Origin of the sequence: Kribbella turkmenica, from assembly GCF_004348725.1 — a bacterium.
Taxonomy (GTDB): domain Bacteria; phylum Actinomycetota; class Actinomycetes; order Propionibacteriales; family Kribbellaceae; genus Kribbella; species Kribbella turkmenica.
Window position 1 is genome coordinate 1 of the sequence record NZ_SMKR01000022.1, and the last position, 56387, is coordinate 56387.

The 56387-nt window shown below is 66.3% G+C and carries 55 protein-coding genes, 1 tRNA gene and 4 pseudogenes; 34 read left to right on the forward strand and 26 right to left on the reverse strand.

All coding sequences use genetic code 11. The annotated features are described in order from the left end of the window. From E1218_RS07320 to proB, 8 genes and pseudogenes are all read left to right on the forward strand, one after another. A pseudogene (locus tag E1218_RS07320) lies at nucleotides 1-1178 on the forward strand (M64 family metallopeptidase); the annotation flags it as partial. A gap of 99 nt (nucleotides 1179-1277) precedes the next feature. After that, the gene (locus E1218_RS07325; protein WP_132317596.1) at nucleotides 1278-1778 is read left to right on the forward strand and encodes an anthrone oxygenase family protein; all 501 of its coding nucleotides are present in this window, start codon (nucleotides 1278-1280) and stop codon (nucleotides 1776-1778) included. A gap of 100 nt (nucleotides 1779-1878) precedes the next feature. Then, nucleotides 1879-2706: a TIGR03936 family radical SAM-associated protein gene (locus tag E1218_RS07330; RefSeq protein WP_132317598.1), complete on the forward strand. Its 828-nt coding sequence runs from the start codon at nucleotides 1879-1881 to the stop codon at nucleotides 2704-2706. 141 nt (nucleotides 2707-2847) lie between these two features. After that, complete coding sequence (locus tag E1218_RS07335; RefSeq protein WP_132317600.1) at nucleotides 2848-6153, forward strand: Rne/Rng family ribonuclease; 3306 nt, start codon at nucleotides 2848-2850, stop codon at nucleotides 6151-6153. Nucleotides 6154-6324: 171 nt separating this feature from the next. After that, nucleotides 6325-6642 carry a 50S ribosomal protein L21 gene (rplU, locus tag E1218_RS07340; RefSeq protein WP_132317692.1) on the forward strand — a complete coding sequence of 106 codons (318 nt, stop codon included), beginning with the start codon at nucleotides 6325-6327 and terminating at the stop codon, nucleotides 6640-6642. A gap of 12 nt (nucleotides 6643-6654) precedes the next feature. Then, nucleotides 6655-6915 carry a 50S ribosomal protein L27 gene (gene rpmA, locus E1218_RS07345; RefSeq protein WP_132152713.1) on the forward strand — a complete coding sequence of 87 codons (261 nt, stop codon included), beginning with the start codon at nucleotides 6655-6657 and terminating at the stop codon, nucleotides 6913-6915. Nucleotides 6916-7137: 222 nt separating this feature from the next. After that, nucleotides 7138-8721, forward strand: coding sequence for a GTPase ObgE (gene obgE, locus E1218_RS07350; protein WP_132317602.1), 1584 nt, complete (start codon nucleotides 7138-7140; stop codon nucleotides 8719-8721). Nucleotides 8722-8727: 6 nt separating this feature from the next. Further along, nucleotides 8728-9840 (forward strand): glutamate 5-kinase, encoded by a 1113-nt coding sequence (gene proB / locus E1218_RS07355; protein ID WP_132317604.1) that lies wholly within the window; start codon nucleotides 8728-8730, stop codon nucleotides 9838-9840. 17 nt (nucleotides 9841-9857) lie between these two features. On the opposite strand, the gene E1218_RS07360 is transcribed toward proB, so the two are convergent. From E1218_RS07360 to E1218_RS07375, 4 genes are read right to left on the reverse strand one after another with little or no spacing between them, the layout of a single operon-like run. Next, nucleotides 9858-10247, reverse strand: a complete 390-nt coding sequence (locus tag E1218_RS07360; RefSeq protein ID WP_132317606.1) for a universal stress protein — start codon at nucleotides 10245-10247, stop codon at nucleotides 9858-9860. Between the two features lie 2 nt (nucleotides 10248-10249). Further along, a complete protein-coding gene (locus tag E1218_RS07365) occupies nucleotides 10250-11770 on the reverse strand; it encodes a tripartite tricarboxylate transporter permease (protein ID WP_132317608.1) in 1521 nt (506 codons plus the stop codon). Beyond that, complete coding sequence (locus E1218_RS07370; protein ID WP_132317611.1) at nucleotides 11770-12288, reverse strand: tripartite tricarboxylate transporter TctB family protein; 519 nt, start codon at nucleotides 12286-12288, stop codon at nucleotides 11770-11772. Before E1218_RS07370 ends, E1218_RS07365 begins: the two co-directional genes overlap by 1 nt. Continuing rightward, entirely contained in the window at nucleotides 12288-13286 is a 999-nt protein-coding gene (locus tag E1218_RS07375) for a Bug family tripartite tricarboxylate transporter substrate binding protein (RefSeq protein WP_132317613.1), read from the reverse strand. Before E1218_RS07375 ends, E1218_RS07370 begins: the two co-directional genes overlap by 1 nt. Nucleotides 13287-13446: 160 nt before the next feature. Here E1218_RS07375 and E1218_RS07380 point away from each other — a divergent pair, with 160 nt between their 5' ends. Together E1218_RS07380 and E1218_RS07385 are read left to right on the forward strand one after the other, a co-directional pair. Beyond that, nucleotides 13447-15066: a sensor histidine kinase gene (locus E1218_RS07380; RefSeq protein ID WP_202865822.1), complete on the forward strand. Its 1620-nt coding sequence runs from the start codon at nucleotides 13447-13449 to the stop codon at nucleotides 15064-15066. Next, on the forward strand, nucleotides 15063-15746 hold the full coding sequence (locus E1218_RS07385) for a response regulator (RefSeq protein ID WP_202865823.1): 684 nt from the start codon (nucleotides 15063-15065) through the stop codon (nucleotides 15744-15746). Before E1218_RS07380 ends, E1218_RS07385 begins: the two co-directional genes overlap by 4 nt. 159 nt (nucleotides 15747-15905) lie before the next feature. Here the strand turns inward: E1218_RS07385 and E1218_RS07390 are convergent, their stop codons facing one another. Next, nucleotides 15906-16562, reverse strand: a complete 657-nt coding sequence (locus E1218_RS07390; protein ID WP_132317615.1) for a GntR family transcriptional regulator — start codon at nucleotides 16560-16562, stop codon at nucleotides 15906-15908. An 80-nt stretch (nucleotides 16563-16642) separates the two neighbouring features. Between E1218_RS07390 and E1218_RS07395 the strand changes: the two genes are divergently transcribed. Genes E1218_RS07395 through E1218_RS07415 form a run of 5 tightly spaced genes read left to right on the forward strand, consistent with a single transcriptional unit; the run spans nucleotide 16643 to nucleotide 21096 of the window. Next, complete coding sequence (locus tag E1218_RS07395) at nucleotides 16643-17710, forward strand: Ldh family oxidoreductase (RefSeq protein ID WP_132317617.1); 1068 nt, start codon at nucleotides 16643-16645, stop codon at nucleotides 17708-17710. Further along, nucleotides 17707-18024, forward strand: coding sequence for a putative quinol monooxygenase (locus tag E1218_RS07400; protein ID WP_132317619.1), 318 nt, complete (start codon nucleotides 17707-17709; stop codon nucleotides 18022-18024). Before E1218_RS07395 ends, E1218_RS07400 begins: the two co-directional genes overlap by 4 nt. After that, nucleotides 18021-18434 carry a cupin domain-containing protein gene (locus E1218_RS07405; protein ID WP_132317621.1) on the forward strand — a complete coding sequence of 138 codons (414 nt, stop codon included), beginning with the start codon at nucleotides 18021-18023 and terminating at the stop codon, nucleotides 18432-18434. Before E1218_RS07400 ends, E1218_RS07405 begins: the two co-directional genes overlap by 4 nt. Further along, entirely contained in the window at nucleotides 18431-19807 is a 1377-nt protein-coding gene (locus E1218_RS07410) for an aldehyde dehydrogenase family protein (protein ID WP_132317623.1), read from the forward strand. Before E1218_RS07405 ends, E1218_RS07410 begins: the two co-directional genes overlap by 4 nt. Before the next feature lie 44 nt (nucleotides 19808-19851). Further along, nucleotides 19852-21096: a glutamate-5-semialdehyde dehydrogenase gene (locus E1218_RS07415; protein WP_132317625.1), complete on the forward strand. Its 1245-nt coding sequence runs from the start codon at nucleotides 19852-19854 to the stop codon at nucleotides 21094-21096. Here E1218_RS07415 and E1218_RS07420 read toward each other — a convergent pair. From E1218_RS07420 to E1218_RS07430, 3 genes are all read right to left on the reverse strand, one after another. After that, nucleotides 21068-21712, reverse strand: a complete 645-nt coding sequence (locus E1218_RS07420; RefSeq protein WP_132317627.1) for a 4'-phosphopantetheinyl transferase family protein — start codon at nucleotides 21710-21712, stop codon at nucleotides 21068-21070. The genes E1218_RS07415 and E1218_RS07420 overlap by 29 nt on opposite strands. Further along, nucleotides 21709-22593 carry a winged helix-turn-helix transcriptional regulator gene (locus tag E1218_RS07425; protein ID WP_233712074.1) on the reverse strand — a complete coding sequence of 295 codons (885 nt, stop codon included), beginning with the start codon at nucleotides 22591-22593 and terminating at the stop codon, nucleotides 21709-21711. The genes E1218_RS07420 and E1218_RS07425 overlap by 4 nt, the downstream gene beginning before the upstream one ends. A 156-nt stretch (nucleotides 22594-22749) precedes the next feature. After that, nucleotides 22750-23205, reverse strand: coding sequence for an Lrp/AsnC family transcriptional regulator (locus E1218_RS07430; protein WP_132317629.1), 456 nt, complete (start codon nucleotides 23203-23205; stop codon nucleotides 22750-22752). Nucleotides 23206-23352: 147 nt separating this feature from the next. On the opposite strand from E1218_RS07430, the gene E1218_RS37730 reads away from it, so the two are divergent. From E1218_RS37730 to E1218_RS07465, 9 genes and pseudogenes are all read left to right on the forward strand, one after another. Continuing rightward, complete coding sequence (locus E1218_RS37730) at nucleotides 23353-23481, forward strand: hypothetical protein (protein WP_267900275.1); 129 nt, start codon at nucleotides 23353-23355, stop codon at nucleotides 23479-23481. 80 nt (nucleotides 23482-23561) lie between these two features. Next, nucleotides 23562-23720, forward strand: a complete 159-nt coding sequence (locus tag E1218_RS35925; RefSeq protein ID WP_165949158.1) for a hypothetical protein — start codon at nucleotides 23562-23564, stop codon at nucleotides 23718-23720. Between the two features lie 18 nt (nucleotides 23721-23738). Continuing rightward, nucleotides 23739-24350: a nicotinate-nucleotide adenylyltransferase gene (gene nadD / locus E1218_RS07435; RefSeq protein ID WP_132317631.1), complete on the forward strand. Its 612-nt coding sequence runs from the start codon at nucleotides 23739-23741 to the stop codon at nucleotides 24348-24350. Between the two features lie 10 nt (nucleotides 24351-24360). Then, nucleotides 24361-24738 carry a ribosome silencing factor gene (gene rsfS / locus E1218_RS07440; protein WP_132317633.1) on the forward strand — a complete coding sequence of 126 codons (378 nt, stop codon included), beginning with the start codon at nucleotides 24361-24363 and terminating at the stop codon, nucleotides 24736-24738. Beyond that, the gene (locus E1218_RS07445; protein ID WP_132317635.1) at nucleotides 24735-25382 is read left to right on the forward strand and encodes a histidine phosphatase family protein; all 648 of its coding nucleotides are present in this window, start codon (nucleotides 24735-24737) and stop codon (nucleotides 25380-25382) included. Before rsfS ends, E1218_RS07445 begins: the two co-directional genes overlap by 4 nt. Nucleotides 25383-25745: 363 nt before the next feature. Then, nucleotides 25746-25818, forward strand: a tRNA-Ala gene (locus E1218_RS07450). A gap of 181 nt (nucleotides 25819-25999) precedes the next feature. Beyond that, entirely contained in the window at nucleotides 26000-26221 is a 222-nt protein-coding gene (locus E1218_RS35930) for a hypothetical protein (RefSeq protein WP_165949159.1), read from the forward strand. 11 nt (nucleotides 26222-26232) lie between these two features. Next, nucleotides 26233-26808: an HD domain-containing protein gene (locus E1218_RS07460; RefSeq protein WP_132317639.1), complete on the forward strand. Its 576-nt coding sequence runs from the start codon at nucleotides 26233-26235 to the stop codon at nucleotides 26806-26808. A 584-nt stretch (nucleotides 26809-27392) separates the two neighbouring features. Continuing rightward, nucleotides 27393-27593: pseudogene (locus E1218_RS07465) on the forward strand (ISL3 family transposase); the annotation flags it as partial. A 51-nt stretch (nucleotides 27594-27644) separates the two neighbouring features. Here E1218_RS07465 and E1218_RS07470 read toward each other — a convergent pair. Continuing rightward, on the reverse strand, nucleotides 27645-28154 hold the full coding sequence (locus E1218_RS07470) for a DinB family protein (RefSeq protein ID WP_132317641.1): 510 nt from the start codon (nucleotides 28152-28154) through the stop codon (nucleotides 27645-27647). A gap of 161 nt (nucleotides 28155-28315) precedes the next feature. On the opposite strand from E1218_RS07470, the pseudogene E1218_RS07475 reads away from it, so the two are divergent. The 3 genes and pseudogenes from E1218_RS07475 (at nucleotide 28316) to E1218_RS07485 (ending at nucleotide 31571) form a co-directional block, all read left to right on the forward strand. Then, nucleotides 28316-29624, forward strand: a pseudogene (locus tag E1218_RS07475) (ISL3 family transposase). 237 nt (nucleotides 29625-29861) lie between these two features. Then, nucleotides 29862-30386 (forward strand): hypothetical protein, encoded by a 525-nt coding sequence (locus tag E1218_RS07480; protein ID WP_132317643.1) that lies wholly within the window; start codon nucleotides 29862-29864, stop codon nucleotides 30384-30386. Between the two features lie 267 nt (nucleotides 30387-30653). After that, nucleotides 30654-31571, forward strand: coding sequence for an aminoglycoside phosphotransferase family protein (locus tag E1218_RS07485; protein WP_165949160.1), 918 nt, complete (start codon nucleotides 30654-30656; stop codon nucleotides 31569-31571). 164 nt (nucleotides 31572-31735) lie between these two features. Here E1218_RS07485 and E1218_RS37080 read toward each other — a convergent pair whose 3' ends face one another. The 15 genes and pseudogenes from E1218_RS37080 to E1218_RS07555 all read right to left on the reverse strand — a co-directional run bounded on the left by E1218_RS37080 (nucleotide 31736) and on the right by E1218_RS07555 (nucleotide 44391). Then, nucleotides 31736-32371, reverse strand: coding sequence for a hypothetical protein (locus E1218_RS37080; protein WP_233712075.1), 636 nt, complete (start codon nucleotides 32369-32371; stop codon nucleotides 31736-31738). A gap of 262 nt (nucleotides 32372-32633) precedes the next feature. Then, nucleotides 32634-33539: pseudogene (locus tag E1218_RS38125) on the reverse strand (recombinase family protein); the annotation flags it as partial. Further along, complete coding sequence (locus tag E1218_RS07495) at nucleotides 33500-34135, reverse strand: ImmA/IrrE family metallo-endopeptidase (protein WP_132317649.1); 636 nt, start codon at nucleotides 34133-34135, stop codon at nucleotides 33500-33502. The gene E1218_RS07495 and the pseudogene E1218_RS38125, both read right to left, overlap by 40 nt. Nucleotides 34136-34169: 34 nt before the next feature. Next, the gene (locus tag E1218_RS07500) at nucleotides 34170-34553 is read right to left on the reverse strand and encodes a helix-turn-helix domain-containing protein (RefSeq protein ID WP_132317651.1); all 384 of its coding nucleotides are present in this window, start codon (nucleotides 34551-34553) and stop codon (nucleotides 34170-34172) included. A 233-nt stretch (nucleotides 34554-34786) separates the two neighbouring features. Beyond that, nucleotides 34787-35125 (reverse strand): hypothetical protein, encoded by a 339-nt coding sequence (locus tag E1218_RS07505; protein ID WP_132317653.1) that lies wholly within the window; start codon nucleotides 35123-35125, stop codon nucleotides 34787-34789. A gap of 118 nt (nucleotides 35126-35243) precedes the next feature. Beyond that, nucleotides 35244-36062: an antirestriction protein ArdA gene (locus E1218_RS07510; protein ID WP_165949162.1), complete on the reverse strand. Its 819-nt coding sequence runs from the start codon at nucleotides 36060-36062 to the stop codon at nucleotides 35244-35246. 47 nt (nucleotides 36063-36109) lie between these two features. Then, the gene (locus tag E1218_RS07515) at nucleotides 36110-37117 is read right to left on the reverse strand and encodes a DNA-methyltransferase (protein ID WP_132317657.1); all 1008 of its coding nucleotides are present in this window, start codon (nucleotides 37115-37117) and stop codon (nucleotides 36110-36112) included. Continuing rightward, entirely contained in the window at nucleotides 37114-38073 is a 960-nt protein-coding gene (locus E1218_RS07520) for a replication-relaxation family protein (protein WP_132317659.1), read from the reverse strand. The genes E1218_RS07515 and E1218_RS07520 overlap by 4 nt, the downstream gene beginning before the upstream one ends. Continuing rightward, nucleotides 38070-40064: a type IV secretory system conjugative DNA transfer family protein gene (locus tag E1218_RS07525; protein WP_132317661.1), complete on the reverse strand. Its 1995-nt coding sequence runs from the start codon at nucleotides 40062-40064 to the stop codon at nucleotides 38070-38072. The genes E1218_RS07520 and E1218_RS07525 overlap by 4 nt, the downstream gene beginning before the upstream one ends. Nucleotides 40065-40203: 139 nt before the next feature. Further along, nucleotides 40204-40422, reverse strand: a complete 219-nt coding sequence (locus E1218_RS07530; RefSeq protein WP_132317663.1) for a hypothetical protein — start codon at nucleotides 40420-40422, stop codon at nucleotides 40204-40206. 161 nt (nucleotides 40423-40583) lie between these two features. Continuing rightward, nucleotides 40584-40787 (reverse strand): hypothetical protein, encoded by a 204-nt coding sequence (locus tag E1218_RS07535; RefSeq protein WP_132317665.1) that lies wholly within the window; start codon nucleotides 40785-40787, stop codon nucleotides 40584-40586. After that, nucleotides 40784-41485: a VWA domain-containing protein gene (locus E1218_RS07540; protein WP_132317667.1), complete on the reverse strand. Its 702-nt coding sequence runs from the start codon at nucleotides 41483-41485 to the stop codon at nucleotides 40784-40786. The genes E1218_RS07535 and E1218_RS07540 overlap by 4 nt, the downstream gene beginning before the upstream one ends. Next, nucleotides 41482-42555 (reverse strand): hypothetical protein, encoded by a 1074-nt coding sequence (locus E1218_RS07545; protein ID WP_132317669.1) that lies wholly within the window; start codon nucleotides 42553-42555, stop codon nucleotides 41482-41484. Before E1218_RS07545 ends, E1218_RS07540 begins: the two co-directional genes overlap by 4 nt. Continuing rightward, entirely contained in the window at nucleotides 42552-43313 is a 762-nt protein-coding gene (locus E1218_RS07550; RefSeq protein WP_132317671.1) for a hypothetical protein, read from the reverse strand. The genes E1218_RS07545 and E1218_RS07550 overlap by 4 nt, the downstream gene beginning before the upstream one ends. Before the next feature lie 628 nt (nucleotides 43314-43941). Continuing rightward, nucleotides 43942-44391, reverse strand: a complete 450-nt coding sequence (locus tag E1218_RS07555) for a hypothetical protein (protein ID WP_132317673.1) — start codon at nucleotides 44389-44391, stop codon at nucleotides 43942-43944. Between the two features lie 150 nt (nucleotides 44392-44541). On the opposite strand from E1218_RS07555, the gene E1218_RS07560 reads away from it, so the two are divergent. The 7 genes from E1218_RS07560 (at nucleotide 44542) to E1218_RS07590 (ending at nucleotide 53672) form a co-directional block, all read left to right on the forward strand. Further along, the gene (locus tag E1218_RS07560) at nucleotides 44542-48426 is read left to right on the forward strand and encodes an NACHT domain-containing protein (protein ID WP_132317674.1); all 3885 of its coding nucleotides are present in this window, start codon (nucleotides 44542-44544) and stop codon (nucleotides 48424-48426) included. Between the two features lie 296 nt (nucleotides 48427-48722). Next, entirely contained in the window at nucleotides 48723-49457 is a 735-nt protein-coding gene (locus tag E1218_RS07565) for a hypothetical protein (RefSeq protein WP_132317676.1), read from the forward strand. Between the two features lie 227 nt (nucleotides 49458-49684). Then, nucleotides 49685-50110, forward strand: coding sequence for a GlcG/HbpS family heme-binding protein (locus E1218_RS07570; protein WP_132317678.1), 426 nt, complete (start codon nucleotides 49685-49687; stop codon nucleotides 50108-50110). A 139-nt stretch (nucleotides 50111-50249) separates the two neighbouring features. Continuing rightward, the gene (locus tag E1218_RS07575; RefSeq protein ID WP_132317680.1) at nucleotides 50250-51170 is read left to right on the forward strand and encodes a 2-phosphosulfolactate phosphatase; all 921 of its coding nucleotides are present in this window, start codon (nucleotides 50250-50252) and stop codon (nucleotides 51168-51170) included. A gap of 56 nt (nucleotides 51171-51226) precedes the next feature. Then, nucleotides 51227-52816 carry a flavin monoamine oxidase family protein gene (locus E1218_RS07580; RefSeq protein ID WP_267900276.1) on the forward strand — a complete coding sequence of 530 codons (1590 nt, stop codon included), beginning with the start codon at nucleotides 51227-51229 and terminating at the stop codon, nucleotides 52814-52816. Continuing rightward, nucleotides 52813-53283 carry a RidA family protein gene (locus E1218_RS07585; RefSeq protein ID WP_132317684.1) on the forward strand — a complete coding sequence of 157 codons (471 nt, stop codon included), beginning with the start codon at nucleotides 52813-52815 and terminating at the stop codon, nucleotides 53281-53283. The genes E1218_RS07580 and E1218_RS07585 overlap by 4 nt, the downstream gene beginning before the upstream one ends. Nucleotides 53284-53339: 56 nt before the next feature. After that, nucleotides 53340-53672 (forward strand): histone-like nucleoid-structuring protein Lsr2, encoded by a 333-nt coding sequence (locus E1218_RS07590; protein WP_165949164.1) that lies wholly within the window; start codon nucleotides 53340-53342, stop codon nucleotides 53670-53672. Between the two features lie 284 nt (nucleotides 53673-53956). Here the strand turns inward: E1218_RS07590 and E1218_RS07595 are convergent, their stop codons facing one another. Further along, the gene (locus tag E1218_RS07595; RefSeq protein WP_233712077.1) at nucleotides 53957-55171 is read right to left on the reverse strand and encodes a Shedu immune nuclease family protein; all 1215 of its coding nucleotides are present in this window, start codon (nucleotides 55169-55171) and stop codon (nucleotides 53957-53959) included. Nucleotides 55172-55331: 160 nt separating this feature from the next. After that, on the reverse strand, nucleotides 55332-56033 hold the full coding sequence (locus tag E1218_RS07600) for a PIN domain-containing protein (RefSeq protein ID WP_165949165.1): 702 nt from the start codon (nucleotides 56031-56033) through the stop codon (nucleotides 55332-55334). Between the last annotated feature and the right edge of the window lie 354 nt (nucleotides 56034-56387).

Here is a 56387-nt window from a genome sequence, read left to right on the forward strand (position 1 = left end):
CGCTGACGGCCACGATCGTCGACCCGACCCCGTTCGTCCGCGATCCCGCCGTACGGCCGACCGCGTCGCGCTCGTGGACCGTCGGCAGCACGCTGACGGCCGCGCCGTCGGACGAGCCGGTCTCCTTCACCGGCTCGACGTCGACCGAGCACCCGGTCAGCGCCGACGAGGTCGTGTACGCGGAGACGACCCAGTCCGCCACCGCGCAGCCGCCGATCGCGTGGGCGCTGGACGGCAAGCCGGTCGCGAACCCCGGCAACGACCGGGACTTCGACCTCGAGCCGCTGAAGCTGACCGGCCGGCACACGCTGACCGCGACCGCGGGCTCCCAGACGCTGACGTGGTCGGTCGACGGGGTCGAGCCGGTGGTCACGCCGACGCTGTCGAAGCCGCTGCTGGCGGCGACCAAGCCGACCGGGCCGGAGTACGTCTACAACGACGCGTTCACGATGGGCCTGGCCGCCACCGACGACAGCGCCGGGTACGTCGTACCCGAGTTCCGGGTGGACGGGGACGGTTGGTACAACTACTTCGGCTGGCCGACGGACGCGTCCGCGCCGTTCCGGTTCACCGCCGAGGGGACCGAGATCGACCAGCTCGTCTACGGCAAGCTCGGCGTCCCGCGGGTGGTGCCGTGGGACGACGTCCCCTCCGGGTACGGCCGCCACCTGGTCGAGTACCGCGCCATCGATGCCTCCGGCAACATCGGTACGCCGCGCCGGTTCGCGGTCACGTTGTTGCGTCCCGCCCCTGTCTGTACGACCACGGTCACCGGCGTCCGGAACGGCCCGCTGTCCGTCCGGTCCGGCGTGACCTGTCTGTCCGGCGCCACTGTCAACGGGCCACTACTCGTCGGCCCCGGTGCGTCGGTCGTGGCGACGGACAGCCGGGTGACCGGCCCGGTCCGCGCCGAGGGTGCGGCCGATCTGCACCTGCTGCGAAGCCGGGTCGACGGCCCGGTCAGTGCCGACGGGGTGACCCGGAGTCTGGTCGCGATCGGGACCACGGTCGACGGGCCGGTGTCCGTGACCAGGTCGCGGACGGTGGAGGCCGCCGTACTGGCCGGGAACACGATCGGCGGGCCGCTGAGGTGCTCGGGCAACGCGCCGGCGCCGGTCAACCTGGAGGCCCCGAACCGGGTCTCCGGGCCCCGGACCGGACAATGCTCGCGGCTGTGAGCTTCGCAGACATGCTTGTGAGTCTCGGTGACATGTCCGTCCACTCCCCAGTGCCCTAGTTTTTCGGTGCGGGATAATCCCGTCGTACTGGAGGGTGAGATGAACGGACTGCGGGTGGCGTCGTTGCTGGCGGCCACGATGACCACGGGACTGATGGCGGGGATCTACGCGATCTACTCGAACGCCTTCATGCCCGGGCTGGCGAAGGTCGACGACAAGACCTTCGTGGGCGCGTTCCAGGCGGTCGACCGGGCCATCCTGAACCCGTTGTTCCTCGGGCTCGGCTTCCTCGGAGCGCTGGTGTTCACGCTGCTGGCCGGTCTGCTCAGCCTGAAGGAGAAGGCGCTGCCCTGGATCGCGGTGGCCTTCGCGCTGTACCTGGTCACGATGATCGTCACGGTCGCGGTGAACGTCCCGATGAACGACGCGCTCAAGGCGGCCGGCGACCCGGAGACGATCGACGTCGCCGCGGCCCGGGCGGCCTTCGACGAGGCCCGGTGGCAGAGCTTCAACCTGGTCCGTGTGCTGCTCAGCACCGTCGCCTTCGGCCTCCTCGGCTGGGCGCTCTACCTGACCGGCACGTCGTCCGCCCAGCCCTGACACCGACGCCCTGGTACGGCGGCAATCGCTTCCCGGCCGCGGTCTCGGTGGTGTTCGCCGTTCTCGGGGCGGCTGAGAGGGCGTCTGGGACAATGGCCTCGTGGCACCTGTTCAAGCACCGCCTTCCCAGCAACTTCCCGCGGTTCAGAAACTGCGGGTCCGGTTCGCCAAGCGGGGGCGGCTGCGATTCACCTCACACCGGGACTTCCAGCGGGCGTTCGAGCGCGCCGTCCGCCGGGCCGACCTGCCGGTCGCGTTCTCGCACGGCTTCAGCCCGCACCCGAAGATCTCGTACGCCGGTGCCGCGCCGACCGGGGCCGCCTCGGAAGCGGAGTATCTGGAGATTTCGCTCACACACGAGCGGGACGCCGAGCAGGTCCGGGCCGCCCTGGACGCGGCTCTGCCGCCGGGACTGGACGTGCTCGAGGTGGTTGTCGCCGGGCCCGGCTCACTGGCCGACCGGCTGGAGGCGAGCGAGTGGCTGATCGCGCTGCCAGGCGTTGAATCGGACGCCGCGTCCGCCGCGGTGGAGACCTTTCTCGCCCGGGAGGAAATTCTGGTCGAGCGCATGACCAAACGGGGACTTCGCTCGTTCGACTGTCGGGACGCCGTTCTGCGACTCACCGTCGCGCACGAACCGGCGCCGGTTGAGACGTGTGCGATACTAAAAGTGGTGTTACGGCACGGAACCCCGGCCGTGAGACCCGACGACGTTCTCGCCGGCGTGCTCGACGTAGCGACGCTCCCGGTGACGGGCCCGGCTCTGTTGACCAGGCTCGCCCAGGGCCCGCTCATCGCGGCCTCCGGCACGGTGGACGACCCGCTCGCTCGTGACCGCGACGCCACCCAGGCGACCGCGACCGGCCAGGCGGACGACCACCAGACGCATCCAGCGGAGGGCGACGCCGCCGCTCCCTCCGAGCCCTGAGCACGGGCGGAGCGGATCCAGCAGGCTTCCGCCGCCCGGCACCGATGCCGGGTGAGGCGAACCGTGACCGCCCAGGTGGCAGCGCCGGACCCGTGACAGGGGTCGCAGGATGCGCCGCAGGGCTTGAGGAGACCGCACCACATGCTCGACAACGAGCCGACCACCGAAGCAGCCGAATCGGCCGCACCCGCCCAGGAGCAGCCCACCGCCGGCAGGACCGCGAACAAGGCTGCCACTGCGAAGAAGACGACCACCACGCGCAAGCGGACGGCCAGGAAGACCGCCGCCGCCGGGGACGTCCCCACCCAGTCCGACGGCGAGACCGCCGACCCGGCCCCGGTGAAGAAGGCCGCCGCCAAGAAGGCGGCCGCGAAGAAGACCGCGGCCAAGAAGACCGCCGCCACCAAGAAGACCGCCGCGAAGAAGACCGCGAGCAAGCGGACCGCGAAGCAGGCCGCCGCCCAGGACGCGCTCCCGGAGCAGGCGGAGGCGGCTCCCATCTTCGGCGCGCCGGAGACGTCCACCGCCGACGCCGGCCCGGTGGTCGAGAGCGCCCCGGCACCGGCGAAGAAGACCGCCCGCAAGCGCACCACCAAGAAGTCGGCCACGCAGGGCCTCATGACCACCGACAGCCCGGTGTCCGACGGCCCGGTCGCCGACGCGGAGACCGCGCCCGGCACCGCCGACGCGGCCCAGGCGAACGCCGGGGCCGCGCAGGCCGACTCCGGCGCCGCGCAGGCTGACTCGGCGCAGGCGGGGACCGGCTCGCGCGGCCGGCGCTCCCGCAACCGCGCTCGTGCCGCGGACACCTCGACCGAGGACTCGACGGCGTCGGCCGGACGCGCCGACGGCGTCATCCAGGCGGGCGAGGGTGCCACCCCGGCCGCCGAGACCGAGCGGACCGACGCGGCGCAGACCGACGAGACGCCCCAGCGGCGGACCCGGCGCCGGGCTCCGGCCGCGGCCGCGGTGCTGTTCCAGGCACCCGACGTACCGGCGCAGGCGCCCGCGCAGGCCGCGTCGACCAGCCCGGTCGAGGCGACCCCGCAGCCCGACGAGGCCACGGCCGAGCCGGGGGTCGACGAGCAGCCGACCACCACCCGCCGCCGGCGCAACCGCCGGACCAAGGACGCCGAGGAGGTCGCCGCCGAGCGCGCCGAGCCGGTGGCCGCGGCCGCGGAAGCGGTCGCCGAGACCACCGAGGACGCCGAGTCCGACGCTCAGTCCGAGGACGGCGAGGAGGGCGGCGAGGGCGGCCGTCGCCGCCGCCGTCGCCGCGGTGGCCGTCGCCGCCGCAAGTCCGGTGACGCCGACGGGGCCGACGACAGCTCCGACGAGCAAGGCGACGACGACGAGAGCGACGCCGAGTCCGGCGCCGACGACGAGCAGGACGCCGCGGCCGACACCGACGACGACGGCGAGGACGGCGAGGGCTCGGGCAGTTCGACCCGGCGCCGCCGCCGGCGTCGTCGCCGCAAGGGCGAGGACAGCGCCGCGTCGCCGGACGACCCGGACGAGACCGTCGTCCGTGTCCGCGAGCCGCGCAGCAAGAACACCGCGAACGAGATCACCGCGGTCGAGGGTTCGACCCGGCTGGAGGCGAAGAAGCAGCGCCGCCGTGAGGGCCGCGCCGCCGGCCGCCGCCGGGCGCCGATCGTGACCGAGGCCGAGTTCCTGGCCCGGCGCGAGTCGGTCGAGCGGACGATGGTGATCCGTGCCCGGGGCGACCTGACCCAGATCGCCGTCTCCGAGGACAACGTCCTGGTCGAGCACTACGTCGCCCAGGAGGAGCAGGTCTCGCTGATCGGCAACGTGTACCTCGGCCGGGTGCAGAACGTGCTGCCCAGCATGGAGGCCGCGTTCATCGACATCGGCAAGGGCCGCAACGCCGTGCTGTACGCCGGTGAGGTCGACTGGGCCACGCTCGGCGGGGCCAACGGCCCGCGGAAGATCGAGCAGGTGCTGAAGTCCGGCCAGTCGGTGCTGGTCCAGGTGACCAAGGACCCGATCGGTCACAAGGGCGCCCGGCTGACCAACCAGATCAGCCTGCCCGGCCGGTACGTCGTCTACGTCCCGCGCGGCGGCAACGGCGGCATCAGCCGCAAGCTGCCGGACACCGAGCGCAACCGGCTGAAGACGATCCTCAAGGACATCGTCCCGGACGAGGCCGGCGTGATCGTCCGGACCGCCGCCGAGGGTGCTTCGGAGGACGAGCTGACGGCCGACGTCAGCCGGCTGCAGAAGTACTGGACCGACATCGACAAGAAGTCGAAGAACGGCCAGTCCCCGCAGTTGCTGCACGGCGAGCCGGACCTGCTGATCCGGGTGGTCCGCGACCTGTTCACCGAGGACTTCACCAAGCTGGTGATCTCCGGTGAGGAGGCCTACGACCAGGTCCGCGAGTACGTCTCCGACGTCGCTCCGCATCTGGCCGACCGGGTGGAGAAGTGGACCGGGGACGGTGACGTCTTCGCGAACTTCCGGATCGACGAGCAGATCAAGAAGGCCCTGGACCGCAAGGTCTGGCTGCCGTCCGGCGGATCGCTGATCATCGACCGGACCGAGGCGATGACGGTCGTCGACGTGAACACCGGCAAGTTCACCGGCTCCGGCGGCAACCTCGAGGAGACCGTCACCAAGAACAACCTGGAGGCGGCCGAGGAGATCGTCCGGCAGCTCCGGCTCCGCGACATCGGCGGCATCATCGTCATCGACTTCATCGACATGGTGCTGGAGTCGAACCGCGACCTCGTGCTCCGCCGCCTGGTCGAGTGCCTTGGCCGGGACCGGACCAAGCACCAGGTCGCCGAGGTCACCTCGCTCGGCCTGGTCCAGATGACCCGCAAGCGGATCGGCACCGGCCTGCTCGAGGCGTTCAGCGAGAACTGCGACCACTGCGGCGGCCGCGGTCTCATCCTGCACGACGAGCCGAAGGAGTCCCGTCGGCGCGACAGCCGCGGCGGCGGCAACGGCGGGGCCAACGGCGGCGGCAACGGCGGCGGCCAGGACCAGAAGGCCGCGCAGGACGGCGAGGGCGGCCGCAAGGGCTCCCGCCGCCGGGGCCGGGGCAAGGGCCGCTCCGAGGAGGAGCAGACCGAGCCGGAGACCCCGCAGCACAACGGCGACGCCGTCCAGCGGCTGGCCCAGATCGCCGCGGCGACGGCGAAGAAGGACGAGCCGGCGATCGGGGACGAGCAGGTGGCCCCGGAGGAGTCCGGTACGCCGGAGCCGACCGGCTACCCGGTGTCCGCCGAGGCCGAGCAGCACGTCAGCCCCGAGGGGACCGGTTTCCCGGCCCCCACGGACGGCGGTAACGCGGCGCAGAACGGTGTGCAGAAGCCCAGCAGGCGCCGGCGCAGTCGTTCGAAGAAGGCGGACAGCGACGCCGCTGGTGCCGAGAACCACGCCGCCGTGGCGTCCGAAGACCTGGTGTCGGCCGGTCACTGAGCCGATTTCCAGTTTGCAAGCCGAGCGTTGTAAACTTGCAGATCGGTGCGCCAGGTGCGCGCCGCCCTTGTGTTGGCAGTGTGTAAGTGTGTGAGGAACGCTTCCTCGCGTGGTTCTCACACCGTCACACGCCGTACTGAACTTCCGAACCAGCAGAGAGTGAGATCCACGGTGTACGCGATCGTGCGCAGTGGCGGCACCCAGCAGAAGGTCGCCGTCGGCGATGTCATCGAGATCGACAGCCTGACGGACCAGGTCGGCGACACGGTTTCGCTGCCCGCAGTCCTCGTCGTCGATGGCGACACCGTGACGTCCGACGCGGCCGCGCTGGCGAAGGTGGCCGTCTCGGCCGAGGTCCTGGGCCGCACCAAGGGCCCGAAGATCAACATCCTCAAGTACAAGAACAAGACCGGTTACCGCAAGCGCCAGGGGCACCGTCAGCACTACACCCAGGTCAAGGTCACCGCGATCGACGCTAAGAAGAAGTGAGCTGATCCAGACATGGCACACAAAAAGGGAGCGGCGTCGACCCGTAACGGTCGTGACTCCAACGCGCAGCGGCTCGGCGTGAAGCGGTACGGCGGTCAGCTGGTCAACGCCGGCGAGATCATCGTCCGCCAGCGGGGCACGCACTTCCACCCGGGCAACCTGGTCGGCCGCGGCGGGGACGACACCCTGTTCGCGCTGGCCGAGGGCACGGTGGAGTTCGGCACCCGGCGCGGTCGCCGCGTCGTCAACATCGTCCCGGCCCCGGCGGAGTAATCCCGCCACCCGGACGTATTTCAAGCTCTGTCGAAGGGCGGGTCGCGGAATACCGCGCACCCGCCCTTCGGCTATGTAAGAGGAGACCACAAGCCCCGCTCCTCCTCGCTTCGCCCGGCGCGGGGGACGGACAGGAACCCGTCCCGCTCGGGGCGGGTGGATGGAGACCTCGCTCCGCTCGGCGCGGGGGACGTAGGACCGACAGGAAGTAGAGAAGCACCGATGGCGATTCCCAGCTTTGTCGATCGGGTCACGGTGCATGTCACCGCGGGCCGCGGCGGAAACGGCTGCGCCTCGGTGCACCGGGAGAAGTTCAAGCCGCTCGGCGGCCCCGACGGCGGCAACGGCGGTGACGGCGGCAGCGTGATCCTCCGCGTGGACCCGGACACCACCACGCTCGTCGACTACCACCGGTCCAGTCACCGCACCGCCACGAATGGTGCCCAGGGCAAGGGTGACCACCAGGCCGGCAGCAACGGCGCCGACGTCGTCCTGCCGGTTCCGGACGGCACGGTGATCAGTACGCCGGAGGGCGAGGTGCTGGCGGATCTCGTCGGCCCTGGCGCGGAGTTCGTCGCGGCCCAGGGCGGCAAGGGCGGCCTCGGGAACGCCGCACTGGCGAGCAACTCGCGGAAGGCGCCCGGCTTCGCGCTGCTCGGCGAGGACGGCGAGGAGCGCACTCTCGTCCTCGAGCTGAAGGTGGTCGCGGACGTCGGCCTGGTCGGGTTCCCGAGCGCCGGCAAGTCCTCGCTGGTCGCGTCGATCAGCCGGGCCCGGCCGAAGATCGCCGACTACCCGTTCACCACGCTGATCCCGAACCTCGGTGTGGTCGTCGCCGGTGACATCACGTTCACGGTGGCGGACGTACCCGGGTTGATCGAGGGAGCGAGCGAGGGACGTGGGCTCGGGCACGACTTCCTCCGGCACGTCGAGCGCTGCGCCGCGCTGGTGCACGTGATCGACTGCGCGACGTACGAGCCCGGCCGGGACCCGCTCAGCGATCTCGACACGATCGAGGCCGAGCTGCGGGCGCACGGCGGGCTCCAGGATCGGCCGCGACTCGTTGCCCTGAACAAGATCGACGTACCGGACGCCCGGGAGATCGCCGAGATGGTGCAGGCCGAGCTCGAGGAGCGCGGGCTGCGGGTGTTCCCGATCTCGACCGCGAGCCACGAGGGCCTGGAGGCGCTGAAGTTCGCGATGGCCGAGATCGTCGGTCAGCGCCGGGCCGAGGCGGACAAGCCCGACACCACACGGATCGTGATCCGGCCGCAGGTGCAGGGCGGTCCTGAGTTCAAGGTGAAGAAGCTGCCGGACGACGGCGGCTGGCTGGTGCAGGGCGAGAAGCCCGAGCGCTGGGTGAAGCAGACCGACTTCGCGAACGCGGAGGCGACCGGCTACCTGGCCGACCGGCTGAACCGGCTCGGGGTGGAGAAGGAGCTGCTGGAGCTGGGTGCGGTCGAGGGCGACGCGGTCGTCATCGGCGACGGCCCGAACGCGATCGTGTTCGACTTCGCCCCCGAGGTCCAGGCCGGTGCGGAGATCCTGGCCCGGCGTGGTGAGGACCACCGGCTGGAGGAGCCACGTCCGGCGGCGCAGCGGCGCAGGCAGAAGGACACGGAGTACCACGCCCACCGGTCCGGTGAGCTGGTGACGGACCGGTCCGAGTACGGGCAGGGCTGGGTCGAGGACGAGGTCGATCTGTCCCCGGCCGAGGCCAAGCGAGCGGCAGAGAAGGCGGAGAAGCTGGCGCGCAAGGAAGCGCGTGGGCTCGAAGCTCAGAAGGAACTCGACCAGAACGGTTGACACCTGATGAAACATCGCGCGGAGGCCCTGCAGGCCACGCGGATCGTGGTGAAGGTCGGCTCGTCGTCGCTGACCCAGCGCGGCAAGATCGACCTGGAACGGCTCCGGCTGCTCGTCGACGCCATCGCGGCGCGCCGGGTGGAGGGCACCGAGGTCGTGCTCGTCTCGTCGGGCGCGATCGCGGCCGGCCTGGCACCGATGGGCCTGCGCTCGCGGCCGCGTGACCTGGCCACCCAGCAGGCGGCCGCGTCCGTCGGGCAGGGCCTGCTGATGGCTCGCTACAGCGACGCGTTCGCGGCCCACGGCCTGCGCGTCGGGCAGGTGCTGCTGACGGTCGACGACGTGACCCGGCGCAGTCACTACCGCAACGCGTACCGGACGTTCGCGCGCCTGCTCGAGCTTGGCGTCGTACCGATCGTCAACGAGAACGACACGGTGGCGACCACCGAGATCCGGTTCGGTGACAACGACCGGCTGGCCGCGTTGACCAGCCACCTGGTGCACGCGGACCTGTTGCTGCTGCTGTCGGACGTCGACGGCCTGTACGACGGGGATCCGCGTAAACCTGGTACCGCGATGGTCGCGGACGTCCGGGGGCCGAAGGATTTCGAGCCGCTGCGGATCGGCCGGACCGGATCGTCGGGAGTCGGCACCGGCGGCATGCAGACGAAGGTCGAGGCGGCCGCGATCGCCACGGAGGCAGGGATTCCGGTCGTGCTGACCTCGGCCGCCCGGGTCGGCGAGGCGCTGAAGGGACTGCCGGTCGGCACGCTGTTCCACCCGACCGGCCGTCGCCGCAAGACCCGTCTGCTCTGGCTCGCGCACGCGACCTCGGGCCAGGGCCGCCTGCGCCTGGACGAAGGTGCGGTCCGGGCGGTGACCGAACGCCGTACGTCGCTGCTGCCGGCCGGGATCTCGGGTGTCGAAGGCACCTTCTCCGCCGGGGATCCGGTCGACCTGGTGTCCCCGGCAGGAGTGGTCGTCGCCCGCGGACTGGTCAACTACGACGCGACCGAGCTCCCCGACCTGCTGGGCCGTTCGACCCGGGAGCTGGCCAGGGAGCTGGGTGCCGCGTACGAGCGCGAGGTCGTCCACCGCGACGACCTGGTGCTGCTCTAGCGTCCTGGGTCAGGACACTAGGGTTTGACCGCCAGGACCGGGCACTCGGCCTGCAGCAGGATGGTCTGTGCCTGGCTGCCCATCAGGAGCTTGCCGACAGCTGAGCGGCGGCGCAGGCCGATGACGATGAGCTCGGCGTTGATCTCGTGCGCGAGCGTGAGGATCTGGTCGGCCGCGTCCTTGCCCTCGACCAGCTGTTTGAGCTCGTGCTCGACCCCGGAGCCGGCCAGCCGGTCCTCGACCGAATCCCACTGCTCGTGACTGGCGAACCGCTTGTCCACCAGCGCCTCGCCGCGGCTGGAGTTGACCACCACCAGGCGCTGGTCCCGGAGCCTGGCCTCCTCGATCGCACTGTCGAGAGCGGCCATGCCCTCGCTGGTCGGCACGTATCCGACGATGATCGCCACGGCTACTCCCCCTTCTCGGCGTGCTGCGGTTCGTTGGTCTTCTTCGGCGTACGGAGCCGGCCGACGATCGGCGGGACCACCACGACCAGCAGGATGACGACGTACACGGCCTTGGAGAACCAGGTGTTGTAGAGGCCGCTGAGCTGGCCGTCGCTGATCTGCAGGGCGCGGCGCATCTGCTCCTCGGCGGTCGGGCCGAGGATGATGCCGATGATCGCCGGCACCACCGGCAGGCCGAAGCGGCGCATGCCGAAGCCGAGCGCGCCGAGGACGAGCAGCAGCCACAGGTCGAACGTGGACAGGTTCGCGGCGTACGCGCCGATGCTGGCGAAGAACAGGATGCCGGCGTACAGGTACGGCCGGGGGATCCGCAGCAGCTTGGCCCACATCGGCGCCAGCGGCAGATTCAGCGCGAGCAGGATCGCGTTGCCGATGAACAGGCTGGCGACCAGACCCCAGACCAGCTCGGGCTGCGTCTCCAGCAGCCGCGGGCCTGGCTGGATGCCGTAGCCCTGGAAGGCGCCGAGCATCACCGCGGCGGTCGCGGTGGTCGGGATTCCCAGCGTGAGCAGGGGAACCAGACCGCCCGCGGCCGACGCGTTGTTCGTCGCCTCGGGACCGGCGACGCCCTCGATCGCACCCTTGCCGAACTCCTCGGGGTGCTTGGTCAGCTTCTTCTCGGTGACGTACGACAGGAACGTCGGGATCTCCGCGCCACCGGCCGGTACGGCGCCGAACGGGAAACCGATCGCGGTCCCGCGCAGCCAGGGCTTCCAGGACCGGCGCCAGTCGTTCCGGTTCATCCGGGCGGCGCCGACTCCGATGATCTCGACCGGGGTACGGCGCAGGTGGGCGGCGATCCACATTGCCTCGCCGACCGCGAACAGGGCGACCGCGACCACGACCACGTCGATGCCGTCGGCAAGTTCCGGGATGCCCAGCGTGAGCCGTTGCTGACCGGAGGTCGGGTCGATTCCGATCAGGCCGATCAGCAGCCCGATCGCCAGCGCGGCCAGGCCGCGGACCTTCGACGAGCCGAGCACGGTGGTGACGGCGATGAACGCCAGCACCATCACCGCGAAGTAGTCCGGCGCGCCCATCTTGATGGCCAGCTTCACCACTTGCGGCGCCAGCAGGGCCAGGCAGAGCGTGCCGATCGTGCCGGCTACGAACGATCCGATCGCGGCCGTGGCCAGCGCGGCGGCACCTCGGCCCGCGCGGGCCATCCGGTTGCCTTCGATCGCGGTGATCACCGAGGCGCTCTCACCGGGTGTGTTCAGCAGGATCGACGTGGTCGAGCCGCCGTACATGCCGCCGTAGTAGATGCCGGCGAACATGATGAAGGCCTGGGTCGGCTCGAGTGAGTACGTCAGCGGCAGCAGCAGCGCGATCGTCATCGCCGGCCCGATCCCGGGCAGCACGCCGATCGCCGTACCGAGCAGGACGCCGACGAAGGCGTACAGCAGATTGGTCGGGTGGGCGGCGGTGGCGAAACCGTTCAGCAGGTCGGTGAGTGCGTCCATCAGAGGATTCCCTTGAGGATGCCGACCGGAAGGGCGATGCCCAGCGCGAGATTGAACAGGTACCAGGTGCCGACCGACAAGGCGATCGAGATGATCGCGTTGCGGACCGGGTGCCGGCTGCCGAGCGCGTAGGTGGTGCCGAAGAACAGCACCGCCCCCGACACCGGCCAGCCGAGCCGGTCGATCAGCAGGATGTTGGCCACGAACGCCGCCGTCAGCAGGCCGAGGGTCTTCCAGTCACTGCCGTGACCGAGGTCGACGTCCTCGCCGGCCTCCTGCTCGCCGCGGCCGCCGCGCAGGACGTCGACGGCGAGCAGTAAAGCGGTCAGGATCAGCAGCGCCCCGACGGCCAGCGGGATCGTTTTGGCGTCGACCGGCCCGCGGGCCTGGACGTCGGGGAGCCGGAGCGCGTCGCCCACGGCCCAGCCGCCGAGGACCAGGAGCAGGAGGGCCACTCCGAGCTCGGAGCGGCCCTGCGTCGACGGGCCTCGGGTGGTGCTCGCGGACGGAGTGCTCATCAGGCCACGAGACCCAGTTCCCGCAGTACGCCCGCGACCCGGTCGTTCTCCGACGTGAGGAAGGTCTTGAACTCGTCGCCGGTCTGGAACGCGTCGGCCCAGCCCTGGTCGGCCAGCGTCTGCTTCCACTGCGGCGAGTCGTGCATCTTGGTCAGCAGGTCGACGAACTGCTGCTTCTTCTCGTCCGACAGCTCCGGCGGCGCGACGATCCCGCGCCAGTTGGTGAAGACCAGGTCGACGCCGAGGCTCTTCAGCGTCGGTGCGTCGATGCCCTCGACCGGCTTCTCGGTGGTGACCGCGAGAATCTTGACGTCGCCGGTCTTGGCCTGCTCGGCGACCTCGCCGATCCCGGTCGCGGCGAACGCGACCTTCTTGCCGAGCACCGCGGTCAGCAGTTCGCCGCCGCCGTCGTACGGCACGTAGTTGACGCTCTTGGGCTCGACGCCGACGGCCTTCGCCAGCAGCATCGGGGTCAGGTGGTCCGGGCCGCCCGCGTTCGACGCGCCGCCGACCGGCACCTTGCCCGGGTCCGCCTTCCAGGCGGTGACCAGCTGGTCCAGGCTGGTGTACGGCGACCCCTTCGGGACGACGATCGCCTCCGCCTCCTCGATCAGCTTGGCGATCGGCACGGTGTCCTGCAGCGTGGCCTTCGACTTGTTCGTGTAGACGGCCCCGACGACGCCGAGTCCCATCTGCATCAGGATGTCTTCCTTGCCCTTCTCGTTCACCAGCCGCTGCAGGCCGACCGTGCCGCCGGCGCCCGCGGTGTTGAACACCTCGACGGTGTCGGTGAGCTCGGCGTCCTGCATCGCCTTGGCCGCGGCCCGGGCGGTGGTGTCGTAGCCGCTGCCGGGGGAGTTCGGCACGAGGATGCGCAGACCCTTCACCGGGCCGGTGCCGCCGGAAGCGTTGTCGTCGGCGCTGACGCCACAGCTGGTGGCCGCGAGGGCGACCGCCAGTACGGCGGCGATGCTGGTGAACCACGTCCGTGCTTTCACGGCGGTCTCCTTGGGCTGGATGGTTCTGCGGTGGTGCGGTCGCCGTCAGCGTGCCGTGGGCGCGGTGAGGGTGTCACCGTTGTGAACGCAATGTGCGTTGTGTTCATTGTGCTCACGCCAAAGATGGCGCGATCCGGCCGTCGGCTAGCACAATCGAGCCGTGACGGCGAGGTGGCGACTGCTCCTGGGCCGGCGTCGATGGACGCTGGCCGGGCGGATGCTGGCCATGCAGTTGCTGATCGTCCTCGTCGTCCTCGTCGGGGTCGCGGCGGTCTCGCTGGCCCAGTCCAACGCGCGCTTCCGCGACACCGAAGGGCGCCGCGCGCTCGCGGTGGCGGAGCAGTTGGCCGTCACCTCGGGCGTCCGCGTGGCGGCCGCGTCGAACGGGGCGCCTGCCTTCCTGAGCCAGGCGCAGTCCACGGTGACGTCCGGCGCGAGCTTCTCGGGTTCGACGTACGTCCTGGTCGCGGTGCGGGACCGGCGGATCATCGCCTCGTCCGATCCGTTGCCCAAGATGACGACCGCGCGGGTGCAGGCGACCGACGCTTTCCTGGGCCGCTCGTGGATCGGGCAGGACGAGGACACCGGCGCGGCGCTGGCAATGGCGCCGATCATCAACGTCGGCACGCGCGAGACCGACGGTGTCGTGGCGGTCGGCCGGCAGTACCCGTCACTGCTGGCCAACCTGCGGGAGGCGCTGCCCAACCTGCTCACCTATCTCGGCATCGCCAGCCTGCTCGGCGTGGCCGGGTCGTTGCTACTGGCAAGAACGGTGAAACGCCAGACGCTCGGGCTGGAGCCGCGCGAGATCACCGGGCTGGTGGAGCAGCGCGAGGCCCTGCTGCACGGCATCAAGGAGGGCGTGCTGGCCGTCGACCTGCAGCGCCGGATCACGATGGTCAACGACCAGGCCGCGCACCTGCTCGGCATCCCGCTGGCCTCGGCCGGGCAAGCGCTGGGCGAGGTGGACGGCACCGGCCGGCTGCTGGAGATCTTCGACGGACCCGAGCGGACGACCGACCAGATCCTGCCGCTGCACGGCCGCGTGCTCACCTTGAGCCGGATGCCGGTGCGCAGCCACGGCCGTCAGATCGGCTGGGTGGCCACTTTCCGCGACCGGACCGAGCTGCTGGAGCTGCAGCGGGAGCTCGACCTCACCCGCAACACCACCGACACCCTGCGGGCGCAGGCCCACGAGTTCAGCAACCGGATGCACATCGTCAGCGGCCTCGTCGAGTTGGGTGAGTACGAGGAGGTACTGCGCTACATCCAGCAGGTCGCCGCTGACCAGACCGAGCTGACCGCCGGTGTGACGGCGCGGGTGGCGGACCCCGCGGTCGCCGCGCTGCTGATCGCGAAGTCCTCGCAGGCCGTGGAGCGCGGCGTCACCTTCGAGATCGAGCCGGGCAGCCTGTTGCCGCGGCTGGACGAGCGGCTCGCGACCGACGTCTCGACGGTGCTCGGCAACCTGGTCGACAACGCTCTGGACGCCGCTGCCGGTGGTCCGGATCCGTTCGTCGCCGTCCAGGTGCTCGAGCGCGACGGCGCCGTACGGATCCAGGTCCGGGACTCCGGTCCCGGCGTGGACGGCGCGATGCAGCACCGGGTGTTCGCGCACGGGTTCAGCACGAAGAACAGCGAGTCCGGCGAGCACGGGATCGGGCTGGCGCTGGTGCGGGTGATCTGCCGCAAGCGCGGCGGCGACGTGACGGTGCACAACGACGCGGGCGCCGTGTTCGTGGCGACCCTGCCGATGCTCGCCCCGGCGGTGCGGACATGATCCAGGTGCTGGTCGTCGACGACGACTTCATGGTGGCCCGGCTGCACTCGAGTGTGGTGTCGCGGCAGCCCGGCTTCGAGGTGGTCGGTGCCGCGCGCAACGGTACCGAGGCGCTGGGCGCCGTACGGGCGCTGCGGCCGGATCTCGTCCTGCTCGACATCCACCTGCCGGACATGAGCGGTCTGGAAGTGTTGCGCCGGTTCCGCGAGTCGTCGGCGGACTATCCGGTCGACGTGATCGTGATCAGCGCCGCGCGTGATCTGGACAGTCTGCGGACGGCGTTGCGCGGCGGCGTGTTCCAGTACCTGGTGAAGCCGTTCGAGATCGAGTCGCTCCGGAGCAAGCTGACGGAGTACGCCGAGCATCGGGCCGAGCTCCAGCGGTTGACGGACATCGACCAGGCGGAGGTCGACCGGGTGTTCCGGGCGCAGGGGAGTCGGGGGCCGTCGACCGCGCCGAAGGGAATCAGCCCGGAGACGACGGATCTCGTCGTGCAGGCGTTGGGGGACGCGCCGGACGACGGGATGTCCGCGAGCGACTGCGCGGCGGTGACCGGGCTGTCGCGCAGCAGCACGCGTCGCTACCTCGAACACCTGGTGACGATCGGCCGGGCGGAGATGCGGCCTCGCTACGGCGTCGCCGGCCGGCCGGAGCGCCGCTACCGCCTGCTCCGGCGGTAACCCCCACCCCGCCGCCCGGCTGCTCACAGTGGGGGCCTTGAACAGGAAACGGGGGCCTGCCACACGTAATAACCTGTTCAAGGCCCCGGCGGGATGTCCAAGCGCCCGGGAAAGTGCCGGCCCGGGGCGGGGTCGTCGGGGAAGCGGCCTGGGCGGGGCCTACGGGAGGCGTTCGGTGATGGCGTTCAGAGCTGTGTCGCGGGCGGTGAGGACGTGCGCCTCGGCGAGCTCGCGCGCCCGGGCGGCGTCCCTGGTGACCAGCGCGTCGAGGATGCCGCGGTGTTCCGCCAGCGCGGCCGTCCGGCGCAGTTGCGACTGGTTCGTGAACGCCCGGTAGCGCGCCATCTGCCCGTCCACCTGCTGGTGCAGCCGCCGCGCCCACCCGTGCGCGGCGATCTCCGCGATCTCGAGATGGAAGTCGTGCCCGGCGTTCATCGCGTCCTCGGCGAACTCGACCAGCCGCTCGTTCCTCGCCACCAGCCGGGTGAGCGCCTCGGCGCCCGCATCCGTCATCAGCTCGGCCGCCTCCGCGGCCATCAGCCCCTCCAGGCACGCCCGGACGGTGTAGAGCTCGTCGATCTCCTGCGCCGACAGTGACCGCACCACCATCCCGCCGGTCGGCAGCTGGTCGACCAGGTCCTCGGCGAGCAGCAGCCGGAGCGCCTCCCGCAGCGGCGTCCGGCTCACCTGCAGCTGCTGGGAGAGCTCGGGCTCGAACAACCGCCGGCCCGGAGGCAGCTCGAGCGACAGGATCTGTCGTTTCAGCTCGGCGTAGACGACCTGGCCGCCGGAGGCGCGCCGTAGTTTGTCCGTCATCCGGTCTCTCCTTTGCACACTTGTATACAAGTATGCTTCCGTAGGTCGTGTCATCGTAACCGCCAGAATCGGAGGAGCGGATGGCGCCGGCCCAGCGGATCCGCCCGGACGCGCTGCTGTCGTTCACCACGGACGTCCTGCGCGCCGAAGACGTTCCTCAGCCGGACGCCCGGCTTCTCGCCGACACCCTGGTGACCGCCGAGTTGTGGGGGCACGCCTCCCACGGCATGCTCCGGCTGCCCTGGTACGTCGCCCGTCTGCGCAGCGGCGCGACAGCGCGAGTCACCAGGATCGAGCGCGTTCGTGACACCGGCGCGCTCGTGGTCCTCGACGGTGGCGACGGCATCGGCCAGGTGATCACCGACCACGCGATCTCGCTCGGCGTCGAACGGGCCCGCGAGTACGGCGTGAGCGCGGTCGGCGTCCGCAACTCCGGCCACTTCGGCACGGCGGCGTACTTCACCCGCAAAGCCGCGGACCAGGGCTGCGTCGCCTTGCTCTGCACCAACGCCAGCCCGGCGATGGCCCCCTGGGGCGGCAGGCGGAAGAGCATCGGCACCAACCCGTGGTCGATCGCGGCGCCGGCCGGCCGGCACGGGACCGTGGTGATGGACCTGGCCAACACGGCCGTTGCCCGTGGCAAGGTCTACCTGGCGGCCGAGCGCGGGACCGAGATCCCGGCGGGCTGGGCCGCGGACGCCGACGGCAACCCGACCACCGATCCCCGGCGCGCGATCGACGGCCTGATCCTGCCGATGGCCGGTCCCAAGGGCTACGTGATGTCGTTCATGTTCGACGTCCTGGCCGGCGTGCTGACCGGCAGCGCGTTCGGCGCCGGGGTCGCTGGCCCCTACCAGCGCGACGCGCCGAGTGGCGTCGGCCACCTGCTGCTCACGATCGACGTCGCCGCGATGGCCGACCCGGCGGCGTACGCCGACCGCGTCGAAGCTCTCGTGGACGCCACCCACTCGGCCGAGACCGCGCCCTGGGCGGACCGGATCCTCGTCCCGGGCGAGCTCGAGGACCAGAACTTCGCCGAGCATGCCACCGCCGGAATCACCCTGACCGCCACCACCTGGACGAGCCTGGTCACGCTCGCCGCCGAGACCCAGGTCGACCTGCCCCCCACGGAGGAACTCGCCGCATGATCAGCCTCACCGTCTCCCTCCAGGTGGTCCCTGGGCATCTCGCCGAGTTCGTCGAGGCGATCCGGACCCAGGCCGAGCGGTCCTTCACCGACGAGCCCGGCTGCCTGTACTTCGACGTCGGCCAGGACACCGCCGACGACCACCACTTCACCCTGTACGAGCTGTACGCCGATGAGGCGGCGGTCGAGGCGCATCGCCAGGCACCGCACTTCAAGGTATGGCGCGAGGCCGTCGCCGAGCACGTCGTACCGGGCAGCCAGGCCAACACCCTGGCCACTCGTCGTGTTCACCACTCTGCCGAGGACCCTCGATGAACCTGCTGATCCGTCCGGGCGAGATCGAGCCGTTCGACCGCGGCAACGGTGTCGTCACCCTGCCGTACGTCGGCCGCTGGAACTCCGAGACCAACCGCATCACCACCGGCCAGACGGTCTTCGCCCCGGGCACCGGGCTTCCGCTGCACAGCCACAACGTGGAGGAATCGGTGCTGATCCTCGAGGGCGAGGCGATCGCCGAGATCGACGGCGAGCAGTTCGACCTGGTCGCGGGCGATGCGACCTGGGTGCCGGCCGGCGTACCGCACCGGTTCCTCAACCGGGGCAGCACACCGATGCGGATCTACTGGGTGTACGGCGGCCGTGACGTGACCCGGACGATGACCGCGACCGGCGAGACGTTCGAGCATCTCTCGGACAGCGACCGCGGCGGGTTGAGCGCCCGGTGATCACCACGATCGACCCCGCCACCGGGAAGACGCTGGCGACGTACGACGCGATGACACCGGCCGAGCTCGAGCAGGTCGTCGTCCAGGCCGCCGCGGCGGCCGCGTCCTGGGGCCGGGTACCGGTGGGCGAGCGGTTGGCGGCGCTGACCAGGCTCGCCGCGGAACTGCGTGGCTCAAAGGACGCGCTCGCCGCGTTGCTGACGGCCGAGATGGGCAAGCCGATCCGCGAGGCCGAGGGCGAGGTGGACAAGTCCGCCGTCACCGCCGAGTACTACGCGGCCGAGGGCGGCGCGATCCTGGCCGACGAGCCGGTCACGGTCGACGGAGTCCGGGCCTGGGTCTCGTACGAGCCGATCGGGCTGGTGCTCGCGGTGATGCCGTGGAACTTCCCGCTCTGGCAGGTGATGCGGTTCGCCGTCCCGACGATTGCCGCTGGCAACGGGGTGCTGCTGAAGCACTCGCCGAACGTGACCGGGTCGGCGCTCGCGATCGAGCGCCTGTTCCGGGCCGCCGGGTTCCCGCAGCACCTGGTCCGCGCGCTGGTTGTGGACGAGCCCGACGTACCGGCGACCATCGAGGCCCTGATCGCGGACGACCGGATCGCGGCCGTCACGCTGACGGGCAGCAACCGGGCAGGGTCCGCGGTCGGCGCGGCCGCCGGCCGGGTGTCGAAGCGCTCAGTGCTCGAGCTGGGTGGCTCGGACGCGTTCGTGGTCCTCGCCGACGCGGATGTCGAGGCCGCGGCCGCGGCGGCGGTCCGGGCACGGTTCACGAACTCCGGGCAGAGCTGCGTCTGCGCGAAGCGGTTCATCGTCGAGGATGCGCTCGCGGACGAGTTCGTCGACCGGTTCGTCCAGGGCGTGAGGGAACTCGTCGTCGGGCATCCCACCGATCGCGGGACCGCAGTCGGCCCGTTGGCCCGCGACGACCTGCGGGCCGCGCTGAAGCGGCAGGTGGACGAGTCGGTTGCGGCCGGAGCTGAGCTGGCCACGGGCGGTGCGAGCATCGGCGGTCCCGGGTACTTCTTCGAGCCGACCGTGCTGACCGGGACCGCTCCGGGGATGCCGGTGTTCGACGAGGAGACGTTCGGGCCGGTCGCCGCGGTGGCGGTGGCCCGGGACGCCGACCACGCGGCCGAGCTGGCCGGTGCGACGCAGTACGGGCTGGGGTTGAGCATCTGGACGGGCGATCCCGCGCGGGGCGTCGGGCTGGCCCGGCGGATCACGTCGGGAGCCGCCTTCGTCAACGCGGTTGTCGCGTCCGACCCGCGGGTGCCGTTCGGCGGGACGAAGCGGAGCGGCTACGGCCGTGAGCTGGCCGGCCACGGGCTGCGCGAGTTCACCAACATCCGCACCTACTGGGTTGCCGGCTGAGACGCCCGCGTGGACCGGTGGGACAGCGCCCTACGATAGGGAAGGTGAGCGAGATCATCGAGCTGGCCCGCCGGGCGCGCGAGGCGTCGTACGCGCTGGCGGAGGCCTCCCGGGCGACCAAGGACGCCGCGCTGCACGCGATGGCGGCGGCGCTGCGGGCGAACACGGACATCATCGTCGCGGCGAACGCGAAGGATGTCGCGGCCGCGCGTGAAGCCGGTACGCCGGAGTCGACGGTCGACCGGCTGGCGCTGAACCCGGACCGCGTGGACGCGATGGCCACCGGTCTCGAGGAGCTCGCCGGGCTGACCGACCCGGTCGGTGAGGTCGTCCGCGGCTATACGCTGCCGAACGGGCTGGAGCTCCGCCAGGTCCGGGTGCCGTTCGGCGTGGTCGGGATCATCTACGAGGCCCGGCCGAACGTGACCGCCGACGCGGCCGGCATCTGCCTGAAGTCGGGGAACGCGGTGCTGCTGCGCGGTTCGTCCTCGGCGGCCGCGTCCAACGAAGCGATCGTCGGCGTACTGCGGGGCGCCGCCGCGGAAACCGGACTGCCGGCCGACGTGGTCCAGGGGGTGCCGACGGACCGGGCCGCGGTGAAGGAACTGATGCAGGCGCGCGGACTGGTCGACGTCCTGATCCCGCGCGGCGGGGCCGGGCTGATCCAGACCGTGGTCACCGAGTCGACCGTTCCGGTGATCGAGACCGGGGTCGGCAACTGTCACGTCTACGTGGACGCGGAGGCGGACCTCGAGCTCGCGCTGACGATCCTGCTGAACGCGAAGACCCAGCGGCCGAGCGTCTGCAACGCGGCCGAGTCCCTGCTGGTGCACTCGGCGGTCGCGCCGGAGTTCCTGGCGCGGGCGCTGCCGGCGCTGGCGGAGGCCGGCGTCACGGTTCACGGCGACCCCACTGTGGTTGCCGCTGGCAAGGATGTCGTCGCGGCGACCGAGGAGGACTTCGGCGCCGAGTACAACTCGCTGGACCTGTCTGCTGCCGTGGTCGACTCGCTGGAGGCCGCGGTGCAGCACGTCCGGCGCTACGGCTCCGGTCACACCGACGCGATCATCACCCGCTCGCAGGCCGCGGCCCGCCGGTTCGTCGCGGCTGTCGACTCGGCGGCGGTCGTGGTCAACGCCAGCACGCGGTTCACCGACGGCGGCGAGTTCGGCTTCGGTGCCGAGATCGGCATCTCGACCCAGAAGCTGCATGCCCGCGGCCCGATGGGCCTGCCGGAGATGACGTCGACCAAGTACGTCGTCACCGGCGAGGGCCAGATCCGAACCTGAACGTCCGCACGTCGGGCGGCTCGGGTGAGATGACTGCCAGAGCCGCCGCGTAGCCTCGATCGACGGTCACGTCCATCACATGGAATCCGGCCGGCGGACCCGTGATCGTCCGCAGGTCCGTCCGAATTCCGTCGCCGGTGGCCTTCACGACGGCCTCCTTGCGCGTCCACAACGCGGTGAACGCCCGCGCCCGGGCGCCGGGGTCGTCCTGGGGGAGCGCGTCCCGTTCCTGCTCGGACAGGCTGAGTCTCGCCAGACCGTCGACGTCGATCGTCGGGTCGACCTGCTCCACGTCAAGCCCGAGCGGCGCATCGCCGACGGCGACGCCCACGACGTCGCCGGCGTGCGTCACCGACAACTCGACGCCGTCCGCGCGCACCTTCCCGTGCGGCCCGCCGCACTCCGGGCACGTCCGATTCAGACGGATACTTGCTGCTGGCAACGAGAATCGTCTGGCCAGCACGCTCCGCACCATCGTGCATCCCAGCAGGAACCGCGCGCTGTCGTCCGCCCGGACGTACGCGTTCATCCGCTGAGCCTCGACCGGGTCGAGGTCGTCGGCGTACTCCTCGCGCACTTGATCGATCCGGCCCCACCACACCTCGACCTCGGTCATACGCCGAGGGCCCAGTCGACGGCTGCGGAGCTGTCGGTCACCGGGTAGCGCACCGCCTGGACGACGCGATCCGGGCCGACCACGAGGACGACTCGCTTCAACCGCTCGTACCCACCCGCCCGGAAGGTCGGCAACCGGAGTGCGGCGGCCAGCTCCAGCTCCTGGTCGGACAGCAGGAGATGGGGGATCTCCTCGGTGGCCGCGAACGCTCGCTGCTCGTCCGGGCGCTGCGTGCTGACTCCGCGCACCGCGAGTCGCTGTGCGCGGAACTCGTCGTACCGGGCGGCGAAGAGGCGGTTCTCCATCGTGCAGCCGCTGGCTCCGGCGATGTCGCTCCAGCCGTCGGGCAACGGGGTCGGCCGACCGGTCGCCGGGTAGCCGAACAGGATCGTCGCGCGGGCGTCGGCGTCCACCACGTCGAGCGTCGTACCCGCGGTGGAGGGGAGGGCGACCTCGGGGACCCGGCGCCCGGTGAGCTGATGGATCCGGCGGGCCGGCGGCTCGTCCTCCCTGTTGGTGCCCGTGAGTGAGCCGTCGCCGAGAAGCCAGCGGTCACCCCAGTCCTGGAGCGCGACCAGCACCGGCAGGAGGGCACGGCCGCGCGGCGTGAGGCGGTAGACGTAGCGCGTAGGCCGTTCCTGGTACGCCGACCGCTCGACGATCCCGCTGCCGAGCAGGCCGGCCAGGCGTTCGGTCAGCACCTTGCGGGAGATGTCCAGCGAGTCGGCGAGCCGGTCGAACCGGCCGACGCCGCGGGCGAGGTCCCGGACGATCAGCAGCTCCCAGCCGTCGCCGATCACGCCGAGGGACTGCGCGATCGCGCAGTCCGGCTCGGGCTCGAAGCTGTTCCGCCGCACGTCGTCCCCCAATCCGGTCGCCACCACGCTAGCTCTGCCAAAAGATTCCTATTGGGAACTCACTCTGTCATGCGCTGGCGGTGGAACTTCCCGGGTGGCTCAAGGCGGGTCATTGACGTACGGGCATGCTCGTGAGGTGCTGGTCCGGTGGCGGCCGCGCTGCCGCGTGCGGCCTCCGTCCTAGTGCTGGTCAGGGAGCGGGGCCGGGCGGCCCTCCCAGCGGGTCGAGAGGACGACCGTCGTTCGCGTGCGGACCACGCCGTTGACGCGGCGCAGTGATCCGACGACCGCTTCGAGTTCGGTGACGTCGGGGACCCGGACCTTCACCACGAGCTCCTGGTCGCCGGCGACGAACCAGCAGTCCTCGACCGCGGCGATCTCGCGGACCTGGTCGACGATGTCGTCGGTCTCCACGTCGTCGCGCTGGAACAGCCCGATCAGCGCGCTCGTGCCCAGGCCGACCTGGTCCGGTGCGACCACGGCCCGGTAGCCGAGCAGTACTCCGCGCTCCTCGAGCCGGCGGACCCGCTCCTGGACGCTCGGACCGGACAACCCGACGACACGGCCGAGCTCCGCCCAGCTGGACCGGCCGTTCGCCCGGAGTACCTCGATCAGCTGCCGGTCGATCGTGTCCATCGGCGTCCACCTCCCCCTCTGCCACAGATTCGTAGGTCTGCGGCTTAGTCTACCTTCAATTCGTTGCCCATTGGGCGTGTTCGGCGTAGAATGTGTGGTGTCGGGATGATCCGTCCCGATATCGTCGTACTACCCAGTGAAGGAATCATGATCACCCCCGAAGTCGCCCGTGCCCATATCGACGAGCTGCACCGCGCCGCCGCCCGGTACAACCGCGCCGCCGCCGTTCCGTCCGTCTGGCGCCGGCTGCTGATCCGCCACATCCGCCACAGCTGACCCCGGCTCCCGCGCGACCGGTGAGCCCGCCGGGCGCCCGGTCGCGCTCCTGCCGGCGGACACGAGATAGGCTCTGAGGCATGCAAACGCACCTGCTGCCGCTGCTCGCGGCTGTCGAAGAGGCCGCCTCCGAGGCTGCGCACATCTCGCCGTGGTGGTACGGGGGGTTCTCCCTGTTCGTGCTCGTCCTGCTGCTGGCCGTCACCGTCATCATGGGCAAGGGCCGGCCGCACAGCTGAGCGGCCTGACGAGCTGACGTGGCATCTGTGGAGCGGGTCCGGCGCCTCGGCGTGATGGGCGGCACCTTCGACCCGATCCACCACGGGCACCTGGTCGCCGCGAGCGAGGTGCAGTCGTACTTCGACCTGGACGAGGTGATCTTCGTCCCGACCGGCCAGCCGTGGCAGAAGTCGGAGCGGAAGGTCTCGCCGGCCGAGGACCGCTACCTGATGACGGTCATCGCCACCGCGTCGAACCCGAGGTTCTCGGTCAGCCGGGTCGACATCGACCGGCCGGGGCCGACGTACACGATCGACACCCTGCGGGACCTGTCCAAGCTGTACCCGGACGCCGAGCTGTTCTTCATCACCGGTGCCGACGCGCTCGCCCAGATTCTCACCTGGCGCGACGTGGACGAGATGTTCAAACTGGCCCAGTTCGTCGGCTGTACCCGGCCCGGCACCGAGAGCCTCGAGCTCCCGCTCGACAAACTGCCGATGGACCGGATCACCCTGCTCGAGGTGCCCGCGCTGGCGATCTCGTCCACCGAGTGCCGAGAGCGGGTCGCCAAGGGGAACCCGACGTGGTACCTCGTACCCGACGGCATCGTCCAGTACATCGCCAAGCGTGAGCTCTACACCAACCGTTAGAAGGAACCACATGCCAGCCAGCGAACGTGCCATCGAGCTGCTCACCGCGGCCGCCGAGGCGGCGCACGACAAGAAGGCCGAGAACGTCCTCGCGTTCGACGTTTCGGAGCAACTCGCGATCACCGACGCCTTCCTGGTCGCGTCCGCCTCCAACGACCGCCAGGTCCGCGCCATCGTCGACGCCGTCGAGGAGAAGCTCCGGGTCGACTTCGACGCCAAGCCGGTGCGCCGCGAAGGCGCTCGCGAAGGCCGCTGGGTGCTGCTCGACTACCTCGAGATCGTCATCCACGTGCAGCACTCCGAGGAGCGCAGCTTCTACTCCCTCGAGCGGCTCTGGCGCGACTGCCCGTCGATCCCGCTGCCCTCGCCGATCCCCTCCGCAGAATGACGGCAGGCCGCCTGATCGTCTGGCGTCACGGCCGGACGGAGTGGAACCTGCAGGACAAGATCCAGGGCCAGGCCGACATCCCCCTCGACGACGTCGGCATCTCCCAGGCCCGCGCCGCCGCCGCCCGGCTGGCCTCGCTCGCCCCGACGCGGCTGTTCGCCAGCGACCTGCAGCGCGCCGCCGCCACCGCCGCCGAGCTCGCCGCCCTCACCGGCCTCAAGGTCGAGTACGACGAAGCCCTGCGCGAGATCGACGTCGACGACTGGGCCGGCATGACCATGGCCGAGCTCGCCGCCATCCACCCCGAGGCCGCCGCCCGCATCCGCGCCGGCGAACCCCAGCGCCGCGGCACCGCAGGCGAAACCGTCGAAGAAGTCGCCCTGCGCTTCTCGGCGGCACTCGAGCGGATCGCCGACCAGGGCGGCTCCTCGGACACGGTCGTAGTCGCCACGCACGGGCTCGCCGCCCGTGTCGGCATCTGCGTCTTCCTTGGCATCCCGCAAGACCACTGGCCCGCCTTCGGCGGCCTCTCCAACTGCAACTGGGTCTCCCTGCTCCCCAGCCGCAACCACCGCTGGCGCATCGAGGAGTGGAACGCCGGCTCCCTCCCTGAGCCGGTCATGAGCGACGACCCCCAGCGCTGACCTCGGTTGGCTGGAACCGCCGAAGGACACCCCTTCGCGGCGACAGTTCCTTCGGCGTCTCCGGCGCGCCGCGAACCGTGCTCCGGCCCACCGGACTCGGCGGACAACCGGGATCTGACCACGCTTCGCGGCGGGTGGCCTGTTGCGCAACCGGCTGCCCGCAAACTCCCGCCCGGCGTACCTTGCTGGTGAACACAGCGGTCCGCTGGCGCGCCGACGGCCAGATCGACAGCGTGACTGAGGGCAACAACTACGTCGCCCAGGACGGCTCCACGAGCCTGCCGCGGAGGGGGCTTATCCGATTTTTCTTTGGAGGCACTCATCCGCTAAACTTCCGGAGTCGCAAGGCACCGCAACATCTTCGGGGCTTTGGCGCAGTTGGTAGCGCGCTTCCATGGCATGGAAGAGGTCAGGGGTTCGAATCCCCTAAGCTCCACCGCAGGTCAGAGGCCGGTTTCCCACTCGGGAGACCGGCCTCTCGCATGACCCGGGAGGCAAAACGGGAGGCTAAGTCTCCGTGAGCTGCAGATCGGGGAAGATCTCGTCCATCTTCTTCGCCCCGGTTCGGAGCACCGGCCGCAGCTCGTGCCGGTAGACCTTCGGTGCCGAGTGCGGACGTGCCTGCGCTGCTCAAGCGGCTCGCGCCGACCTGGACGCCGTACCAGACCCGTTCGGACCGACTCGACGCGAAGCGCCACCACGTCGGGGTGCGTGGACAGCGCGCGGACCTGCGACGCCTCAGCCGCGGCTGTCCGCAGACACAAACGACCTGGGCCGACATGCACGATCCGAACTGGCAAACCTACGCTTCGCGACGCAGCTCGCTGGGCGCTAACTGAAGGAGTTGCGAATGAGTGAAGATCAGAGCCAGAAGGAAGCCGCAGCGATCGCGGCATTCGCGTTCGAGATGGGCGTACTGAAGCGTCAGCGTCGGTCGGGCTGGTGGCATGCAGGCGTCCGCGATCCGGAGTCGATCGCCGAGCACAGCCTGCGAGTCGCCCAGTTGGCCGGCCTAATCGCAGCGGCCGAAGGTGCCGACCCTGCGAAGGCCGCGTACATGGCAATCTGGCACGACTCGCAGGAGACCCATATTGGCGATATCCCGCACAGCGCCCGCCCGTACGTCGAGGCAAAGGCCAACGAAGAGATCACCGTTGATCAGGTCGGCGGCATGGCCGAACCGCTGGCCCATTCCGTCATCGGAGCGGTCGAGGAGTACGAGGCGAAGTCGTCACTAGAGGCGATCTGCGCGCGAGATGCGGACAAGCTGGAGTGCCTCATCCAAGCTGTCGAATACCGGGACCTAGGCGTACAACGCGTTCAGAGCTGGATCGACTCCTCACGGGCCGCCTTGAAGACCGAGACGGCGATCCGGGTCGCCGATGCAGCGCTGACGATCTCCCCCCTGAGCTGGCGAGAGAAGTAGGCGATCAGTGAGGAAAAGTCCGAGCTGCCTACTATTGGTGGATGACTGACGACGTGGCGACCTTCCTTGGTGTCTCGGATTCCACGGTCCGTGCCTACGTTGCCCGTAACCAGATCCCGGCGCCTGATCGCATGTTCGGCCGCTCGCCGGGCTGGAAACCGAAGACAATCCAGGCCTGGCATGCCGCACGACCCCGAAGTCTGCACCAAAGAGCTAAGTCGAGCGTAGGGCCAGTTACTCATGGGCGTCGATGGATGCAATCGAGGAGAAATGAATGGGTAAGGCTTCGCGAAAGAAGAAGGAACGCCGCGCGCAGCGCGAAGCCCTTGCTCGTCGCTGAATATCTCGATCAATTCAGGAATTGACGATGTGAGCTCCTTTGCGCCCGAGTTGGAGCACGTGAAGGCAGCGCTTTTGTATGCCGATCACGTCACCCTGTACACGCCGAAGAACTTCGTGGCGGCGATGTGGAATCATCTTCAAACCACCGACGTAAACAGGCTCTTCGCAGTTGAGGGTGTAGTCCGGTCGGCGCGTCGGTGGCCGGGTAGGGGTCGAGGTCTCCCGAGGATGGGGGTGACTATGATCTCGGGCTCGAAGTGCTCGGGCAGCGGTTGGAGCCCGATCGGGCGATTCTCCGGTGCCGGGTTGTCGAGCCCGACAGATGGTGTCGTCGCTGCGGATCCCCTGGCGCGGCCAGGGACACGGTGGTCCGGCGGTTGGCGCACGAGCCGTTCGGGTGGCGGCTCACGGTGTTGGAGGTCAGCCTCCGCCGATACCGTTGTAACGCCGCCTCCGACGACCCGGAACACGGACCGACGACGCGCCGCGAGCCGTCAGTCGCCGACGCTGCCGTCGATCATCTCGCGCAGGATGTCCGCGTGGCCCGCGTGCCGGGCGGTCTCCACGATCACGTGCAGGTACATCCACGTCAGCTCTCTGCCCCGCGGTGTGGTGACGGCGTAGTCGAGGCTGTGCTGGGCGGCGATCTCGCGGGAGCGGTCGCACTCCGCCTGGTAGGCGGCGATGACGTCGTCGAGCTTCTCGTTCGGCTCCAGCCGCAGGTCGGCCTCCGGGTCTGCCTCGGTCCACGGCGGCGTGGGCAGCTCCGCGGCGGGGATCTGCCCGATCTGCTCGGCGAACCCGCCCAGTTCCACCCACCGCAGGTGTTTGATCAGGCCGCCGAGGTTGGTGCCGGTCGGCACCGGGCTGCGCCGGGCGTCCTCCTCCGACACCCCGCGGGCCTTGCGCACGACGGCGTCGCGCAGGTAATCCAGGAACGTCTCGAGCTGTTCGCGCTCGCTGGCGGCGACCACGCTGCCGAGGATCTCACCGGGTCTAGTCATGGCCGGAACTTAGCACGCGGGCCGACCCTCGCACCGGGGCGATTTGGGCTCTTCGCAGTCGCAGTTGAGGGTGTAGTCCGGTCGGCGCGTCGGTGGCCGGGTAGGGGTCGAGGTCTCCCGAGGATGGAGGTGACTATGCCGTCCATCTGGAAGACCTCGACGTGTCTGACGCTACCTTCGCCCGCCCTGACCTGACCACGTTCGCTCGTCTTGATGATCTCGGGCTCGAAGTGCTCGCGCAGCGGTTGGAGCCCGATCGGGCGATTCTCCGGTGCCGGGTTGTCGAGCCCGACAAATGGTGTCGTCGCTGCGGATGCCAGGGCGCGGCCAGAGACACGGTGGTCCGGCGGTTGGCGCACGAGCCGTTCGGGTGGCGGCCCACGGTGTTGGAGGTCAGCCTCCGCCGATACCGGTGCACCGGGTGCGGTCACGTGTGGCGCCAGGACACGTCGCGGGCCGCCGAGCCGCGGGCGAAGCTGTCGCGACGTGGCCTGTGGTGGGCGCTGGAAGCCCTGGTGTGCCAACACCTGAGTGTCGCCCGCGTCGCCGACGCTCTGGGGGTCTCGTGGAACACCGCCAACGACGCGGTCCTGGCCGAGGGCCGCCGGGTCCTGATCGACGATCCGCACCGCTTCGACGACGTGCAGGTCATCGGCGTGGACGAGCACGTCTGGCGGCACACCCGGCGTGGCGACAAGTACGTGACCGTGATCATCGACCTGACGCCGATCCGCGACGGCACCGGGCCGGCGCGGCTTCTGGACATGGTCGCCGGCCGCTCCAAACAGGCGTTCAAGGCCTGGCTCGCCGAACGGGACAAGTCCTGGCGCGACAATATCGAGGTCGTCGCGATGGACGGGTTCACCGGATTCAAGACCGCCACCGCCGAAGAGCTACCCGAGGCTGTGCCGGTGCTGGACCCCTTCCACGTCGTCCGTCTGGCAGGCGACGCCCTGGATCAGTGCCGGCGCCGGGTCCAGCAAGCCACCCACGGGCACCGAGGCCGCACCGGCGATCCACTATATGCCGCGCGACGCACCCTGCACACCGGCGCCGAACTGCTCACCGAGACCCAGCAGCACCGGCTGACGGAGCTGTTCGCGGCCCGACGCCCACGTCGAGGTCGAAGCCACCTGGGGCATCTACCAGCGGATGATCGCCGCCTACCGTGAGCCCGACCGAACCCGGGGCCGCGAGCTGATGAGGCAGTTGATCGAGTCGATCAGCCGAGGCGTCCCCAGCCCGTTCAGCGAGATCATCACGCTCGGCCGCACCCTGACCAAGCGCGCCGCCGACGTGCTCGCCTACTTCGACCGGCCCGGCACATCCAACGGCCCCACCGAAGCGATCAACGGCCGCCTCGAACACCTCCGCGGCTCCGCCCTCGGCTTCCGCAACCTGACGAACTACATCGCCAGATCACTACTCGAGACAGGCGGCTTCCGACCCCAACTACACCCTCGATTGTGAAGAGCCCGTAAACACGATGCTGGCGCTCTTGCTGGAACTCGGGGATGATTCCTTAAGCTACTTCGGTGTTGATCGTGGGCAGCTTGAGTTGGCTGTGCGTATAGCTAATGCTAATCCGAAGAAGCTCACCCCCGCACAGCGACAATCTCAGAGAGAATTTCTCGACGGTGCCGAGGTTCACGCGAAAGGGATCAGGATCTCGGTGAGCAGCAGTTAGCGGAATCCGGGATCAACGCTTTGCTGCCTGCAATCGAGTCGGGTGTTCTGGAGATGCACCCCATTCTCCAAGACGATGACCTGAAGGGAGAGTTCAGTGATGCTATGGCGAATCGGTTCCTCGACCGAATTCGCGAAGTCATGAATTCTCCGGGTGTTTATCCATCTCTCGATGATGAAGTTGCAAAATTGACTCGGAGTGCGATTGCCGAGGGTCTAATTGATCCCGCTCCCCACTATGCGCGTCGAGCAAAGAATTCGGGTGTGGGTCTCGGTCTGCTGGGCAACCTTCCCCACTTCCCGCGTGCTGACATCAGTGAGATTTTGGATGTGAGAAAGGAGCTTACTCATCCACTAGGAATGTTCCGGCGAGCCGTGACCGGCCTGCAGGCCGGTGTCCAGGTCGAATACGGTGATCCTGACTTCGGTCCTCAGGTGGATGAGTTGTACGTCAGCCAGGTGAGACCGGCCCTGGACGAGATCGACCAACTTGTGCACGACAACTTGTCGCTTCGTGAGCTTGCGACGCGCGCCGCAACGGGCTAGGCCGGGCCTGTTGCGGGTGTCGGGGTCGGCACGGTCTACGGCCCGGCAGTCGGCGGGAATCCACTTCTAACAAGCGCCGTGGCTCTGGCGTTGACTGGCGGGACTTCCCTGCTGAGGGCCATGCACGAGGAGCGCGCCGAGAGGCGCAAGATCGAGGCCGACCAGTTCTACTTTTTGTATGAGACGAATCAGCGTCTCTAACTGCGTGTTAGGAAAGCCACTGCTGCGTAATAAAGTAATGAAATGGCAAGAGCACACACAGGCAAGATGCCGAATGACCAGGTTCTGCGCTGGGCGGCCGACGCGGTTGGCGGGACGAGCGTCGTTTCGTCCGAGGGCCTGACCCGCGGCGAGCACCGCCCTTCGGGCACGTTCCGCCTGGGAATCGAAGGACCGGCGGCCCGGACCAGGGACGTGATCTTGAAGGTCCCTGTCCGGGGATGGATCGCCGCCGCGTGGGTGATCACGAACGCACGCGCGCTTCAGCTGGCCGAGACTCATGGCCTGGCCGCGCCGCGGCTGATCGCTGCGGATCTCGACGGGAAGGCGAGCGGGACCGTCGCCACCCTGGAGACCTTCCTGCCCGGCAGCGCCGGTCTCTCGCCGACGGTTTCGGTCGCCCGGCTCCGCGAAGCGGGAGCGGCCCTTGCCAGGGTCCACGCCTTCAGGCTGGTTCCGCAGGCCCACCTGCCATACCGGCCCCGGCCGTGCGCCGTCGACGACCGCGCCGATGAACGCTGGCGGGGCCTGATGCCGACCACACCTTTGCTGCAGCAGGCCGACGAGCGGGTCAGGTCGCACGGGATGCCGGCAGTCGCGTCGGTGTTCGTGCATGGTGACGCCTGGGGCGGCAACATGCTGTGGGAGGGTGACCGTTGCGTTGCGCTGATCGACTGGAATACAGCCGGGGCTGGTAATCCGGGCGTCGATCTCGGCAGCCTGCGGATGCAGATGACCCTTCAGTACGGCCAGGACGCGCCGTCCCATGTGTTGGAGGGCTGGGAGCGGCAGGCGGGCCGGGCGGCAGTCGGCGTGCCCTACTGGGATGCCGTGGCCGCGCTGAACACGCCGACAGTGATGGACGGTTGGGCGGGATTCGCCGACGACGGTAGCCTCCTGGGCGCCGCTGCCGTCACCGAAAGGCGCGACGCTTTCCTTCGCACCGCTCTCAGTCAGTGGTCATAAAGGTCGCGCGTGCCGAAATCGACGCTGCTCTCCACTTGGGGGCCTGTAAGCACGTCAGAGATGAGGCGCGCTGGGAGGCAAATCGGGAGGCTACGGGAGTGATTCTCCGTGGACTTCCGTGGACACTGATAGATCAGCGCATGGTCCTCCTGTCTGCTGTCTCGCTAGCCGGGAATCCATGGCATGGAAGAGGTCAGGGGTTCGAATCCCCTAAGCTCCACCATAACGGTCGTTCTCGAACCCGGGACCGAATCAAGGTCACCAGTGGTTACCAGAACGTCACTCAAGGTATTCCGGTCGGTCGTCTCGCTCGCAAGAGCGGGGCGACCGACTTTTTGTGTGCCGAGTGCTGCGGCTTCGCTGTCCTGGTGATGGCGAGCGTTGGCTGAGATCACGTCCGCGAAGAGTGGGTTCAGCACCGCGTGGTCTACGAACTCCCGTCCGATGTAGAGCGCCTCGAAGAACGCGTCGTTGATGCGGCGTCGGGTGAGGTCGCTCGCTCGGGTGTACATGCCTTGAGGATCTTCGAGCAGGTGAAGTACTGCCGACAGCAGCGCGATTGCCTGCTTGATGATGCTCTCGTTGGACTGGCGGTCCTGCTCCAGTTGGATTCGCTCGATGGCGAGCTTCTGTAGCCGCTCCCGCAACTTGGTGGATGGGAGGTCGCCGTCTGCTACCAGGTCGATGAGACGTTCCTCTTGCTGGTCGATCTCGAAGCCGCCTATTGGCCCGATCGCGGCGCGTGATCGTGTCGCGTCGGTCGAAGGCAAGCGGTTCGTTAACTGTCGCGGCAAAGTCACGCGTCACCTTGACCGTCGCGTAGTAACTCACGATGGCGCCCTCTACGCGATATGCCGGCAGGTGTGGAAGCTCGCAGACGCCGACCTGGCGACCACGGCAGATGAAGTAGCCATACGTACCCCCACGCCCCGTGGCCTCGGTGTACATGAGGCGGAAATCTCGCCTGGCCTCGTAGCACTCCTGACAGTGGAGCTTGCCACGGAGGTAGTGGTTGAGGCTGCGATCGCGCGATCCGGGTTTGGCACGGATCTCCAGGATGACCTGAACAGCTGAGAAGACTCCTGGCTCAACTATGGCCTCGTGGCGGCCAGGGAGCTGCTTGCCTTCGTAGGTGACTAGTCCCAAGTAGTAGGGGTTGGCCAACATCTTGCGGAGCTGATCCTCTGACACGGGCTTAGCGGGTCGTTTGCGTGACGGCCGCGTAGTGAGCCCGCGCTCTGCCATCTCGGCTTGCAATCGCGATATTGAGTACTCGCCTGTTGCAAACAGGATGAAGGCGGTCTCGATCAGAGGCGCACGAACTTCATCGACAGCGATGGTGCGGATCGTCCGACCCTCGAAGTCCTCAGTGACATTGAGGTAGCCGAGTGGGGCGGGACCTACGGTTCCGCCGTGCTTGATCTTCTGGCCCATCTTGTAGCTGATGTCAGCGCCGCTCTGCTCCGATTGGTACTGGTCGACGGCGTGCATAATCGTCTCGATCATCGCGCTCTCGGGGCTCTCACCGAGATCGAGCGTCGTCGAGACGACGCGGGTCCCGTACTTGCGCAAGGTGCGCTTGGTGATTCCGGCATCAACAGCGTTCCGGAAGGCTCGGGAGAAGGTGTAGACGACGACGTAGTCGATGTCACCTTGTTCCTTGAGCCATGTCAGCATCTCTTGGAAGACCGGTCGTTTATCGACAGAGGTGCCGCTGCGGCCGGGTTCGATGAACTCTCGAACAAGATCCGCGTCGAGTGCGGCCCCTTTGCGTAGGCCGGCCTCTCGCTGAGCAGGGATCGAAATACCCTCTGGGTCGTAGTCAGTGTTCACCTGTGAAGGTGTCGAAACGCGCAGGTAAAGGACAAAACGCTTCCGACGTCCCAGGGTGATCTCGCTTACGGCCTCCTGTGCGAGTGACATGGCGGTCACACTCCTTTCGTCACAAGCGAAGGGGTCATCGAGCATCGGGTGCTGATGGTTCCGAGTGGGGGCATCAGCACGCTGTCGCGAACCGCGCTGATTCGTGTGTCCTGGAGGCGGACTTCCATGGCGCGGATCGACACGTCGAATCGTTGAGCTAAGCGTGCGGATGTTTGTATGCCCTGTGCCCATGCCGCCTTGAGTCGTCGCTTTGGCATCAGGTAGCAGGCCGCGAAGTAGTCAGCGGCACGTTCGGCTTGCTCAGCTGCCGTGTACCGGTTGTTGCCGGTGTAGAGCTGATCAACTCGGCCATGATCGATGATGTGTTTGAACTCGTGCATCAGGGTGAACCGCTGGCGTGCGACAGGGTCCGCTTGGTTGAGCACGATGATCCAGTGAGAGCCACTCCAATGAGTCGTGCCACTGACGCTGACGGGAAGTTCGTCAGTGACGATGCGGATGCGTGGCAACCTACCGATGAGGCTTCCGCTTGGCTGAGGACCGGTTGTGACACCGCTCAGAGCGAGAAGGCGATTGGCTTGTTGCTCGGCAATGCGCTTCGCCTGAGCAAATGTGATCTTGTGACTTGGTATCACCGAGCGGAGGTCTGCAAGCACGCTCGTAGTTAATTTCTCGGTCATAATGATCCCTCCTCTCGGGTAAGCTGATTAATGTTTAGAATTCGTCCTGTCCAGGCTCCGGCCCGTTGGTTTCGTAGCCGTAGCGCCGGACGACTTTGGCGACGTGGTTCTCTAGCTTCTCTTGAACTTGCTCGGGCAGATTGGCGTACTTCGCTCGCAAGTAGGGTGTAAAGCTAGGTAGCTGCTCTTTCGGCAACCAGTTGAGACAGGCAAACAGATCTGATGTCGGCTTTTCAAGCGCGTTAGCTATGGCTATCAGGGTCTCGGGTTGTGGATGCTGAAGTTGCGCTGCCTCGATCCTGGTCACGGTGCTGGGCTGTAGCCCTGCACGGCGAGCAAGCTCGCTCGCTGAGTACCCCTTCTCCTGTCGCGCTTCCTTGATAATGCTAGCTAGTTTTAAATGTTCCTCTATGCTCATCACGCGCTCCCTGTATTAATTCAATTCCTTTCGTTCTAATTATCCGCCGACCGTTGCATGCGTGCAACGATAATGATCGATTTCACAACAATAATTGACGTTATAAGGAAAGCCTTTCCTTGTATAGATTTTGGGGTTACCGGGTGGGAGGCGGGCGCGTCAGCGCTCCTGCCTCCCACCCATAGGGGGGTCCGCTCAACCACTAGGGAGCGGAACGGGTGAACCGGTGAGCGTTAGCTCTCCGGCGTGGGGGGCGGCGCAGCCTTCTTGGCTGCGGCCGTCTTCTTGGCCGCGGGAGCGGCTGCCTGAGTCTCAGACCCAAACAGCGACTGAATCGCTTCCCGCTGCTCGGCGGCCTCGCGCTCGATGTCGGCGAGTGCCGCAGCAACCCGAGCCTTGAAATCTGGCTCGGCCTGCTTCTGCTCGACATACGTCCGGAGTCCCCGGACGCAGGCATCCCGCAGGGAGATGCCGTCGAGCTTCGCCACCATGGTGGCCTGGGAGTGGAGCCCGTTGGGCAGCTGGACCCCGATGGTCTTGTAGCTGCCCGGAGGGCCGGTGACCTCGCTCATGGCGAGTACCTCCTCGGTGTTGGTGCAGCCGGCCATCCCTTATGGATGACAGGACGGCTGCACGGCACCGACGAGTCGTCGGTTTCCGTTTCAGTTGTCAAAGTGCAGGTGGGTCAGGTCAGACCCGGCCGTTGAAGGCCCACACGCCGCCGGGGTGGTCGACGAAGCGGACTTCGCCGCTGGTCTCCATCTCATGGGTCATGCGTTCGTAGTCGACGCGGACGACGTCGCGCACCCAGTCCGGTAGGGCCTCCAACTCCTTCTCGCCCTCCATCTCCTCGAAGACGTGCTCCGCATAGGCTTCCCGGCTGTCGTAGGCGCCAAAGTAGGCGGCCTCGAAGCGGTTGAGCGTGTAGATGTCCGTCGCGTCGTTGATCTCGGCCCAGGCGGCGAAGGGCAACCCATGTTCGGCGATGCCCTTGCCCAAGGCGCAGACCACGTCGAGCGATTCGTATTCGTGCAACGTGAGCGAGCCGAAGCCGTCCTGGTCGTGAATGGCCCACTCCTCGGCTGGCTCGCCCGTCCAGTGGGCGTGCAGCGAGCGGGACAGGATGGACTGCACGTCGCGCTGTATGTCCTCGAGGTCTCGGCTGGCGTCGATCCAGTCCCCGATGTCGTGGCCCTCGGTGTGGTCAACGAGCGACCGGACGTAGATGCGGGGCCGGATGCGCTTGTCGGCTTCGCCCTGTTCGAGTTGGCCGGCCGCGACTGCGTCTCGCCGATCCTTGAGCATCTGCTCGTGCTCGATGAGCCCTTGCGCGTCCTCTTCGTTGAGGCCATAGCTGACGTAGCGCTCCAACTTTGCCCTGTTGGCTCGACGCTCCTCGGCGGCCGCGGTGCGGGCTGCCTCGATCTGCGCTTGCTCCTCAGGGTCGTCGGTGCCGTAGCTGTTGACGCCTTCGGGACCTGGTTGTGGTGGGGGTAGATGTTCACTCATACTCACCTCCTTTCGTCTTAGCGTTGGTGTTTGGGGAGGACGAGCCGTCATGCGGCTCGGTCCTCCGGTGTCCCGCGGGCGGTCCGGATGCGATCGTCGGCTAGAGCGGCGAAGTCAGGATTCAGCTCGATGCCCAGCCAGTTGCGGCCGTGCTTCTCGGCAGCAACGGCGGTTGTGCCAGCACCCATGAACGGGTCAAGGACGATGGCCGATTCGCTTGGGGCGTCGCAGGTGCACGTTGCTAGGAGCGTCCCGCGGATGGCGGTAGCTCCAAGTCGACGTGTCACCCGACGATGCGGCGTGAAGCAGTTGGAGCAGCGAGCTTCGGGACTGCCGGCCAAGATGGCCCGTTCGGCTAGTCGCTCTGGGAAGGTGGCGAAGTGGGCGCCTCGGTAGGAGCTGGTCGGCAGCTGCCAGACGTCGCCCGGATTCTTGCCCAATGGGTGGCCGACAATGCCGCGCTGTTTGAGCGACACCAGGCCGCGGACGTTGTCCGTAGACCGAGCCCGCCACTGGCGAGGGATCGAGTCCTTAGCGCTGGCCTGCGGCGTCGTGGCGTTGCTGGTGTGTGGCACGCGGATGGCGTCGAGGTCGAAGAAGTAGCTGCGCTGCTTCGCCAGCAGGTAGACGACTTCGTAGGTGCTGGTCAACCGGTCCGGGACGCTGCTCGGCATGGGGTTGGTCTTGCTCCAGATGATCTGGTTACGCACCAGCCACCCGTCTGCTGCGAGCGCTGTTGACAAGCGCGCCGGCCCCAAGAGCAGGCTCTTCCTCGGTGAGCCCTCGCGGTCGTGGATCGAGTAGCGGTCGGCCACGTTGAGCCAGAAGGTGCCGGATGGCGTCAGGACTCGGCGGACTTCTGCGGCAACCGCGGTGAGATTGCTGACCCACTCCTGAATGTTCGATTCCTGGCCGAGCTGCCCGCCGACTTGGTAGTTGCGCAGGTTGTAGTAGGGCGGGCTGGTTAGCACCATGTCGACCGACTCGCTTGGCAGTTGGCGGAGCTGGTCGAGGGCGTCACCGACGAGGATGGTGTTTCGAGGGGCTTGGGTCATGCCGCACCTCCGATCACTGCCGGTATCAGCTGGTCGGTGGTGACGACGCGGAATAGGTCTTGGTCGAGCTTGGCGTCGGTGATCGCCGCCGTGAGCTTGTCGGCGCGCTGCTGGTTCGGGACAACCCAGAGCACGCGGGGAAACAGTCCGTGGGCGTCTTGCTCGTTGCCACTTCGGCGGTAATCCTCGTACAGGTGGCACTTGCGGACGACGGTCGGTGGGTGTTCGGTGCCGAGATCGACCTCGATGAACCAGTGGTCTTCGTAGTCGCCTTGAGCCGTGACGACTGCCAGGTCTGGGCGCAGTAGTCGGGGCTCGCCGCCGAGGCCGAGGAAGCGTCGCCAGCTTCCCGGCTCAACTTGGACGGTGACGAGTTCGAGGCCGTCGCTGCTTGCGGCTCGGTTGAGCGCGACGTGCGTGTCGGCAATAGCCAGGGTGTGAGCGAGGAGCCGTTGGGACGGTTCTCGGTACCGGCGCGAGATGCCTTCGCCGTCTTCGGTCTGGAGCAGTCGATGTGCAGCAGCGGTGACGCGCCAGACGTACCCGGCCGATCCGGCGCGGACGCCGCCGACGCGTCGGTCGAGTGCGGTGATCAGCTTGTCTCGACTGAGTCGGCGGAGGACGCGGTTGCTGCTGCGGGTGGCGCTGAGCTCGGAGGCGTGGTCGCTGAAGAGCAGAGCGCGGACGTGTTGTGTGGTCAGGAACCGGTGGGCCGAGATTGAGCGCAAAATCGCGAGATCTCGCGGACTGAGGTTATGGCGGAGATTGGCCAGGTCGAGGCGGCCGGTCCGCTGCTTGGTAGGCCGGGTGGCTGGGAGTTGAGCATCGGAGATGGGAGAACTATTCCGGACACTTAATCGAGGGGCTTCGGCGTCTGACCTGCGGGTATTCAGCTCGTTGCTCGACGCGACAGGATGAGCGATGCGAAGCTCTGGAACGTCGGGGAAGTCGTTCATGACGTCCTCCGTTTCCGGCCGCTGCCGCCTGTCGTGTCAGTACTGGTGGCGTCCACCTCGACCAGCTCGGCAAGTTCGCGCTCGACCTGATCCAGGGTCTGGCCGTACTTGGTCTGACTGAGGCGGCGCAGAGCGTCGGGGTCGCTGGACGGTGGCGGAAGCGCCGAGGTCAGGCCGGACGCGTAGGGCGTAACCTCGCCGTTGGTCGTGGCCAAGCTGGCGTAGACGTTGAACGCGGGGAGCGCGGTGAAGTCGTCAGCGGTGATCTCTGGGTGTCCCTTGGCGAGCAGCGTCGCGTCGTCGTGGGCGAGCTGGAACGCGATGCGGGAGCGGATGTTGCCGACGAAGCCGGCGCGCATCGTGGGGGATAGCTGCGAGGCGTACTGATGGGCGAGCGTGAACCCGGCGCCGAGTCCGCGAGCCTGCGCGAGGGCGTCAGCGAGGTCAGTTGGTAAGTGCAGGTAGTCCTGCACCTCGTCGATGTAGACCATGACGGGACGCCGTGCTCCGGACGTCAGCGCCAGCTGGCCTTGGATGGCCTGCCACAGCTCCGCCACGGCCAGCGAGCCGATGAGGCGTGACGCCTCGGCCCCAACGATCTGCTTACGGAGCGGGATGAGCAAGATCTTGCTATCCGCCAGGACCTGGCTCATGGTGATCCGCGGTTGTCGTTGCCCAACCATGGCGCGAAGGCCGGGGTTGAGCAGGAACGGGCGGAGCTTGTTCATGATCGGGGCGATGACGGTGGCCCGCTCGCCGTCCGAGAGGGCGTCGTACCAGGCCCAGAACGGCCCAAGGGCGACAGGATCGGCAGCGGCAACTCGACGCACGACAGAGCGGCGAAAGCCGGTGTTGGTCAGCAGCAGCGGCACCATGGCGATTGAGGCGTCACCGCGCCTGGCAAGCGTCAGAAGTGACGAGTGCACGACGTCTTGAGTGCGTGGACCCCAGGAGTCGACGTACAGCGAGCGGAAGACGCTGAGCAGCCCTTCGACGCGGGTCTCTTCGCGACCGCTCCCGCTGAGCGGATTGAGCCCGACGGGCGTGTGGTCGGTCGGGTCAAGGATCACGACATCTTGCGTGCGGTCGGCGGGCATCCGCTCGAGGATGTCGGTGATCAGGTCGCCCTTTGGCTCGATGATCACGACGCCGCGCCCGGCGGCGATGTCTTGCACGGCCAAGTTGGCGAGCAAGGTCGACTTGCCGGTGCCGTTCGGGCCGAGCACCCAGGTGTGGCGGAGGGATCCACCCACGTCGAGACCGATGGCCTCGCTGTGACCCGGAGCGGTCGCGGTGGCCACGACTCGATCCGGTGTCGCGGACAGCTGGTCGGATGGCGGGAGGAGACGGGGGTGCAGTCCGGGAACGCCGGGAAAGTCCGAGTCACCGATCGGCCAGCCGATGAGGCCGAGGACTTCGGCGCTGTTGAGGGCGAGCGGCCACCACCATGGGTTGAGCGCGCTGTTGATCTTGCGGGACGCCGCACGGACGAGGCGGATGCGGACGCCTGGCATCTCCGTGGTGCGCAGCGCGCTCAAGACGCCCGCGATCAGGGTCTGTCGGCGCTGTGGACTTCGGGCAGTGACCCCGAGTCGGATGGCGCAGTCGAACCCGGACAGCTTCTGCTTGGCGCGCAGGGCGCTGCGGGCTTCGCTGTCGGCCCGATCCGCCGGCCGTGGACCGAGCACCGATGATGGCGCCGGTCTGGCCGGAACTGCTCGGGCCGCCTTGCGAGGGCCGAGGACGAGCTGTAGCACCACTTCTTCCGTACCGGCTACGCGTTCGAGTGCGGCGAGAATGGCGCGCGTCGACGGTTCGGGATCGTCGATGCGCAGTGCTCGGCTATGGCTGGTCAGTCGAACCGACGCCGCATGTGACACGGACGGCCGGTGCACGTCGTCGGTCGTGAAGCGCGTGCCGGAGATCAGTCCCTGAATGCTTGCCTTGATATTGCTCTCGGCTCGACGGGGGACGCCGAGCAAAAGCTGCAAGGTCCGTCCGGATCGCGCCTCCAGTACAAGCCGTGGGTTGCGTGGGTCGCCACTCCAGAGCTGGAGAAGTTCCAAGACTCGAAGGGCAGCGACCGGTCGTTGGAAATGCAGTTGCAGCCAGACAAGTTCGTCGAGGCGTCTATTCATTAGCGTTCCTCGATTTGCCGTCGTCGGCGACTTCGGTCGCTGTTTGAGCCTCCTGCTCAGCTTGTGCTTCGCGTTCTGCCTGCGCCATCGCTAGGTCGATGATGGCGCGGGCCAGTTTGTTGATGTCCGGAGTTTCGCGTCGCACAGCACGGACTGACACTCTGTACTCACGAGCATCTCGCGGATTTTTCCTTCTTCTTTTCTTGCTCATATATACCCTCCTTTCCGTTGCGTGCGTGCAACGTTCTGTAACTAGTTATATGTTGCACGCACGCAACGGCCAATAGCTTTTCAAGATTCCACAACACCGATAGGAACAGGCCGTTCCCTGATGCTTGACCTACTGTTTATGTGTAATGTTTCGTTGTTTATTCACCAACGATTGCGCCGCCACCGGATGACCGTCGCCACGACCCACAGCACGAGCGCGATTCCCGCTGCTCCGACGAGCCACGGCAAGATCGGCTGGAGGTAGGCGACGGCGAGGTTGAGCAGGACGACTGAGCCGAAGACGAACAAGCTGGCACGCCAGATCCAGCGGAACGGGTCGCGGCTGGGCGCGGGATCGCCGGTCATCGTTCGGCCACCCAACTGCCAGGACGGCGTGCCGTCAGACCGCCGAAAACAGCCCGTGCGAGGGTTCCGGGCGGGTCGTTGTCCGTGACCGGGGTGACGTGGATTCGATGGTGGAGAATGCCGTCCATCCGCGTGCCGCCGAGGGTTACCGCATGGACGTCGCCGGGGAAGTCGGCCAGGTCGTCGAGCACCTGGGCGGCGTTGTCGTCGAACAACTCGAAGTCGCTGAGGACGATCAGGGTGGCCGTGTGGTTCGGGTATTGGTTCGCCAGGTTGGTAGCGGCGGTGAGGGAAGGCCCGAGGCAGCTGGTGCCGGCGCTGTCGCGGGGGAACCGTAGCCCGGAGCGCAGCTGTTGCAGCCCTGACCGGGTCAGGGGTGTGGGTGGTACGTCGCGGCTGGTCGGGGTATCGAAGTGCAGCACCGCGCCGAACTCGTGCTTGGCGCCGCCGCCTCCAATCGCCCGGAACGCGCGCCAGGCCTCTTCGTACCGGTTGGAGACGGGGTCGGCTCCGGCTGGGCCGATGACCGAGCCGGAGTCGTCGGCGATGACGATGGTGATCGTTGGGTCCGTCGACGGGCGGCCGGGGTTGCCTAGCTGATAGGAGACCTTGGGGCGGTTGGTGGCGCTGGTGCCCGAGGTCCAGCGCAGCTCGGCTGCGAGTAGGTGAGCAGGTCGAAGCTGAACGACGCGGATCACGCGGCATCACCGCGGAACCGCCGCCCGATGACCTCCGCCGGCTCATCGGCTGCGCCGTGCCCGGCGACTCCGGGGTTGCGGCGCAGGATGCGCCGTGACAGCGCTTGGAGCTGCCACCAGGCCGCCCGGCCGCGGTGCGCGTGCTCGGCCTTGATCGAGGCAGCCGTGGCGAGGGCTTCGGCTCGATTCTGGATCGCCGGGTCAGCGGCGAGCTTGTGGTGCGTCTTGATCGCCTTGGCGTACGTGCGCTCGGCGCGCGCCAGGTAATCGGCGATCTCGTCCGCGTAGCTGTAGTTGGCCAGGAACGAGCCGAGCGCCGTCGCCGCGGCCAGCATGCCGAACGCGATTCCCGACGTCAGGCCCTCGACCGACAACCGCAAGCAGAAGATGCCGACGCTGATGATCGCGACGACCGCCCCGCTCAAGGCTCCAACCAGCTTCAGGGTGGAAATGCCGGCCTCGGTGCCGGTGAAGAACTGCCGGTAACGCTGCTCGTCCTCGGTCAGCTCCTCGAGGTCGCGTCGCCGGACACGCGCCAGCCGGAGGTCCTTGAGGTCGGCCCCGGCCTGGCCCGCGGTAACAGCCGCGACGCCGGTCGCCACGGCTTGGCCGAGCGCCACGATCGGGATCTCGCCCAAGGTGATAGCCGCGCCGAGGATTCCGGCGGTGTCGCCGAGGCAGAGCACGATGAGGCAGATCCAGTAGCGGACCTTCACCGGCATGTCGCGCCGAGCGAGGTGGCCGAGGGCCTGGATGGCGTGATCTAGTCGCTTTCGCGCTGTCTCGACGCTCGATGCCGCTCCAGTGATGAGGCTGGTTGAGGCTGTGGAGACCGACTCCAAGCCCGCCGCGGTGACCGTCGACTCGCGGGCTGCGGCCTCACTCTCCGCCGCGAACGTCTCGATCTGCGTTTGGGCCTTGGCGTCGTACTCTCGTTCAGAGGTGAACTTCCCGATGTTGCCCGGACGTGGAACAGCTCCGGCGCGGTCGATATGCGGCAGGATCACCGCATCGGCCTCGGCGGTTGCCTCGTCTAGCGGGTTGATGGAGGTGCGGCGCAAGGCGCTCACCGCCCTGCCACGTAGTCGGTGACGACGGTGCACTGTGCGGCCTTGGCGCGGTGGCAGACGCCGTCCCAGTAGCCGATCAGGGCGTTGGTCATCCCGGAGGACGGCGCGGATCCGGCGGCGACCTTGCCCACCCCGGCCACCGTCACGGTGGCGTCCGGCAGGCGGGGGACGTTGACGGTCATTCCGACCGCGCGGGCCTTGGTGATCTCAATCGGCGCGGTGACGCGACGGCCAACCGTCTGAAAGCCGTCAGTCAGGATGACCAGTCGCAGTCGGTACGTCGTGCCGAGCTGGGTCTGGTACTCGGCGGCCAACCGGAACTGGGCCGTGATGTCGCTCTGGGCTGGCGACACCTTCTTGATGGCCGGCGGGTAGGCGGTGGTGACCTTCTTACTAATGTCGTCGACGAGCTTCTGCACGCGGCGGAGCCGGGCGTTGTCGGTCGCGCCGGGGAGTGTGAGCTCGTCGTCGTACAGGGCGACGGTGGCCGCGCTGGTGGCGGAGAAGACGGTGACGAGCAGGTGGCCGCCACAGATGGCGGTGGTCCGGGCCTGCTGCTTGATGATGTCGAGACGGGCAGGGTCGAGCTCGGGTGTCCGGCCGCTGCCGCTGACGTCCAGGTCGACCTTGGTGGCGTACTTGACGTCCTGCGGGCAGGCCTTGAGGGTCGCTTTGTCCAAGCTGAGCTGGTCGACGCCGGGCTTGGGGCCGCAGGCGACGAGCAGGACTACGAACACAAGAATAAAGAGGATGTACATGCGCGAGAGGATTGTAGGAAGTTTCACGATAATGCGCCCTTCTGCTGGTGCATGGTCTTGAAGTGCTGTGGATGGCGCGATTCAGCTCTAAACACAAACCGCGGCAAATCAAGCAACTGAGGTGAAATGCAGTGGGCCTGGTCGGCAATATTTGCCCGACCAGGCCCACCCGGCCTTTTCACCTCCTAGGTGGGGGCGTACCCTTGAAAGTGGGTAGCCCTGCTGTCGCAGGCTGCCTGCTAGAGGCGGAGGCGGGCTCGTGGCGACCAACCGTTAAGCCCGTCTTCCGCTTAGCAGCGAATGCCCGGGAAGAAGAACATCGCCATGACGATGGCGAGCAGCGTCGGGGTGGTGTCCTGGTTGCCGCTGTTGTCTCCCATGAGGCAGTGCCACTCCATTTTGGTTCACCTCGATTCCATTTGATCGCCCTAATCGGGGCTCGTCCGTTGTGGACAGCGACAACGTAGAAGCCGGCCCGGATTCACTGCGAGCGACCAATTGGAAGGTTTAATGGAATGACTGGAAGGCTGACTGGAAAGCTGAAACTTCGGTGTGCTAAGGGAAAAGAAATACCCGCCCAGACTCGCTGGGCGGGTGGTGGAGATTGGCTGGTGTATGGGTTGGAACGTCAGCCGCGAGTCTGCTGTGACGCGACGTACTCGCTGTGTAGCCGACGACGTTCGTCTTGGCCGGCTCGCAGGAGAGGCTGGAACTCCGGCTTCGCCATGAAGGCTGGAGCGGTTTGTTCGTGTAACCGACAGTCGTGCCACAGCGCCGGGAACCGAGAGATGCACTCGAGGCTGCCGTTGTAGTGGATCGCGCGCGTGAGCACATCGAGGCAGAACTCGTAGGGGTGGGGGTAGAACCCCACCGCAGGGTGCGAGCAGTACTCCAGGCCAGGGCCCTTGAGTAGCCACACGTGCAGGTACTGCGAAAGCCACCACAGTCCCCGGACATCTTCGTCGTCCAGGAGTTGAGGATGGCGTCTAGCTACTTGGCTTGAGACGGACTGGTCCAGAAGATCGAGCGCCGTGCGACACGTCCATATCTCAGCGACCGCAGCGGTGACAGATGCCATGATCGGCCTCCTTTGCAAGAAGCCAATCTCCGCACCTACTTATGACAGATTCCAACGAAAACGCAAGTACTTCAACGCTCTTGACCTCCGTTGGCGGCGTAGGCCTTTCCACAACAACCTGCGAAGGCAGCAGTCAGTAGGATGCGATCCATGGAGCTGGACGACGCGGCGCTTGACGCTGAGTTACGGGCCCAGTTCGAGCGCGGCACTGACAAGCTCACCATTGCAAGCTCACCCGTCCTCTACGGCTTGGCGGTAGCCCACGTCCTACCCGAGATCGACGATGCAGGCTTGGCGCGGCTTGTTGGCGCAGCTATCGATCTCGCGGTCACGCCACGCGGCCATCAAACTGCGGTAAGTCTCGACGTCGCCGCGAAGCTAGCGGGAGCCTGCGGCTACTTCTATCTCGACGGCGGGCCGAGTCACGATCAGTTCAAGTCTGTGCGCGAAGCGCATCCCGACAAGGTGGTCGACCTTGACTCACAGATCTGCCGCTTCTCCTGGGCCAAGTGGCAGCATGACCGTGTCGCCAACTCAGGACCGGTGACCAAGGCACCCAACGAACGGTCGGGACGCAACCAGCGGCAGGGGTACGCGAGCGAACTGGCTAAGGCGATCCGTGCAGCGCTACGCCGGCCGGAGGATCTTCGGGCTGCGATGGCTCGCCGGGAGGGGCGCCCCGGATGGTCTCCAGCGGTGCAGGAGCTGATCGGGATATCGGCCGCCTACGTCGCAGACGTTCATATCGACGCCCATCTTTATGTGACCCGGACTGTTGAACCGGATCTTCTTGAGAAAATGGAGGACGCGACGCGTCCCTGGCCACGTGCCGTGATTGGCGAAGCTGGTAGCGGTAAGAGCAGCTTGTTGTGGTCTCTGCACAAATCACTGGAGGATCGCTCGCTGGTTGTGGCTGTCTTGCTCCCAGCAACTTGGCTGATGAATGCTGTCGTAGCTGATCCAATCGAGGCAATAATCGAGGCATTCGAAGAGATTCGGCAGGCGGAGCATCGGCCTGTGCTTTTGCTCGACACCGTAGATCTCATGCTTCACGACGAGGGGTCGCGTCAGATTCTTCTTCGTTTGATCGATTCTCTTACCGTCAGGGGATTTAGCGCAGTCTATTCAACGAGGCCCCAAGAAGCTGCTCTTCTTAGCCACGAGCGCCTGCGACGCCACGAGCTACAGCCGTACGATGATGTCGAGCTTGACCATGCTGTTGAAGCGCTTGCTCGTAGGTTTTGCCCGCAGGAAACGTCAAGCGACATCGTCGGGCATATCCGCGGTGCCACAGCTCGGGGACTTCCTGTAACTGAGGTCTGCCGGAGTCCGCTGTTGCTGCGCATGCTGTTTGAGCTGTCCACACCAACTGAGCCCGAACTCGGTGACGTGGACGTCACGAGCCTGTTTGAGGCCTACTGGGACCGCCGCATTAGGCGGGATGCCCGATCTGAAATAGCCGTCGTACTGCGGGCACACCCCGCGGAAGACCTGGCTAGGTTGGCTGGATGCGTTGGACTCGCTCTTTTGGCATGTGGCCTGCCTGAGCTTGCTGCCGACACGCTCCAAGACGTGACCCACGCGGCTGGGCCTGAGATCGCCCCTGAATTGATCCATGAAGGCTTCAGCGTCTTGCTAGAGCGTGGAGCTCTAGTGCACAACGGTGGACTGGTCGGCTACTTCCATCAGACGATGTTCGAGTTCGCAGCTGCTAAAGGGGTCCTGGCGACCTCGGACCCATCCAGGATTGACACCCTTGCAGCTAGAACTATCAGTCATGGCGGGGACCTCTTCGTTGGAGCAGTTCTTGAACAGACCCTCGTGCTGGCCGGCAAAAATCCCCTCCTTCGCCAATCGGCGCAGCGAGCGGCTGAGTCTCTAGTCAGCGCCGACAGCGAAGCTGTGCGAGCAATCGGGGTTGTCGCATGGGCACACCACCCGGTACTGCTGAGCGATACGGCATCCAGTCTGGGAAATGCCGGCGCGTCCTCGTTGGAGCGAGCCGCACGAATACTTCCCACGATTGCAACGAAGACGCCGGGCCAGACCATCAGCCAACTGATGCTCATCTGGCAGGCAACCACTGAGCCCCGGGTACGCTCCGCGGTCCTCAACGCGTTGGCTCGGCTAGCGCTCAGGGCGCCCACTGATGTAGCCGACGCCCTGGACTATCTCGACCCGCTGGCTGCAAGCCGGGACTCGCTCGACGAAGGTACGCGCAGGAGCCTGCTCGGAGTACTGAAGAATGTCGCCCCTCAGGCTCGTTCGCTCGTTCGCGGGACACTGGTAGCCATGCTCGGGTGGACCGGGAGTAGCGTCCCTATTGAACTTGACTACCTCATCGACCAGTGGCCCGACATCGGCGACCATCACTTGCTTGACGAAGTTGCGAGGACACTCGCGACAGAGGACGGGATTAACCATGCGGCCGCCGCCGGTATCGGCAGGTTGACAGCTGCCGAGTGGCGGCGAAGCGACGCCTGGGCGGACCCAGCGGCTTGGCGTGCATTCCTAGCTCAGGCGACCGATCCTGACCCGAGCGCGCCTACCTTTGACGTCGAGTCTTCGCTGTGTGCCGTTGGGCAATACATGATCAGATCCCTGGACGACGAGTGTATTGCTGGGGGCCTGGATGCGCTGCTCGACGCATCTAACCCGAAGGTACGCGACATCGCTGTGCAGATTGTGTTGCGCGACATCATGCATTCTGAATCGCGAAGCGCCGCGATGTTCGAGGTGGCTGCCAAGTCTGCACTCTCAACCATTGGATACGCCGCCCAGAAGAAGAGGATTGATCGACGCCAAGAGCTCTTTCTAGACCTCTTCGCTCAGGCCCAGCTTCCGGACGGGATCCTCGCGCGAACAATGCCGGGCCAGCTCGAGTTTCAGGACTGGACGGCGGATGATCGGCTGCTTCGGATCGCTCCCGCGGCCGCCGACCATGACGCAGTCGCCGCAACACGCTTTATGACTGCGCTTGAGCGCAACCCCAAAGCACTCTCTCCTGAACAGCTTGACGTCCTGTTCTCCACCCAAGCGATGCACATGCCCAAGAGCGAGGCAGTCTTCAACGTCGTGGTTGCGGTCGCGGCTCAGAACTCGCGGATCGCCAACCTAGGCAAGATCATCACTTCGGCGGAACGACGCGCTCCTCGCCTGGCCAGGCACGTTCCACAACTCGTAGCTCAGGTCAGGGATCTTCTGGCAGGTGACGACCAGGCGAGGCGCGATGGTGCCCATCTACTGGCAACGCTAATGGGGGTGTCCGCGATTCAACTCCCGTGGAATGAGCTACGACCCATCCTCGAGTCCCTTGATGATCCGCAGCTTCGTGATCCCCTAATCAAGCATCTCTGGCAGCAAACGCCGGCAGGCGATGTCGCCGAGCAGCTTGCTTATCTATCCCAGTACGTTGAAGTCCATCCCCAATCGAGCCCGCCAGTGCAGAGAAGCCGCAATGACGTCCCGCTGTCAACGGCAGTCGTGTGCGTAGAGGCATTGCTACGCATCCTCTGTATGCGTGCTGAGCCAGCACCCAGGCACTGGCCGATCGTTCGGACTCTGGGCCTGCATGAGCTAGAGAACGAAGATATTTTCGTCGTTGGACCGGTGTTCGTCGTTGTATGCGAGTACCTGCGGAAGCTTGCTCATACTCAACCACGTCGAGCTGGCGACTACTTGAATGAGTATCTTCGGCAACTTGCAACCGGAGAGTTTTATGGTATGACCCGCATCTTGTGGCACCGTGAACTGGTAAACACTGTCCAGCTTGCCTGCGCAGCCGGATCCGGTGCCCTCGTGACCAATCTTGTCGAAATTTCCGCTCGTCTCGACGACGAGCTAGCGGAAGCGATTACCACCGCCATCGCTGAACGCCACTATCTGCAGGTCCGTGCTCAGCTCCAGGAGCTGAGCGATAGGGATGTCACCCCTTCGCTACGAATCCACCTCACTGAGTTGGTCCGGCACCACGATCGGCATTTCGGTACTAGAGAGTTCCCCGAGATTCTTCCCTCTGGACGTTCGCTGAGGTAGACCCGCTCGGATCGTCGCCGCCTGCGGCATATCCACCTCTAAGCTGGGACATACCGAGACCATCGGGTTGCTGTGTCTCAAGTAGGAAGTGAGGCGTGCCAATGGGCGAGTCGCGCAAGGCCGGCCGAAGCCAGATCAGCGATGCCCATGTTCGTCTGGGTGACGCCCTCAGACGGACCCGACAAGGACTTGGTCTAAGCACGCGACAGGTTCCGAAAGACCATTCCCCTGGCCAGTACTTCGGCTCAGGCCACATCTCCAACGTCGAGAACGGCCACACGGCACCCTCGGAGGAGATGATCGAGACGTACATCAAGCTAGGTGGCGACGGAGTACTTCTACGCTCGCTCTATCGGCAGATGCGTGCCATAACCGACGAACTGGCTCGCGGGCGCCGGAAGGGCGGCGATGCTACGGCCACAGTCTTCCCACCCCAACATCTGGGCGATGTAACTGACCACAACGATGTCCAGAAGCACTACTTTGTTGAAGCGAACGAAGTGGACTGTTCCTTCGATGAACGAGGGGTCATCGAAGAGTTCCGGTGCGTCGCCACCATCCGAGCGAAGTCTCCGGGCGTACGGCTCTACTACTCCGGACACACGTACAGCTCAGACCGCCAACCAGGAGTGCTCCGGGCGGAAGCCATCGCTGGCGGGGCCCTTCTAGAAGCACGAGAAAGCCCCACAGGAGCCCTACAAGCCTACTTCGATCTAGGGACATCCCTATCTCCCGATGACGACAAGGCACACAATCTGACGTTCCGCATCCTGGTCACGAGCGACTCGCCAGCCCGTCCGATCCTGGTATTCCACAACAGCCGTGGCGGCGCATGTCAGATGATCTTGAGAGCTCAGTTCCGAGCACCGGCACTACCGAAGAAGATCTGGCGGTTCGCCGTCGAAGACACCATCGACGCCGAGCACCCCTCCCCAGGATCTGAGTTCGAAGTCGCTGACGATGGTCTCTACGACCACTCGTTCGGCGAACTGACACCAAGTTGGTCGTACGGCTTCGCCTGGATGTGGTGAGCTACTCCCAACTGCACTGACATCGCCCATGCCGCTTGCCAGTCGGCAAGCGGCATGTCGCCCGCCTACCTTTAGGGCATGCAGACCTGCCCCGCATCGAACCGAAGGTATCCGCCTAGACCGCCGCCGCGTAAAAACTGACTGCGGGCCGCTAGCGCATTTCACAGTCTAAAGCGCCGCCGTTTTGTGTCTCGGTTTGATATACTAAGAATAGGTAGGAATAGAATATGAACGACAAAACACGCAAGCAATCTGTAATCACGACCGACGCCGCCATCCTGGCGATTCAGACGGCGATTTCTGAGGGTGCGAAACTGGGTGTCGCGGTGTCTGCGACAGTGGTGGATCCAGGCATGAGCCTGGTGGCATTCGCGAAGGCTGACGGCGCAACGCCGCACAGTGCCGAAACGTCGCGGCGAAAGGCGAACACCGCAGCTTCAACCCGACGTCCCACCGGGTGGATGCCGGCAGACCTTGCTGTGACCCTCCCGCTTGGCACGGGCAACCTGCTGACGAACGTTCCAGGCGGCTTCCCTCTGAAGTTCGACGGTGAGCTCGTGGCCGGACTCGGCATCGCCGGCGGCACCGTCGAGCAAGATGCGGCTATCGCGAAGGCCACCCTCTCCGCACTGGGGTGTGACGAAGCTAGCTAGTTCGCACGCTTCAACAATCTGCTGACCGCCCCATAGGTGGGCAACGGTTGGCCCGCGAGCCTACTGGCCGGGCCGCCGTTGCCTCGCCCCGCTATGCCCAAAATCCCCTGCTTCAGTTGTAAGTATTGGAGACAAGGCCATGAGTCTTGCCGTCCCGGTGTCAGATTCTACGTCATCGATTGTCTGGCAATCAGCACTGTCGAAGTACAAAATCCTGGGGTCTCAGACTCCCGCGGGGTTCACCGAGAAGCGAAGTCACGTCCCTGACGACGATGCCGCAGTGACAAGTGCGATATTCGCCGACATCCTTCGCGCCACGACGACCCTGATCGCAGCGGCCGCGGCCGGATGCGGCGGAATCTACGTTGATGTCAAGCCGACGCTTGGTGTCTTTCCCTTCGAGCGCCCACCGAATATCCACGATCCCGGTACGTGGGTCTTCGGCGGCGAACTCAATGGACGTCCCGTCGAAGGGATGGACCACGAGGGCCATACCGTCGAAGGCATCATCGGCAACTCACCGCTCTCCGTGGTGCCTAAAAGTTTTGAAGGACAGCTGCTCCGATTCTTCTCTACGAACGGATCGCGCGCGTTCCGAGAACTGCTCGTCGCTCGATTGCAGGACGTATATGCACTGAGCATGGCGAACATCGACGCGACGGTCGACGCTGTGCTCCAGAAGTCCCCGCGCCGTATTTGGCTAGCTTGCGGAGGGTTCTACGGAAGCAGTTCCTTGGAAGACAGCGTTGCGTGCGGGCTCGCAACCTCTCGATTGATCGAGCTTGGATTCACCGACGAAAACGGCCTGGACGATGAAGCATTGCACATGCTCCTTTTGTCGCGAAGCTTTGAATGTGCCGGAAAATTGGACGAGGTGAAGCTTGTCTCGGCGATGTTGAAGCGACAGGTTCCACAGCTACTCGACGACATCGGAAGGCTAGAGGATGTCCCGGCGTGCGTGTCTGGAAATGGCATGGACGCTGAGCTGTGGCGAGAGATGTCGCGGACCACACTCGCTCTCGCATCACAAACCGAACCCTATCTGCGGTCGACGAAATGATGTCCCAGCAGGAAGTTCGCGGCGGCTGGGAAGTATCCTCCGGCTCCCGCCTTGCTATGGATAGCCTGCTGCGGTTTCCCGGGAGTGAACTTGCCCGCGCGGACGTCCGAGGCGAGCGTAAGCGAGTCGGGATCATTGGAGCAGGTGTGGCAGGACTTGTTGCTGCTTATGAGTTGGAGCAAGCCGGCCATCATGTCACCATCTATGAACGATCGAGTCGGGTCGGCGGACGTATCCGGACTCATGCCTTCAGTGATGGATGTATTGGCGAGCTCGGCGCGATGCGAATTCCGACTAACCACGCCTGCACGTTGCACTACATCAACAAGTTCGGCCTGGCAACCCGCACCTTCGTGAACCGAAATCCCGCTGGCTATTACCTTCTGCGCGGCAGGAAGTCGCGTATCGGCGATTGGGATGCGGTTGCGCAGCGCTTCAATCTGCCACTCAAGGATCGGAAGGACCCGATCATCCTCTTTGAGCACTACATGACGACGGCCATGTCCAAACTTTTGCGTCGCGAAAGGCGGACGAGGTTTTCCGGCCGATCATCCGACCTGCTGGCTGAATACGACTGCATGTCGCTGAGGCAGTACATGGAAAATTTGGGTGTCGCAGAGGAGACCTTTCAGTATGTCGGTCACGCAAACGGAATGCTCCAATACGAACACTCTTCGTTCTTGGAGTGTCTATTAGACTTCTTTGGGCTCTTGCGTGTAGACCAGGTCGAAATCGTTGGCGGCATGGAGCGTCTGATCGGCGCCTTGAACGACCAACTCCGCCGTCGACCACTTCTCAATACGGTGATCACAGGTGCTCTCGTTGAGGAAGATGGAGTGGTGCTAACGGGTTCGACTAGGGAAGGCCCGGTGAGAAGCAAGTTCGACTACGTGTTGTGCGCGGCTCCGGCCGCTCCGAGTGCTCGCATCTCCTTTACCCCCGAGCTTCCTCCGGGAAAAATGCAGGCGCTCCGTGGCCTCTCTCATGCAAGTGCCGCCAAGACTCTGGTGCACACCGCGAGTAGACCATGGGAGTTTAACGATGGGATCTATGGGGGAGGTTCCTTTTCCGACATGCCGTTCCAGCAGTGTTGGTACCCATCAGACAATTCGAGGAGTTACGGATTGGAGCGGTCAGTCAGTTATACGGGCGATGAGGACGTGAGGCATGCGTTTGCTCACGCACCCAACAGATGGACGGCCCTTTCAATGGAGAAGTCACGCTCAGCGGGCGTCCTCACCGCATCCTATACTTGGGAAAGAAATGCGCGGCGGATGGCTGCCTTGACGGAAGGTGAGAGGACCGATGAGGTTCTAAAATCTCTGGAGATCCTACATCCCGGGATAGGTCCTGTCGTGGACGATGTTGTGCACTTCTCGTGGGACTACGAAGTGAGCCCCGGGGCCGGTGCGTTTGCGTACTTTGCGCCGGGTGAGCACATCCGATATTTTGCGCATCTCAACTCGGCCCATCCATTGCGTTCGCCGCGCATATTCTTCGCGGGTGAGCATGCGTCGTTAATTCATGCATGGATCCAGGGTTCGATAGAAAGTGCTCTGCGTCAGGTGTTGGCAATCATGCGCGCGCCGTCCGGATCAAAGGTGATTGCGGAGGCTGACGTAGTGAGTTCGGAGATGCCGGCGTGAGCGGCATCGATTGGCCTGTGGCTCGGCTGAGCGCTGATCTCGGATATCCAATACCTGATTATGTTCCATCGCCCAACAGGTTTCTCGCCGCGCGCAAAGCGGGGAATCTGGTATTCGTGTCGTCTGTCACCCCTCGAAGATCGGACGGCTCCGAGGTGTCGGGCAAGATATTGGTCGATGTATCCGTCGACGCCGCCAAGGATGCGGCCAAGTGGTGTGTAGCCAACTCCCTGGCGGCACTAGCCTCTGTTGTCGACCCAACGACAGTAGTTGGGGTGGTCGACATGTTGGTCGCCTGTAACACTGCACAGGAGTTCGGTGACCACAGCGAGATCGCCGATGCGGCGTCCTTGCATCTAGAAGCGCTGTTCGGTGCGGCGGGTAGGCATACTCGAGGTGCAATAGGCTGTGCCAGCCTCGTGCGCAACGTATGCGTCGTCGCTAAGATCGTCTACGAGGCTATGTAGGCCTTTGGCGCGATTAGTCACAACACGGAGCGATATCATCGAGGTCGGAGGACGCTGTGGCCAGGCGAATGCAGGTGGTTCTAACGGATGATCTCGACGGTTCCGATATATCTATCCGAGGGGGCGAAACAGTAACATTTAGCCTCGACGGGAAGACTTACGAGATCGACCTCACCGACAAGAACGCTGGCGCACTTCGCAAGGCCCTGTCGCCGTACGTCGAGGCTGGCCGGCGTGTAACGACTTCTCGAGGTGCCAAGAGCAAGCGCACCCAGGTCGGCCCTGATGCCCGCACTGTCAAGGAGTGGGCGCGAGCCAACGGCTACGAGGTCAACGACCGCGGCCGGGTGCCCAATGAGATCCGCGAGGCGTTTGAAGCGGCCAACTAGGTCCGGTGCTGACAGCTTCGCCCCGACCGGTTGACGCCCGTGATACCAGCAACGTGGTCGAGCAACCATGCATCCCGATCGATCGGAGCACAGGTCTCCCGGTACGACGTACTCAGCACGCGTCCGAGTGCCAGCAGCCGCATCCTGACCTCCTGGTCGCCGTCGATCACCTGGCACAGTTCTATGGATCGCCCGAGATACCGACACCGCATCGACTCGACACCCCCTTGTGAGAGCTATCGGAGATCGGTCGAAGAACGTTTCACAGATTCGGTTGGCCGCTGCTACTGGGCCTGGTCTTCAGCCTCGGACAGTAGCCACTCGGCGCGGGCAAGCAGTTCGTCGAAGGTGAGGATCTCCGGCTCGTAGAGGTTGCGGCGGTACAGCTCAAACGAGCGCTGCCTCTCGTCTATGACGTTGCCGCTGCTGCTGAGAAGCTGGCTGAGGTGGCCCACGATTAGGAACGAGCGGGGGCGGATCAGGTACGTGTCGGTGCCGAGGTTGCCACCCTCGGCATCCTTATCGGCGAACTTGTCTGAGAGTTGCTGCACGGCGCGGTAGACGGTCTGCTGAACCTGGGTAACCCCACCGGTCAACTCCTTGCTCGGCGCCCAGCATCCCGGACGGTAATCCTTAGTGTCGAGAAGCGCTGTCCGGTGGTGCTTGATCTCGGCAAACACCATGGACCGGATGACGCCAGTCGTCCTGAGCAACCCGTCCGCGCGCTTGCCGGGGCCGGCCACGGAGTAGCCCGCGACGACCTGCTCCAGGCGGTTGTCGTCCCACGAGGTCAGCAGCTGACCCGCAAGGCCGATGCCAAGCACCCATGGATTGCGCTCGAGGAACTGCTGCCAGACCTTCTCCGGCCCGCCGACGCGCTCGGCCTCGGCGTCGAACCGGTCGTCCTCGTCGAGCAACATGCGGAAGTTCTCCAGCTCCTCCCTGCGGTGAGCAAGGGCGATCACGTCGCGCGCCGAGGAATCGTTCTGGATGAGCTCGGTCAACTGCCCACGATCTTGGCGGTAGAGCTCCTCCAGGCCGCGGGGATCTTCGAGGACTGCGCGGAGGATGTCATCGTCTACAACAGTCCGGTCATCACCCTCGATCGGGATGTGATCCAGCATCTTGATGGTGTCGATGAACTTGCCGGTCTGGTCCCGGTTTAGCGAGAGCAGGGTCTCCAACTTCGATACTGAGTTGGTGGTCTTGACCTTTTGGATCATCAGCTGGCGTGCGACTCCTTGCTCGCGGGCCAGCATGATACGGACCTGCGTGCGGGCGCTCTCGGACAACGTGATGACCTCCCACTCGAAGTCGCCCAGATCGAGCGGCTCCTCGTCGAACACTTTGTTCACGTATCGGGCGAGATGTCCGAAGTCACGTGAGGTTGGAAACTTGAGGCGGAAGCTTTTCGAGACGTATGTGCGTGTCGTCAGGCGGCCGAGCGCGTAGTCGGCATCGCTCATCGGCTCGTCTGGGTCGCTGAACGGATCACTCACCTGGTGCACACCTTCGTCTGCCTCACGGTCTGGGCGCTGAACGTCCCCCAGGTGCACGGTCCAGCGCCAAGACACACTACTCTCTGTCGATGCGACGTACGCCAACCGCAGTAGCGTGTCGGCGATTGTTACATAGGGTAACGACAGTCAGGCCTGGCGCTTAGGTTCGTGGCGGTTCCTCGGTTGAGCGAGGAGTGTCGAGCTTGACGACATCCAGGCCGGCCGTGCGCGCCCGCATCGACTGGCTGGTGTCGAAGGTTATGAACTTGATGTTCCGTCCGGCGAGCGTCTGGATGGCTTGGGCACGATCAATGATCTCGTCGTCGTTGATCGGCAGCCGACTGTGACCTGGGGGATCCAGGACGAGTTCGATCGTGACCGCGCCCCGCGGTGACTCCCCGTCTTCTCTCGGGGATCGGTCCGCTTCGTGTAGTCGGCCTTCCAAGCCACCGCCACCAAGAACGCGGTCTATGACGGCCAACGTGTAGCCGGCCCGCCAACGCTTGTGCGGCTTGCCGCTTCGCTTCAGACTGTCGAGCTCATCGATCACCACGATCGGGAGTACGAGGTGGACTGGCTCGTCCCAGGACTTCGTCAGGGCCGAGAGGTCCAATGCTTCGAGCTTCTGCTCGTGCTCGCAGAAGAGGGTCGTATCGGCGACCACGAAGCGGCCCGGGCGCATCCATCGGTTGATGAGTGTCGTTAGCTCGCGAATTTCATCCTCGAACATCAGTAAGCGTTCGTCGACCTCAGTCGTGAGCAACCTGCCTTTTGGGTCGCCGGTTTCCATAGGCAACATGGTTTGCAGTGCCCAGTAGCGCCTGGTCAGAATCAGGCGATCGAGATCCGCAGCACTAATCATGGAGCGGAGCAGACGTGTTGACTGGTTCGCCCAATCGATATAGGCGTCGTACTGAGATCGGATTGTGTGTCCAGCTGATCGAGTGTTCTGGAGGTTGGCGTGAGTCGCGCTGAGCGTCTCAAGTAGGCGCTTTCGATCCGTGCCAGGGAGTACTTTGCTGAGCATCGCCCGATGTTGCTCTACATGTGACTGTTCGCGCAAGCGCGCACGGCGGCGCGTCCGGTGCCTCTTCCTCCACCGTCAGCCCGCTTAGCTCTCAAATGGCCGCAGACGGCAGATTGATGTGGGTGGCGTGCCGGACGCGCTTGTTCAAGGGTCGCGGATGTTCGTAGTCGCCGACAAGTACCTCTGGCC

Excerpts from the sequence above, each read along its gene's own strand:
- E1218_RS07555 (WP_132317673.1), bottom strand. The coding sequence starts at position 44,391 with ATGGCATCTGTCACCGCTGCGGTCGCTGAGATATGGACGTGTCGCACG.
- E1218_RS07495 (WP_132317649.1), bottom strand. The coding sequence starts at position 34,135 with ATGACCGAGAAATTAACTACGAGCGTGCTTGCAGACCTCCGCTCGGTG.
- E1218_RS07395 (WP_132317617.1), top strand. The coding sequence starts at position 16,643 with ATGGCGCCGGCCCAGCGGATCCGCCCGGACGCGCTGCTGTCGTTCACC.
- E1218_RS07405 (WP_132317621.1), top strand. The coding sequence starts at position 18,021 with ATGAACCTGCTGATCCGTCCGGGCGAGATCGAGCCGTTCGACCGCGGC.
- E1218_RS07560 (WP_132317674.1), top strand. The coding sequence starts at position 44,542 with ATGGAGCTGGACGACGCGGCGCTTGACGCTGAGTTACGGGCCCAGTTC.
- E1218_RS07515 (WP_132317657.1), bottom strand. The coding sequence starts at position 37,117 with ATGACCCAAGCCCCTCGAAACACCATCCTCGTCGGTGACGCCCTCGAC.
- E1218_RS07500 (WP_132317651.1), bottom strand. The coding sequence starts at position 34,553 with ATGAGCATAGAGGAACATTTAAAACTAGCTAGCATTATCAAGGAAGCG.
- E1218_RS07325 (WP_132317596.1), top strand. The coding sequence starts at position 1,278 with ATGAACGGACTGCGGGTGGCGTCGTTGCTGGCGGCCACGATGACCACG.
- E1218_RS07570 (WP_132317678.1), top strand. The coding sequence starts at position 49,685 with ATGAACGACAAAACACGCAAGCAATCTGTAATCACGACCGACGCCGCC.
- E1218_RS07520 (WP_132317659.1), bottom strand. The coding sequence starts at position 38,073 with ATGAACGACTTCCCCGACGTTCCAGAGCTTCGCATCGCTCATCCTGTC.
- E1218_RS07460 (WP_132317639.1), top strand. The coding sequence starts at position 26,233 with ATGAGTGAAGATCAGAGCCAGAAGGAAGCCGCAGCGATCGCGGCATTC.
- proB (WP_132317604.1), top strand. The coding sequence starts at position 8,728 with ATGAAACATCGCGCGGAGGCCCTGCAGGCCACGCGGATCGTGGTGAAG.
- E1218_RS07335 (WP_132317600.1), top strand. The coding sequence starts at position 2,848 with ATGCTCGACAACGAGCCGACCACCGAAGCAGCCGAATCGGCCGCACCC.
- E1218_RS07510 (WP_165949162.1), bottom strand. The coding sequence starts at position 36,062 with ATGAGTGAACATCTACCCCCACCACAACCAGGTCCCGAAGGCGTCAAC.
- E1218_RS07565 (WP_132317676.1), top strand. The coding sequence starts at position 48,723 with ATGATCGAGACGTACATCAAGCTAGGTGGCGACGGAGTACTTCTACGC.
- E1218_RS07600 (WP_165949165.1), bottom strand. The coding sequence starts at position 56,033 with ATGATTAGTGCTGCGGATCTCGATCGCCTGATTCTGACCAGGCGCTAC.
- E1218_RS07445 (WP_132317635.1), top strand. The coding sequence starts at position 24,735 with ATGACGGCAGGCCGCCTGATCGTCTGGCGTCACGGCCGGACGGAGTGG.
- E1218_RS35925 (WP_165949158.1), top strand. The coding sequence starts at position 23,562 with ATGCAAACGCACCTGCTGCCGCTGCTCGCGGCTGTCGAAGAGGCCGCC.
- E1218_RS07400 (WP_132317619.1), top strand. The coding sequence starts at position 17,707 with ATGATCAGCCTCACCGTCTCCCTCCAGGTGGTCCCTGGGCATCTCGCC.
- E1218_RS07390 (WP_132317615.1), bottom strand. The coding sequence starts at position 16,562 with ATGACGGACAAACTACGGCGCGCCTCCGGCGGCCAGGTCGTCTACGCC.
- E1218_RS07470 (WP_132317641.1), bottom strand. The coding sequence starts at position 28,154 with ATGACTAGACCCGGTGAGATCCTCGGCAGCGTGGTCGCCGCCAGCGAG.
- E1218_RS07370 (WP_132317611.1), bottom strand. The coding sequence starts at position 12,288 with ATGAGCACTCCGTCCGCGAGCACCACCCGAGGCCCGTCGACGCAGGGC.
- E1218_RS07530 (WP_132317663.1), bottom strand. The coding sequence starts at position 40,422 with ATGAGCAAGAAAAGAAGAAGGAAAAATCCGCGAGATGCTCGTGAGTAC.
- E1218_RS07485 (WP_165949160.1), top strand. The coding sequence starts at position 30,654 with ATGCCGAATGACCAGGTTCTGCGCTGGGCGGCCGACGCGGTTGGCGGG.
- E1218_RS07430 (WP_132317629.1), bottom strand. The coding sequence starts at position 23,205 with ATGGACACGATCGACCGGCAGCTGATCGAGGTACTCCGGGCGAACGGC.
- E1218_RS07385 (WP_202865823.1), top strand. The coding sequence starts at position 15,063 with ATGATCCAGGTGCTGGTCGTCGACGACGACTTCATGGTGGCCCGGCTG.
- E1218_RS07365 (WP_132317608.1), bottom strand. The coding sequence starts at position 11,770 with ATGGACGCACTCACCGACCTGCTGAACGGTTTCGCCACCGCCGCCCAC.
- E1218_RS07575 (WP_132317680.1), top strand. The coding sequence starts at position 50,250 with ATGAGTCTTGCCGTCCCGGTGTCAGATTCTACGTCATCGATTGTCTGG.
- E1218_RS37730 (WP_267900275.1), top strand. The coding sequence starts at position 23,353 with ATGATCACCCCCGAAGTCGCCCGTGCCCATATCGACGAGCTGCACCGC.
- E1218_RS07550 (WP_132317671.1), bottom strand. The coding sequence starts at position 43,313 with ATGTACATCCTCTTTATTCTTGTGTTCGTAGTCCTGCTCGTCGCCTGC.
- E1218_RS07580 (WP_267900276.1), top strand. The coding sequence starts at position 51,227 with ATGGATAGCCTGCTGCGGTTTCCCGGGAGTGAACTTGCCCGCGCGGAC.
- E1218_RS07505 (WP_132317653.1), bottom strand. The coding sequence starts at position 35,125 with ATGAGCGAGGTCACCGGCCCTCCGGGCAGCTACAAGACCATCGGGGTC.
- rsfS (WP_132317633.1), top strand. The coding sequence starts at position 24,361 with ATGCCAGCCAGCGAACGTGCCATCGAGCTGCTCACCGCGGCCGCCGAG.
- E1218_RS07535 (WP_132317665.1), bottom strand. The coding sequence starts at position 40,787 with ATGACCGGCGATCCCGCGCCCAGCCGCGACCCGTTCCGCTGGATCTGG.
- E1218_RS07420 (WP_132317627.1), bottom strand. The coding sequence starts at position 21,712 with ATGACCGAGGTCGAGGTGTGGTGGGGCCGGATCGATCAAGTGCGCGAG.
- obgE (WP_132317602.1), top strand. The coding sequence starts at position 7,138 with ATGGCGATTCCCAGCTTTGTCGATCGGGTCACGGTGCATGTCACCGCG.
- rpmA (WP_132152713.1), top strand. The coding sequence starts at position 6,655 with ATGGCACACAAAAAGGGAGCGGCGTCGACCCGTAACGGTCGTGACTCC.